At 48.8% G+C, this 53719-nt stretch carries 49 protein-coding genes; 36 read left to right on the top strand and 13 right to left on the bottom strand.

Translation table 11 applies throughout. From position 1 onward, the window contains the following. Positions 1–259 precede the first annotated feature (259 nt). From SHD_RS04670 to SHD_RS04695, 6 genes are all read left to right on the top strand, one after another. Entirely contained in the window at positions 260–826 is a 567-nt protein-coding gene (locus SHD_RS04670; protein WP_023266068.1) for a TetR/AcrR family transcriptional regulator, read from the top strand. Between the two features lie 25 nt (positions 827–851). Further along, positions 852–1970 carry an efflux RND transporter periplasmic adaptor subunit gene (locus SHD_RS04675; protein ID WP_039977564.1) on the top strand — a complete coding sequence of 373 codons (1119 nt, stop codon included), beginning with the start codon at positions 852–854 and terminating at the stop codon, positions 1968–1970. 13 nt (positions 1971–1983) lie between these two features. Next, positions 1984–5073 (top strand): multidrug efflux RND transporter permease subunit, encoded by a 3090-nt coding sequence (locus SHD_RS04680; protein ID WP_023266070.1) that lies wholly within the window; start codon positions 1984–1986, stop codon positions 5071–5073. A 116-nt stretch (positions 5074–5189) separates the two neighbouring features. Further along, the gene (gene ubiK, locus SHD_RS04685) at positions 5190–5444 is read left to right on the top strand and encodes a ubiquinone biosynthesis accessory factor UbiK (RefSeq protein WP_023266071.1); all 255 of its coding nucleotides are present in this window, start codon (positions 5190–5192) and stop codon (positions 5442–5444) included. Between the two features lie 94 nt (positions 5445–5538). Then, positions 5539–5871 carry a hypothetical protein gene (locus SHD_RS04690; RefSeq protein WP_023266072.1) on the top strand — a complete coding sequence of 111 codons (333 nt, stop codon included), beginning with the start codon at positions 5539–5541 and terminating at the stop codon, positions 5869–5871. A gap of 58 nt (positions 5872–5929) precedes the next feature. Continuing rightward, complete coding sequence (locus tag SHD_RS04695) at positions 5930–6295, top strand: hypothetical protein (RefSeq protein ID WP_023266073.1); 366 nt, start codon at positions 5930–5932, stop codon at positions 6293–6295. Here the strand turns inward: SHD_RS04695 and SHD_RS04700 are convergent. Beyond that, entirely contained in the window at positions 6292–7458 is a 1167-nt protein-coding gene (locus tag SHD_RS04700; protein ID WP_037427713.1) for a winged helix-turn-helix domain-containing protein, read from the bottom strand. The two genes, SHD_RS04695 and SHD_RS04700, sit on opposite strands and share 4 nt — an antisense overlap. A gap of 235 nt (positions 7459–7693) precedes the next feature. On the opposite strand from SHD_RS04700, the gene SHD_RS04705 reads away from it, so the two are divergent. The 3 genes from SHD_RS04705 (at position 7694) to SHD_RS04715 (ending at position 10753) form a co-directional block, all read left to right on the top strand. After that, on the top strand, positions 7694–8221 hold the full coding sequence (locus SHD_RS04705) for a hypothetical protein (protein ID WP_023266075.1): 528 nt from the start codon (positions 7694–7696) through the stop codon (positions 8219–8221). A 162-nt stretch (positions 8222–8383) separates the two neighbouring features. Beyond that, positions 8384–9862 (top strand): cell envelope integrity protein CreD, encoded by a 1479-nt coding sequence (gene creD, locus SHD_RS04710; RefSeq protein WP_037427711.1) that lies wholly within the window; start codon positions 8384–8386, stop codon positions 9860–9862. Positions 9863–9979: 117 nt separating this feature from the next. Continuing rightward, positions 9980–10753 carry a phosphatase PAP2 family protein gene (locus SHD_RS04715; RefSeq protein ID WP_039977568.1) on the top strand — a complete coding sequence of 258 codons (774 nt, stop codon included), beginning with the start codon at positions 9980–9982 and terminating at the stop codon, positions 10751–10753. Between the two features lie 102 nt (positions 10754–10855). Here the strand turns inward: SHD_RS04715 and SHD_RS04720 are convergent, their stop codons facing one another. After that, entirely contained in the window at positions 10856–11377 is a 522-nt protein-coding gene (locus SHD_RS04720) for a DUF3592 domain-containing protein (protein WP_023266078.1), read from the bottom strand. Positions 11378–11764: 387 nt separating this feature from the next. On the opposite strand from SHD_RS04720, the gene SHD_RS04725 reads away from it, so the two are divergent. After that, positions 11765–12550 (top strand): hypothetical protein, encoded by a 786-nt coding sequence (locus tag SHD_RS04725; protein ID WP_023266079.1) that lies wholly within the window; start codon positions 11765–11767, stop codon positions 12548–12550. Between the two features lie 482 nt (positions 12551–13032). On the opposite strand, the gene SHD_RS04730 is transcribed toward SHD_RS04725, so the two are convergent. From SHD_RS04730 to ilvC, 7 genes are all read right to left on the bottom strand, one after another. Further along, on the bottom strand, positions 13033–13293 hold the full coding sequence (locus SHD_RS04730) for a hypothetical protein (protein WP_084294836.1): 261 nt from the start codon (positions 13291–13293) through the stop codon (positions 13033–13035). Positions 13294–13327: 34 nt separating this feature from the next. Continuing rightward, complete coding sequence (locus SHD_RS04735; RefSeq protein WP_023266081.1) at positions 13328–14461, bottom strand: pyridoxal-phosphate-dependent aminotransferase family protein; 1134 nt, start codon at positions 14459–14461, stop codon at positions 13328–13330. 134 nt (positions 14462–14595) lie between these two features. Then, positions 14596–16242 carry a threonine ammonia-lyase, biosynthetic gene (gene ilvA, locus SHD_RS04740; RefSeq protein ID WP_023266082.1) on the bottom strand — a complete coding sequence of 549 codons (1647 nt, stop codon included), beginning with the start codon at positions 16240–16242 and terminating at the stop codon, positions 14596–14598. 1 nt (position 16243) lies between these two features. Next, positions 16244–18103 carry a dihydroxy-acid dehydratase gene (ilvD, locus tag SHD_RS04745; protein WP_023266083.1) on the bottom strand — a complete coding sequence of 620 codons (1860 nt, stop codon included), beginning with the start codon at positions 18101–18103 and terminating at the stop codon, positions 16244–16246. An 80-nt stretch (positions 18104–18183) separates the two neighbouring features. Next, a complete protein-coding gene (gene ilvM / locus SHD_RS04750; protein ID WP_011621169.1) occupies positions 18184–18444 on the bottom strand; it encodes an acetolactate synthase 2 small subunit in 261 nt (86 codons plus the stop codon). Further along, complete coding sequence (gene ilvG / locus SHD_RS04755) at positions 18441–20114, bottom strand: acetolactate synthase 2 catalytic subunit (RefSeq protein ID WP_023266084.1); 1674 nt, start codon at positions 20112–20114, stop codon at positions 18441–18443. The genes ilvM and ilvG overlap by 4 nt, the downstream gene beginning before the upstream one ends. A 589-nt stretch (positions 20115–20703) precedes the next feature. Continuing rightward, complete coding sequence (gene ilvC, locus SHD_RS04765) at positions 20704–22182, bottom strand: ketol-acid reductoisomerase (RefSeq protein WP_023266085.1); 1479 nt, start codon at positions 22180–22182, stop codon at positions 20704–20706. A gap of 191 nt (positions 22183–22373) precedes the next feature. Between ilvC and ilvY the strand changes: the two genes are divergently transcribed. Continuing rightward, positions 22374–23246 (top strand): HTH-type transcriptional activator IlvY, encoded by an 873-nt coding sequence (ilvY, locus tag SHD_RS04770; RefSeq protein WP_039977572.1) that lies wholly within the window; start codon positions 22374–22376, stop codon positions 23244–23246. A gap of 58 nt (positions 23247–23304) precedes the next feature. On the opposite strand, the gene paeA is transcribed toward ilvY, so the two are convergent. Continuing rightward, positions 23305–24621, bottom strand: coding sequence for a polyamine export protein PaeA (paeA, locus tag SHD_RS04775; RefSeq protein WP_023266087.1), 1317 nt, complete (start codon positions 24619–24621; stop codon positions 23305–23307). A 169-nt stretch (positions 24622–24790) separates the two neighbouring features. On the opposite strand from paeA, the gene SHD_RS04780 reads away from it, so the two are divergent. After that, complete coding sequence (locus SHD_RS04780; RefSeq protein WP_023266088.1) at positions 24791–25630, top strand: substrate-binding periplasmic protein; 840 nt, start codon at positions 24791–24793, stop codon at positions 25628–25630. On the opposite strand, the gene SHD_RS04785 is transcribed toward SHD_RS04780, so the two are convergent. The 3 genes from SHD_RS04785 to SHD_RS04795 form a co-directional block, all read right to left on the bottom strand. Beyond that, positions 25593–26006, bottom strand: coding sequence for a YkgJ family cysteine cluster protein (locus tag SHD_RS04785; RefSeq protein WP_023266089.1), 414 nt, complete (start codon positions 26004–26006; stop codon positions 25593–25595). The two genes, SHD_RS04780 and SHD_RS04785, sit on opposite strands and share 38 nt — an antisense overlap. A 340-nt stretch (positions 26007–26346) precedes the next feature. Beyond that, positions 26347–28179, bottom strand: coding sequence for a sensor domain-containing diguanylate cyclase (locus SHD_RS04790; RefSeq protein WP_235056942.1), 1833 nt, complete (start codon positions 28177–28179; stop codon positions 26347–26349). Positions 28180–28195: 16 nt separating this feature from the next. After that, positions 28196–29221, bottom strand: a complete 1026-nt coding sequence (locus tag SHD_RS04795) for an ABC transporter substrate-binding protein (RefSeq protein ID WP_052030966.1) — start codon at positions 29219–29221, stop codon at positions 28196–28198. Between the two features lie 393 nt (positions 29222–29614). Between SHD_RS04795 and recG the strand changes: the two genes are divergently transcribed. The 24 genes from recG to SHD_RS04915 all read left to right on the top strand — a co-directional run bounded on the left by recG (position 29615) and on the right by SHD_RS04915 (position 53623). Beyond that, a complete protein-coding gene (gene recG, locus SHD_RS04800; RefSeq protein ID WP_023266092.1) occupies positions 29615–31690 on the top strand; it encodes an ATP-dependent DNA helicase RecG in 2076 nt (691 codons plus the stop codon). Positions 31691–31868: 178 nt separating this feature from the next. Continuing rightward, positions 31869–32765 carry a DUF3014 domain-containing protein gene (locus SHD_RS04805; RefSeq protein WP_023266093.1) on the top strand — a complete coding sequence of 299 codons (897 nt, stop codon included), beginning with the start codon at positions 31869–31871 and terminating at the stop codon, positions 32763–32765. Between the two features lie 370 nt (positions 32766–33135). Then, entirely contained in the window at positions 33136–33870 is a 735-nt protein-coding gene (locus SHD_RS04810; RefSeq protein ID WP_023266094.1) for a beta-ketoacyl synthase chain length factor, read from the top strand. Then, positions 33863–34720 carry a lysophospholipid acyltransferase family protein gene (locus SHD_RS04815; protein WP_023266095.1) on the top strand — a complete coding sequence of 286 codons (858 nt, stop codon included), beginning with the start codon at positions 33863–33865 and terminating at the stop codon, positions 34718–34720. The genes SHD_RS04810 and SHD_RS04815 overlap by 8 nt, the downstream gene beginning before the upstream one ends. Beyond that, on the top strand, positions 34698–34952 hold the full coding sequence (locus SHD_RS04820) for a phosphopantetheine-binding protein (protein WP_023266096.1): 255 nt from the start codon (positions 34698–34700) through the stop codon (positions 34950–34952). Before SHD_RS04815 ends, SHD_RS04820 begins: the two co-directional genes overlap by 23 nt. A gap of 9 nt (positions 34953–34961) precedes the next feature. Further along, positions 34962–35210, top strand: a complete 249-nt coding sequence (locus tag SHD_RS04825) for an acyl carrier protein (protein ID WP_011074023.1) — start codon at positions 34962–34964, stop codon at positions 35208–35210. Beyond that, positions 35210–35758 carry a COG4648 family protein gene (locus tag SHD_RS04830; RefSeq protein WP_023266097.1) on the top strand — a complete coding sequence of 183 codons (549 nt, stop codon included), beginning with the start codon at positions 35210–35212 and terminating at the stop codon, positions 35756–35758. Before SHD_RS04825 ends, SHD_RS04830 begins: the two co-directional genes overlap by 1 nt. Continuing rightward, entirely contained in the window at positions 35755–37119 is a 1365-nt protein-coding gene (locus tag SHD_RS04835) for an AMP-binding protein (RefSeq protein ID WP_023266098.1), read from the top strand. Before SHD_RS04830 ends, SHD_RS04835 begins: the two co-directional genes overlap by 4 nt. Continuing rightward, positions 37112–37486: an ApeI family dehydratase gene (locus SHD_RS04840; RefSeq protein ID WP_023266099.1), complete on the top strand. Its 375-nt coding sequence runs from the start codon at positions 37112–37114 to the stop codon at positions 37484–37486. Before SHD_RS04835 ends, SHD_RS04840 begins: the two co-directional genes overlap by 8 nt. Positions 37487–37506: 20 nt before the next feature. Next, on the top strand, positions 37507–39315 hold the full coding sequence (locus SHD_RS04845) for a glycosyltransferase family 2 protein (protein WP_039977575.1): 1809 nt from the start codon (positions 37507–37509) through the stop codon (positions 39313–39315). Further along, the gene (locus tag SHD_RS04850; RefSeq protein WP_023266101.1) at positions 39312–40877 is read left to right on the top strand and encodes an HAL/PAL/TAL family ammonia-lyase; all 1566 of its coding nucleotides are present in this window, start codon (positions 39312–39314) and stop codon (positions 40875–40877) included. The genes SHD_RS04845 and SHD_RS04850 overlap by 4 nt, the downstream gene beginning before the upstream one ends. Next, entirely contained in the window at positions 40874–41308 is a 435-nt protein-coding gene (locus SHD_RS04855; protein WP_039977573.1) for an acyl-CoA thioesterase, read from the top strand. Before SHD_RS04850 ends, SHD_RS04855 begins: the two co-directional genes overlap by 4 nt. After that, complete coding sequence (locus SHD_RS04860; protein ID WP_023266103.1) at positions 41305–42102, top strand: outer membrane lipoprotein carrier protein LolA; 798 nt, start codon at positions 41305–41307, stop codon at positions 42100–42102. The genes SHD_RS04855 and SHD_RS04860 overlap by 4 nt, the downstream gene beginning before the upstream one ends. Positions 42103–42111: 9 nt before the next feature. Next, the gene (locus SHD_RS04865) at positions 42112–44631 is read left to right on the top strand and encodes an MMPL family transporter (protein WP_023266104.1); all 2520 of its coding nucleotides are present in this window, start codon (positions 42112–42114) and stop codon (positions 44629–44631) included. Then, positions 44632–45939 (top strand): NAD(P)/FAD-dependent oxidoreductase, encoded by a 1308-nt coding sequence (locus tag SHD_RS04870; RefSeq protein ID WP_023266105.1) that lies wholly within the window; start codon positions 44632–44634, stop codon positions 45937–45939. A gap of 4 nt (positions 45940–45943) precedes the next feature. Further along, a complete protein-coding gene (locus SHD_RS04875; RefSeq protein WP_023266106.1) occupies positions 45944–46678 on the top strand; it encodes a DUF3261 domain-containing protein in 735 nt (244 codons plus the stop codon). 96 nt (positions 46679–46774) lie between these two features. Next, positions 46775–47998 (top strand): beta-ketoacyl-[acyl-carrier-protein] synthase family protein, encoded by a 1224-nt coding sequence (locus SHD_RS04880; RefSeq protein WP_023266107.1) that lies wholly within the window; start codon positions 46775–46777, stop codon positions 47996–47998. 5 nt (positions 47999–48003) lie between these two features. Continuing rightward, positions 48004–48543, top strand: a complete 540-nt coding sequence (locus tag SHD_RS04885; protein WP_084294839.1) for a hotdog family protein — start codon at positions 48004–48006, stop codon at positions 48541–48543. A 125-nt stretch (positions 48544–48668) separates the two neighbouring features. After that, positions 48669–49394 carry a 3-ketoacyl-ACP reductase FabG2 gene (locus SHD_RS04890; RefSeq protein WP_023266109.1) on the top strand — a complete coding sequence of 242 codons (726 nt, stop codon included), beginning with the start codon at positions 48669–48671 and terminating at the stop codon, positions 49392–49394. After that, positions 49395–50648: a beta-ketoacyl-ACP synthase gene (locus SHD_RS04895; RefSeq protein WP_023266110.1), complete on the top strand. Its 1254-nt coding sequence runs from the start codon at positions 49395–49397 to the stop codon at positions 50646–50648. Positions 50649–50658: 10 nt separating this feature from the next. Further along, a complete protein-coding gene (locus SHD_RS04900) occupies positions 50659–51402 on the top strand; it encodes a hypothetical protein (protein WP_023266111.1) in 744 nt (247 codons plus the stop codon). 185 nt (positions 51403–51587) lie between these two features. Next, a complete protein-coding gene (locus SHD_RS04905) occupies positions 51588–51830 on the top strand; it encodes a type II toxin-antitoxin system Phd/YefM family antitoxin (RefSeq protein ID WP_023266112.1) in 243 nt (80 codons plus the stop codon). Positions 51831–51838: 8 nt separating this feature from the next. After that, a complete protein-coding gene (locus SHD_RS04910) occupies positions 51839–52138 on the top strand; it encodes a type II toxin-antitoxin system RelE/ParE family toxin (protein ID WP_023266113.1) in 300 nt (99 codons plus the stop codon). Between the two features lie 837 nt (positions 52139–52975). Further along, entirely contained in the window at positions 52976–53623 is a 648-nt protein-coding gene (locus SHD_RS04915) for a hypothetical protein (RefSeq protein WP_023266114.1), read from the top strand. The last annotated feature ends 96 nt before the right edge of the window (positions 53624–53719 follow it).

A 53719-nucleotide genomic window follows, 5' to 3' on the forward strand; every position in this document is an offset into this window, starting at 1 on the left:
ATACTGCGTTTAAGGCTTTCGACAGAGCGCCACTATGCCTTCAAGCCTTCGCCTTGTCTAAAGCCCGTTTAACTCCCGCTGAATGAACAGATGTTTAATACGATTGGTATTAGTCTCAAGTAGATAAATTAATTACAAGCGGACTTTCCAAAATCACACTTTTGCCATTTTTTGAGCTAACTTGTTGCTAAGGTCAATTTCAACGATTAAAATCAACATGAATGAACGTTCATTCACGAGTTTAGATATTGGAAATTGAATGGATAATAAACGCGACTTAATACTCCGCTCCGCCGAAAAAATTATTGCGACAGAGGGATTACATAATCTTTCAATGCAAAAGCTTGCCGCAGATGCCGGAGTCGCCGCAGGTACGATTTATCGCTACTTTAAAGACAAAGAAGATTTGATCATTGAGCTGCGTAAAGACGTATTACAACAAATTGCCAGCAAGTTGCTTGAAAACATTAATGAAGGCAGCTTTGACCAAAAATTTCGCCGTCTATGGTTCAACATAGTGGCACTGGGGCGTGAGCAATCTCATGCCAATTTAAGTTTTGCACAGTATTCCCACCTTCCAGGTGTCGATGCGCCTGAGCATCAAGCCTTTGAAAGGGAGATTTTCCAGCAGTTACATCAACTCTTTGAGCAGGCGAAAGATCAAGGCGTCATCCAACCATTGAATAATGCCTTGTTATTTTCTATCGCCTTTGAGCCGGCTGTTGCTATAGGTAAACGCCTACGCCGCGGCCATTTGCAATGTACAGATACAGAGATCCAGCAGGCATGTGAGCTTTGCCTTCAGGCAATTTCTGTGACGAATTAACTTAACTTTAGGAATCTTTAGCACCATGAAAAAATGGACTCTAAGTATGCTAGCGATCGCTGTACTTGCCTTTGGCTCAGTGATCGGCTTTAACCTGATGGTAAAAAATAAAATCGCAGAGGCGATTGCCAATATGCCTGAGGCTGAGTTCCCAGTAACAGCCATGACGTTAGATGTGCAAAAATGGCAACCTACAATTGATGCGATTGGTTTTGTTGAGCCGCATCAAGGGGTGACCATCTCCAACGAATTAGCAGGACGCGTCACCAGTATTAATTTTGAAAACGGTAGCCGAGTGGAAAAAGGCCAACTGCTGGCCGAACTCGATGCCAAAGTGGAAAGAGCCAACCTTAAAAGCAAAATGGTACAACTGCCCGCCGCTGAGGCCGACTTCAAACGCCTTTCAAAACTCTATGCGCAAAAGTCAGTCTCTAAACAGGATTTAGATAATAGTGAATCTAAATATCTGGCCTTACAGGCGGATATTGAAAGCTTAAAAGCCACTATCGAGCGCCGTGAAATCAGTGCGCCTTTCAGTGGTTTAGTGGGTATTCGTAACATTAACTTAGGTGAATATCTTCAGCCTGGTACCGATATTGTGCGTCTCGAAGATATCAGCACAATGAAAATCCGCTTCACTATTCCGCAAACCCAATTACCTCGTATTGCCGTAGGCCAAAAAATCCATGTGTTTGTGGACTCTTATCCTGAGCAACCCTTCGAAGGTGAAATTGCCGCGATTGAACCCGCCGTGTTTTACCAAAGCGGTTTGATCCAAGTGCAAGCACGCATTTCTAACGATAACGCCAAACTGCGTAGCGGGATGTTTGCCCGAGTATCCATCCTATTGCCAGAACTGAACGATCAGTTTGTACTGCCACAAACCGCCATCAACTTTACCCTTTATGGTAACTCTATTTACCTCATCAAAGAGGTCGAAGAAAACGGTAAAAAGCTGGCTAGAGTCGAGCAAATCAACCTGACGGTATTAGAGCGTAACGGCAATAACGCGCTGGTGAGTGGAGCGTTAAAAGCGGGAGATCGTATTGTCACCTCAGGGCAAATTCGCCTCAGTAACAACAGTAAAGTGACAGTGGTTGAAGACCAAGCCCTGACCCACTCCGACACTATGCCAAAGCTGTAATAGGAGCAAGATAATGCGCTTTACAGATATCTTTATTAGGCGACCCGTACTCGCCGCCTCAATCAGCTTTCTCTTGCTGCTGTTAGGCTTTAATGCCCTCAATAGCATGCAAGTGCGTGAATATCCGAAGATGACGAATACCGTAGTCACGGTATCGACCAGTTATTACGGCGCGGATGCAAATCTAATCCAAGGTTTTATTACACAACCGTTAGAGCAAGCGCTAGCGCAGGCCGATAACGTTGACTTTATGACCTCAGAGAGCTTTCTCGGCACCTCGAAAATTTCGGTGTATATGAAGCTCAATACCGATCCGAATGGCGCCTTGGCCGATATTCTCGCCAAAGTAAACTCGGTGAGATCGCAATTGCCCAAAGAGGCTGAAGATCCCAGTGTTGAAATGTCCACTGGCTCGCAAACCTCTGTACTGTATATTTCATTTTTTAGTGACCAGATTAACTCAAGCCAGCTAACGGATTACCTTGAGCGTGTCGTCAAACCCCAGCTCTTTACCATTGACGGCGTTGCTAAGGTGAATTTATACGGTGGTATTAAATACGCCATGCGTATTTGGCTCGATCCGGCCAGAATGGGGGCGTTTAACCTCTCCTCCAGCGATGTAATGCAAGTATTGCAGGCGAACAACTATCAGTCAGCGGTGGGTCAAACCAACAGTGTTTACACCCTTTTCAACGGTACAGCTGACACCCAGGTTGCTACCATCGAAGAGTTAAAACGCTTAGTGATCGGCAGTAAAGATGGTTTAGTCGTCCGTCTCGGTGACATTGCCGATGTCAGCCTCGAAAAGAGCCATGATATCTACCGCGCCTTAGCCAATGGCAAAGAAGCCGTGGTCATCGGCCTTGATGTCACGCCAACGGCTAACCCGCTTACCGTTGCGGCTGATACCCGCGCCCTGTTACCTGAAATTGAGCGTAACTTACCGCCATCCATTGAATCGAGCATTCTGTACGACTCCTCACTCGCAATTGATGAATCGATTAAAGAAGTGGTTAAAACCATTGGAGAAGCCGCGATTATTGTTATCGTGGTGATCACTCTCTTCTTAGGTTCGCTTCGCGCCGTGGTGATCCCGATTGTGACCATTCCGCTCTCGCTGATTGGGGTTGCCATCATCATGCAGATGTTTGGTTTTACGCTCAATCTCATGACCCTACTGGCCATGGTGCTCGCCATTGGTTTGGTGGTTGACGATGCGATTGTGGTGGTCGAAAACGTTGACAGGCATATCAAGCTGGGTGAGTCGCCCTTTAGAGCCGCGATTATCGGTACCCGCGAAATCGCGGTGCCAGTGATCTCCATGACCATTACCCTCGCCGCGGTTTATGCGCCGATTGCCTTAATGGGCGGGATCACCGGCTCATTATTTAAGGAGTTTGCCCTTACACTCGCAGGTTCTGTGTTTATCTCGGGCATAGTGGCACTGACACTGTCACCCATGATGTGTGCCAAAATACTCAAACCCCATACCGCACCTAATCGGTTCGAAATGGGAGTAGAAAACTTCCTCACGGGCCTGACTCGCCGTTACAGCAACATGCTAGATGCGGTGATGTTACATCGCCCAGTGATCGTCGCCTTTGCGATTATCGTGTTCGCTTCACTGCCAGTGTTGTTTAAGTTTATCCCGTCAGAACTGGCGCCCAACGAAGATAAAGGTGTGGTAATGATGATGGGCACCGCACCTTCAACTGCCAACTTGGACTACATCCAAGCCAATATGGGCTTAGTCACGGATATGATTAAGGCACAGCCTGAATCAGCCGCGTCACTCGCCTTTGTGGGCGTACCAAGTTCCAGCCAAGCCTTCGGGATCGCGCCATTAGTGCCTTGGAGTGAGCGGGATAAGAGCCAAAAACAAATGCAGGAGTTTTTTGCTAAAGAAGTGAAGCACATTCCTGGAATGGCGATTACCACCTTCCAAATGCCTGAGCTGCCTGGGGCGTCGAGTGGTTTACCGATTCAGTTTGTGATTACTACATCAAACTCCTTTGCCAGCCTCTTCCAAATCGGTACCAGCGTACTGGAAAAGGTGCAAAAGAGTCCCTTGTTTGTGTACTCAGAAATCAACCTGAAATTTGATTCCGGCACCATGAAACTGCATATCAAGCGTGACTTAGCCGGGACCTACGGCGTGACCATGCAAGATATCGGGATCACACTCGCCACCATGATGAGTGATGGCTATGTGAATCGCATTAACTTGGATGGTCGCTCCTACGAAGTGATCCCACAGGTGGAGCGTAAACTGCGGGCGAACCCAGAATCGCTGGCTAATTACTATGTCAAAGCCGCCGATGGTAAATCCATTCCGCTATCCAGCTTGGTTGATATTGAAATGGTGGCCGAGCCTCGCTCACTGCCGCACTTTAACCAAATGAATGCCTTAACTGTGGGTGGTGTAGCCGCGCCAGGCGTAGCTATTGGTGATGCCATCAGCTTTTTGCAAAATATTGGCGATAATGAGTTACCTAAGGGTTATAGCTACGACTTCCTCGGTGAAGCACGCCAGTTTGTCACTGAAGGTTCGGCACTTTATGCCACTTTCTTGCTGGCGATTGCGATTATTTTCTTAGTACTCGCCAGCCAGTTTGAAAGCCTTAAAGACCCATTAGTCATCTTGGTATCTGTACCGCTGGCGATTAGCGGCGCCTTGATTGTACTCGGGTGGACCCATGTGTTTGGCTTAGCCAAAATCAATATCTACACCCAGGTAGGATTAATTACCTTGGTGGGTCTTATCACTAAACACGGGATCTTGATGTGCGAAGTGGCCAAAGAGGAACAACTCCACCGTGGGCTATCTAAACTTGAGGCGATTAAACTGGCGGCAACCATCCGCTTACGCCCGATTTTAATGACCACAGCAGCGATGATTGCGGGTCTGTTACCGCTATTGTTTGCTTCCGGCGCAGGTGCGGTAGCACGCTTTAATATCGGTATTGTGATTGTCGCAGGTTTATCGATTGGGACGATTTTCACCCTGTTTGTATTACCGGTGATTTATACTTATCTTGCTGAAAAACATGAGCCTTTGCCCGTGTTTGACGAAGATACCGACGGGCTAGCCCACAACAGCTAACCGCATCCAAGTAAAACCTACGTCCCTTAAGACGTAGGTTTTACAAGGCGGTTTTCTTTTGAAAGCCAACGTACTAGGTTACAATCCCCACATTCAGTAAAGAGGCGGACAAGAAGATGATCAATCCAAAGAAAATCGAAGAAATGGCGAAGCAACTGAGCGATAGCCTGCCCAGCGGTCTTAAGCAATTTGCCGGTGAATTTGAAGAGCGCAGCAAGCAAGTGCTGCAAAATCAATTGCTCAAGTTGGATATGGTGTCCCGTGAGGAGTTTGAAGTACAACAGCATGTATTACTGAAAACCCGCGAGAAATTAGAAGCCCTGCAAGCACAAGTGAATGAGCTTGAGAAAAAGCTAAACGCCGCAGACTAACTTATAATGCCTGTTTGAAAGAGCACAGTTAGCGATAGCGCAGCTGTGCTTTTTTGTTTTTAACACTTCAAACATTGAGTCACTTAGGGAAATAATGCAACAACTCGCCAGCTACATCCTTGCTATTCAAGGCTATCCTAGCCCAGTTTCAGTGGTGAGCCACACCCAAGAGCAGCAAAGTTATCGAGACGATAATGCTGAAATGTGTGAATCTTTGACCTTATATCACTTCAACAACGGGGTTGTGGTCAGTCTGTTAAGCGAGCAAGATAAACAAGCTGATGAGCCAAACGCGGTTTGTGAGGATTATTGGTTGAGTTATCGAGTCGTCACCGCCAATATCGCGATTTCGCCGCAGCAAAAGTCCTTTAGCAATCTCTGCCAACAAGGCTTTTGGCTTAAGATGCAGCAAGGGCTTAACGAGTAAGAATAGCCGTCGGCGCTAAGACCTAGCGCCAGAGTTCGAATCGTCAGGGAAGAAGACAATGGATATCGCAATCAGCACACACTATCAAGACTATCTGCTTTGGGGATTATTGCTCCTTGGCGGCCTGCCACTGCTCAGCTATCCCTTTGTAGTCCTCGCCAGCCTGATGGGACTTGCCAGCCGAACCACGATTAACGTGCACTGGTTTTACCGGCTGATGAATAAGAGTTTTCTGTGGGGAACCCTTGCCTATCCCTTAGTGTATATTCCCTGCTACTGGCTCGCGCGCGGTGAGAACGGTTCATTATCCTTAGCCTATGCCACCCTGCCGCTGCTCTTTTTAGCACTGCTGTACCTGTGCTTTCGCTGGATGGATGTACCATCTAAAAACAAATGCCCAGATAACGACAAAGATCCCGATTAGATCGTCTGCTGCCGTGCGTATAGTTGTTTGAATGCCTTATGGTTAGCCTTCACCAGTTTCCAACGGCTACAGCCATTAAAGCGCGCATACTCAGTGACTGCCGCCTCAAATGCTGCGCAAAAGTCATCATCCATGCCGCTAAATCCCTCTTCTAAAGTCAGCTGTTGTAATAACAGTAAACCGCTTTGCCGCTCGGCTTTCACATCCACTCGACCAACAAAGCAGTCACGCCACAAAATCGCGAGGGAGTAATAGCCATATTGGCGTTTTTCGGCGGGCACATAGACTTCAATTTGGTAATCAAAATCAAACCATTGCTTTAATCGCTGCCGCTGAATTAATAGATTATCGAAGGGATTGAGTAACCAGACTCGATTGGGTATTGCAGCGGTTATTTGCAGCTCGGGGCGATAAAAATACCATTGCCCTTCCGCCTTAAAGCTTGCCAACTCACCTTGAGACTGCATAGCGGCTAATTGCTCATTCACATTAGCTTTTATGCCTTTGCGCAGATAAGCGATTTGCGCTGCCGAGCCAAAGGCATGGGCAGCGAGATAACGCTCAATCAAGTGGCGAGCAAATTCGCTCTCGCTTGGCGCTTGGGTATTGATATGCTCTGGCAGCACGCGCTCGGTAAGATCATAACATTTTTGAAATTTCTCCCTGCGCACCACCATTAACTCGCCGCGCATAAACAACTGCTCTAGCGCCTTTTTGGCGGGCTTCCAATCCCACCAGGCACCGTTTTTGCCTTCTGCATGTTCAAAGTCACTGGCCTTCAGTGGTCCTTCGGCGCGAATGCGGGCGCGCACTTCCTGCATCACCTTATCGTCTGGCTCAAACCAATGTTTGCCGCCATTTTGCAGCTGTTGTTTACGTTGCAAACTAAAACGGTAGTCGGCAATGGGTAAATATGCCGCCGCATGGGACCAATATTCAAAAATCTCGCCCTGTGCCAGCGCAGTATCTAACATCTGCGGTTGATACTGTGGTATCCGGCTATGCAACACATGGTGGTGCGCCCGCTCGACCACATTAATCGAATCGATTTGCACATACCCGAGACGGCTAATCAGCTCACAGACCGAAGTCTGCGGTTGTAATAAGCCCTGCTGTTGCATATTCAATTGCAACCACTCACGGGGTGAAAAAGGACTCGACATAAATTCTCCCAAAATGCTCAAAAACAATTGCGCCCAAAGATTGATGCCATGACTGACAGATGATCAAAAGGATAATCCTCTTACTTTTGTCGGATATTTCGTAAACTTAGCGTGAATTTGTCAGCTCGCGTACAACTTGAGTTAACATAGGGCATTTCCTCGCTTAGGGCTATCGCTTACCTCGAGTCAAACAACTCCCTCTTACAAAGGTTAGCCCCTCATTAAGGATTGATGAATGAATATCTATTACCGCGAAGCCAAACTCTGCGGCCGTAAAACCGGCAATGGTACTAAACTGCCATTTTTAATGAATATGCTGTACTCACTCGGTGAAAAGAATGGCGAGTTACAACCTTTCAGCATCGACGATATTAAGGCAGTCCTGTTTAACCAACATCAATCGATTGGCTGCTCCATCAAAGCGCCTTTACCCATAGTCTCTTGGCGCAGTGAAGCCATTTGGTACGAGCTATTCAAAGGTGAAGCGCCCGTGTATCTGCCCCAATGCATCACCTTTAGCAATGGCGCAATCGACTATGCGATTGTCGTGATTGGCGATGAGTATGAGCTACGTATTTGGCCGGACTGCAATAATCGTGAGCGTGAAAAACACCAATGGTTTTCACACCATGCCGCCGTCTACTCCGAAGAAATCGATGTCTTTAAAGAATGTCTTGAGACGCTACTCAAACATATCCGCAAGGAAGATGACTTTGAGGCTAAACACCCGAAATTTGACAAACAACGCACCAGTTCAAAATAGGTTTTAGCGCACTTAAAGGCGATTGCCATAATTTTGCCACTATTGATCAGCAACTTGCCCGCAACTTCCGTGGGCAAATCTGCTTTAATACCCGCCGTAATATCGAGTTAGCCCAATAGTATGCAATGGCGACTCGCGCGTATTTCATAGGGAATGAAATCCATGTTTAACATTATTTTCTGGGTGCTCACGTTACTGAGTTTGGCGCTGTTTGGCGGCGCTATCTATTTAGTGGCGCGCGCACTCCTTAAAAAACTCAATCGTGATCAAGGAACCGATATGTCAACACAAGAGCCGTGGGCAGCAACTACGACAAAGGGAACGGCATTAAAAAACACCACCTTATTAAAAGCCATCACCATTGGCATACTGTCGATTGTGGCCTTGCTACCGCTCGGGATCATTATGGATATGACGTCCGATCGCGAAATGCTTTACAACAGTGTGGTCGATGAAATCGGCCGCTCATGGGGCGAGCAGCAAACCCTCTCGGGCCCAGCGTTGGTAATCCCCTACAGTTATTTTGTGATGCAGGAAGAAGTCAGTAACGACGGCAAAACCCGCCACGAAGTGAAGCGCACCTATCAAGATGAGCTGGTGATCCTGCCGAAAAAGCTCACTCTCGATTTAGACCTAAAACATGATTTCCGTACCCGTGGCATTTATCAATCGCTGGTGTATAACGCGGCGCTTACGGGGCAGGCTGACTTTCGCTTAAATCGTTATGACATTCCTAACCTTATCGCCTTTGATAACAAAAATGCCCGTTTAGTCTTTGGTGTGTCATCAAACCAAGCAATTGATAAAGTAGAAAAGATTGAGGTGACAGGCGATTCAGTCTTACTCTCTGGCTCGCTGATGTCGGGCACAGGCTTGACGACTGGCGGTCTAGAGAAAGGCTTTAACCAAGGGATCCAAGTCGGCGAAGCAAGTGATTTTAGCGTGAACTTTGCCATGACACTGCGCGGCTCTCAGTCGATTAGTGCCCTGCCATTAGGCGAACAAACCCTGCTGAAGATCCATGCCGACTGGCCGCACCCGAGTTTTAAAGGCTTACTCCCAGCAGAGCGCGAAATCACTACTAACGGATTTACCGCCAACTGGAATATCAGTCACTTAACTCGCAACTATCCGCAGGAGTTTATTAAGAGTAATCAGTCGACGCTTACCGAAGTCGTAGCCAATGCCATGTTATTTGAACCTGTAACCCATTACGGCAAGATTGAGCGCTCAGTTAAATACGGCCTACTGTTTATCGTACTGACTTTTATCATGTTATTTATCTTCGAGCTGGGTCAAAAGACCAGCCTAAGCACAGTGCAATATATGCTGGTTGGCAGTGCGATGGCACTGTTCTACCTACTATTACTGTCACTCTCGGAGCATCTTGCCTTCCTGCAAGCCTATCTGATCGCCGCCTGTATTCCTGTGCTGTCGGTATCCGCTTATGTGGGCAGTGCCACCGCTAGCGTTAAACGTGGCGCGATAGTAGGCACTATGCTGGTGAGCTTGTATGCGGTGTTGTACTCAATACTGCAATTAGAAGATTACGCCCTACTGATGGGTACTGGCTTGTTATTAGTGGTTTTACTGATTTTGATGTTCGTAACCCGTCATCAACCCAAGGACACAGTGCAATAGCACCTACCGCTCCACCCTTGAAGACCCCCGACAGCGCACTTTTTGCTGTCGGGATTTTTTTATTGGCAAGACCACATGTGACATGTAGCCTATTGCGTTTACTCGGAGGCAAATATTTTGACTCATCCAGCCTATCTTCTACGTCGTTTGGCGCTTGTATGGTTACTGCTAGCAGCGATTCCAAGCCTACTGTTACTTACGCAAAATCAATTATTTCCGTTGCTCGATCTACAATCGCCCTTAGCCAGAGCCTTGTACTGGCTCACCACAACCGGCACAGCGCCCTATGGTGTTGCGACTGTTTTAGTCGTGTTGGCGCTTGCCTATTGTTATATGCCTAAAGCATTATTTATTAACTTGTTTTTAGCCATCAGCCTAAGCCAAGTATTAAGCCTAAGCACTAGCCATGCCCTTAAAAGTTTTTTTAAAGAGCCAAGGCCCAATCTGGTATACCTATCTGAGCAAGCACTCCCAGATGATGCACAGTTAACTCCGCAAACCTTCTATCAACTCGCAAAACCAGAACGCTCACAGGCCATTGCTGAGGCGCTGACCGAGCTGCAAACGAGAACCTCAGCGGTAAAACTGTCCCCAAAAATCCACCAACATTGGGAAGATGAAATCGGCTATTCCTTCCCGTCTGGACACACCATTTTTGCCGTAACCTTAGTGCTAACCGCCAGCTACTATCTGCTTTTAGCGGGTTTACCTCTATTCACCAGTGCGTTATTGGTTTGGGGATTATTGATGGGCCTAAGCCGTATGCTACTCGGCATGCACTGGCCGCAGGATGTGCTCTTCTCCACCCTACTCGCAGCAATTATTAGCAGCTTAAGTGTATTTGTAGTGGAAAAGTTAAGGCCAAGAAGTAAAGAGCAACCCAACGGATAACAAGCATAACGCCAGCCAAAGGGCTAACTCAGAGCGACAGGCGGCATCTGCAACTTATGTAGATGCCGTTTTTGTTAGGATGAACCTAAGCGACCAATCACATCAGCCATGCGTAAATGCCACGACCTCCGTTAACAGCAATATAACCAAGACGACAGATATTGAAAGCGCTATCACACCAATAATCAAATGACTGTATCTTGCGAGGAACTTGTGCTCGATAGCGGCTTCTGGGTGTTGGATTGGCACAGATAAGCTCACCTTATCACCTATTTTCGGCCCAAAGCGATTGTAGGCATGCTCGTTGTAATTCATCAACGCGCCACAGGTATAGCGCTGACCTCGCCAAAAATATTGAATCACCGGATTAATAAACACTTGCTGATCCCTAAAGTGCTCAGGCTCGTCGCTATATCGAGTGTTCTCTTGCAGCGAAACGACCGTCCCTTCAACCAACTCATAAGCTAACAACTGCTCTTGCCTAAATCTTACGATCCCGCCAATCCCAATCAGCCCAAGCACCAAAGAAAACCAAGAGATTAACAGCAGCCCGCCAATATCCTCGAAGACAAATGCGCCAATAATCACAGCAGGAATGGATAAGATAAAAGCGAGAAATAACATTAATTTGTGCATTTAATACCAGAAAAAATAGAGCGGGAAACCATTAAGATTGAATTCTATTTTCCTGTTAATAATTTATAAAGGACTTATCGAAAAACACATACATTCCGCTATTACTCCACCAATAAACGATTAAGCACAGTCATTCCAGTGACACGCAGCAAGCACATCCCTGTGTGCTCGACCGTGACATCCCTGTCACGAACGGTCACTTACATGCCAGTGCTTAATCTTGCCAATCCCCACAGTAATCTGAGACCTCTTAGAAACATATATTCTTTAAATTTAATAACAGGTGGCTTATTAACACAGTATTACTAAATCGTCTAAGGTGAGATTATGCGTATGCGCACGATACAAATGATAGGCAAATAGAGTAATTTGATCATGAATGACGTTTCTTTAGCTATTGCTAGAAATATGTTCCATTTACAAATCCATGAGGCAGATGGTCAAAGGTTTGAGGATCTTTTCTCAAAAATTATGGGATACAAAAACCGAGATTTTCAGCCTGTAAAGCCATACGGAAACATTGGTGACCGTAAAAATGATGGTTGGATACAAAGTGAAAATACCTACTTTCAGGTTTATGCACCTTCAAATATAGAAAAAAGCATCAACGATGCAGTAAATAAACTTGAAGCTGACCTAAATGGGTTACTGAAGCAATGGGATGAGTTATGCCCTGTTAAAAATTTTTACTTTGTATTAAACGACAAATACAAAGGTGCTCCTCCTCAGTTACAACAAAAAATGCTTTATCTAAAGTCAAAGTTTGGGTTGGAAAAAGCTAGTGTTTTAGTAGCTAAAGACCTTGAGTATGATCTTTTTGATTTACGCAATGACATGATTCTCTCTGTTGTTGGTCATTTGCCACATGTCAGTAACGAGGAGTATATGTTTGTTTCAGGTTTTACTTGCTTTATTACAGCATGGATAGACTTCGAAAAAGTTGGTCGTAAAAAACTACAACAACTAGCTACAAATTCGCGCTCTATGGGTGGGAAATTTCTAATAAGAGAACTTCATACATTAGGCTTTATAAGCACCAATAATGCTAGTTTTCTAGTTCAAATGGCTGATAAGCGAAATCGTTTAGTACATGGTGACACCTTAGAGATTCCTAAAAAATCAGACATTGATGACTTGGTAGCTATAACAGAACACTTATAGCCCAATAGATGGTACTAGCATTACTCTTTTGGGATTAACAGCGAACACCGAACCCACAGAAGTTCACCATCCCCTCGGAGTTGCCGCAGGGCGAATAGACAAATTGCGTGAGTCTCGCCATGGATGGCAAGCTAGCTTTCGCAGGTGCAAGGACGCATCCTTCGAAAGCGGTAGCAAATTTGGCGATGAGCACAAGGGGCTTTCAACTCCGTGAGGGGCGTCTTGGAGCATCCAAGGAGGATAGGACGAGCAGTCCTCCTTGGTCGGGTGTGGGGTGAAGCCCCACGACTTTGATTCACCTCGGCCGTTAGGCCGCAATATGTTTAATAAATTACATCTTTAAAACAAAGAATCCCCTAGAGCACCTTGAACATTATTCTGGATGAATTCAGAAAACATCAACTAAGTGCAACTAGTAGAAAAGTATAAATCCCCGAATTACGGGGATTTATAAACTATCAAAGGCGACTAAAACTCACCGATTAAACACACTTCTCATCCGATTTATCATCGGAAGAAAGTGCTCGGCTAATACTGCCGAAAATCGCGGTTAAAATCCCAATGCCCACATCCATCTGCCGGGCATTGCTATCATCACCGCTGGCCTCGCGTTGACTCTGATTGCCTGCTGTACCTCGTACAAAATCACAACTGGTATTGCTCATATTGCTGGAGGCACAACCACTTAAGATCAGAATCAAACCGCCAATCAATAAACGTGAACTCACTAAGCGCAAACTCACTCTGCGTAACATCCTTATACGCGAAACTGACATATTAGTTCAGCACCTCTTCTAGGGCGCGCAAACAGAGCGCGACATTCTCACGACGGGCACCAAAGCCCATTAAACCGATGCGCCAAGCTTTACCCGCAAGTGCACCAAGGCCTGCACCGATTTCAAGGTTGTAATCCTTGAGTAGACGCGCGCGTACGGCGGCATCGTCGACGCCTTCGGGGATATAAATGGCATTAAGCTGCGGCAAGCGTGAAGCTTCGGCGACCACAAATTTCAGGCCGAGTTTTTCAAGGCCAGCGCGCAGCACTAAATGCATATCTTGATGACGCTTCCACGCATTTTCTAAACCTTCTTCGGCCAATAAACGCAGCGACTCGTGCAGGGCATAAAGCGCATTAACGGGCGCGGTGTGGTGATAACTGCGCTTACCGCCGGCACTGGTCCAATAGGCCATCACCAGACTTTGATCGAGGAACCAGCTCTGCACCGGCGTTTTACGGTTTTTAAGCTTTTCTACCGCAGCAGGCGAGAAAGACACGGGCGATAATCCCGGCACGCAGGAGAGACATTTCTGGCTGCCTGAATAAATGGCATCGATTCCCCATTCATCGACTCTTAATTCCACACCGCCGAGGGATGTCACCGCATCGACAATCGATAAACAGCCGTATTGTTTTACCAGCGCGCACAGGGTTTTAGCATCGGACAATGCACCAGTCGAGGTTTCGGCGTGCACAAAGGCAAGGAATTTAGCATCGGGGTTGGCCTTAAGCGCCGCTTCAACGGCAGCAGGGTCGACCGGCGTGCCCCATTCGTTATCCACAACCACAGCAATCGCACCGACGCGCTCGACGTTTTGGCGCATACGCTCACCAAACACGCCATTGCGGCACACAATCACCTTTTCGCCTGGTTCGACTAAGTTAACAAAGCAGGTTTCCATGCCTGCACTGCCGGGTGCCGACACCGCCATCGTCATTTCATTTTTGGTTTGAAACGCATATTGGATCAGGCTCTTAAGCTCATCCATCATGCCAACAAACAATGGGTCTAGGTGACCAACGGTCGGTCTTGCCTGCGCGGCTAACACTTCAGGATAAACATCCGATGGACCTGGGCCCATCAAAATGCGGCGAGGGGGATTAAAGGCAGAAAAATGCGGTGCAGGTAACATCATGTCTCCTTAATGCGTAGGGTCGAGGTCTGATTACTAGAGCATTCACTCTTAACTTGTTAAACCAAACTACCACAAAAAGGGGCGCCTGTGCGCCCCTCCTTTAGCCTAAGTTGTAACCTAAAGCTAAGTGATTACAAAGGCAGGTTGTTTTTTCCTTTTCCAGCATTCAAAAACAGCTGATAAGCAGGGCTTTGGGTCTCTTCTTGATAGACAAATCCCAGCTCAGTTAAAAACTGCTGAAACGGCAAGGCATCGCCCTCGGGGACTTCAAAACCTGCCAGCACTCGGCCAAAGGCCGCGCCGTGATTACGGTAATGAAATAAACTGATATTCCACTTGCTCTGCAAGGTAGTTAAAAACTTCAGCAGCGCCCCCGGATGCTCAGGAAACTCGAAGCTAAATAGGCGCTCCTCTAGCGGCTCTGGTGGATGACCACCGACCATATAACGCACATGCAATTTCGCGGTTTCATCAGCGGATAAGTCCTGCACCTCAAAGCCGTTATCTTCTAAGGTATTGATGATCTGCTCTAATTCGCCATGGCCTTTGGTCAGGCGAATACCCGCAAACACCACTGCCATATCGCGACTGCTAAAGCGGTAGTTAAATTCGGTCATCACCCGCTTTTCGAGCAACTCACAAAAACGCAGGAAGCTGCCGGGACGCTCGGGCACTTTAACCGCCAGCACAGCCTCTTTTTGCTCACCTAACTCGCAACGCTCCGACACATACCGCAGGCTGTGGAAGTTCACATTCGCGCCACTTAAAATCGCCGCGACTTTTTCACCCTTACCACTCTCGCCTGCGGCATTGGTACTGACATATTTTTTAAGCCCAGCAAGGGATAAAGCGCCCGCAGGTTCGGCAATGGCGCGGGTATCTTCAAAAATATCTTTTACTGCTGCACAGATTTCGTCGGACGTGACCGTCACCACTTCATCCACAAACTGCTTGGCTACGCGGAATGGCTCAGTGCCGATACGTTTAACCGCAACACCATCGGCAAACAAGCCAACTTGCGCCAGCGTGACAGGCTCGCCCGCCTCCATCGCCGCTTTTAAGCAGGCCGCATCTTCAGGTTCAACCCCAACGATTTTGACCTGTGGCATCACCGCCTTGTAATAAGCAGCAATCCCGGCAATTAAGCCACCACCGCCCACGGGCACAAATACCACTTCGAGGTCGCGCTGCTGTTGCAACATTTCTTGGGCGATTGTGCCTTGGCCTGCGATAACGGCTTCGTCATCGAAGGGGGCGATATACACCCGACCTTCCTGCTGCGCCATTGCCATCGCAAAACCATTGGCTTGGTCGAAGGCTTGGCCGTGCAACACCACATTGCCGCCCAAGCGGCGCACCGCATCGACTTTAATATCCGGCGTAGTTTCGGGCATCACAATCACCGCATCCACACCACGACTGGCCGCCGACATGGCCACGCCTTGGGCATGGTTACCCGCCGAGGCACACACCACGCCGCGTTGACATTCGGCTTGGCTCAACTGGGCGATGCGGTTATAGGCGCCGCGCAGCTTGAAGGAATGCACTGGTTGCATATCCTCACGCTTTAAAAACACTTGGCAACCCAAACGCGCCGAGAGTTTATTAAGGCTGGAGAGTGGCGTCACTTTCGCAACGTCATAAACCGACGACAGCAGGATTTTTTGCAAGTAACTTTGCGCAAGCTGACTCTTTTCTAAGGCAGAAGTGGCCGACTGCGCCTTATCGGACTGAACTTGAGAAGCCTGCTCCGTTTGCGACGATGCTAGAGATAACATATCAGTCCTCCAACTTACTGCGATCGCGCACCGCGCCCTTATCGGCACTGGTGGCAAGCATGGCGTAGGCTTTAAGCGCCATCGACACATAACGCTGACGCGAAAGCGGTTTCCACGCCATTGGCCCACGGGCGAGCATGGTTTCACGGCGCGCCGCTAACTCGGCATCACTCACCGCAAGCTTGATACTGCGCTTGGGAATATCGATTTCAATGCGATCGCCGTTTTCAATCAAGGCAATCGTGCCGCCCGCCGCCGCCTCAGGCGACACATGGCCGATGGATAAACCAGAGGTTCCACCTGAGAAGCGGCCGTCGGTGATCAGCGCGCAGGCCTTGCCTAAACCGCGGGATTTTAAGTAACTGGTGGGGTACAACATTTCTTGCATGCCTGGGCCGCCTTTTGGCCCTTCGTAACGAATCACCACCACATCACCCGCCACCACTTCGCCACCTAAGATACCAGCGACTGCGTCGTCTTGGCTTTCGTACACCCGAGCACTGCCAGTAAAGGTCAGGTTAGATTCATCCACACCCGCCGTTTTAACAATACAGCCGTTTTCAGCTAAATTGCCCGACAATACGGCCAGCCCACCTTCTTGGCTAAAGGCAAATTCGCGTCTGCGGATACACCCTTCTTGCCTGTCATCATCTAGCGATGGCCAGCGGCAATCTTGGCTAAAGGCTTTAGTGGTAGGAATGCCCGCAGGCCCCGCCATAAAGAATTGTTTTACGTTGTCATCTTGGGTTTGCATCACATCGTACTTGGCGAGCACCGACTTGAGATTTCCACCCGCATCGGCGGCAACGTGTGGCACATCGGTATGCAGCAGTCCGGCGCGGTCTAACTCGCCTAAGATACCCATCACGCCACCGGCGCGGTGCACATCTTCCATATGGTATTTAGCGGTCGACGGCGCCACCTTGCACAGATGTGGCACTTGGCGCGACATGCGGTCGATGTCGTCCATAGTGAATGCCACGTCAGCTTCCTGCGCCGCAGCCAATAAGTGCAACACAGTATTAGACGAACCACCCATGGCGATATCCAGCGCCATGGCGTTTTCAAAGGCTTTAAAGCTGGCGATATTGCGCGGCAGTGCCGAGGCATCATCTTGTTCGTAGTAACGTTTGGTCAGCGCCATCACGCGGCGGCCCGCTTCTAAAAACAGTTCGCGGCGGTCGCTATGGGTCGCGAGCATGGAGCCGTTGCCCGGCAGCGACAGGCCTAACGCTTCGGTTAAACAGTTCATCGAGTTAGCGGTAAACATGCCCGAACAGGAGCCACATGTAGGGCAAGCGCTACGTTCAATTTTAGCGCTATCTTCATCGCTTACACTCGAGTCGGCCGCGGCCACCATGGCATCGACTAAGTCGAGCTTAATAAGCTTGTCCGACAGCTTAGTTTTACCCGCTTCCATCGGCCCGCCCGACACAAATACCACAGGGATATTGAGGCGCAGCGCCGCCATCAACATGCCGGGGGTGATTTTGTCGCAGTTAGAGATACAAACCAGCGCATCGGCGCAGTGGGCATTGACCATATACTCGACGCTATCGGCGATAAGCTCCCGCGAAGGCAGACTGTAGAGCATGCCACCGTGGCCCATGGCGATACCATCATCGACGGCGATGGTGTTGAATTCCTTAGCGATACCGCCCGCTTCTTCGATGGCGCTCTCCACCAGAGAGCCCATATCTTTTAAGTGCACATGGCCGGGAACAAACTGAGTAAAGGAGTTGGCAATTGCAATAATCGGCTTACCAAAATCATTGTCTTTCACCCCTGTGGCGCGCCATAGCGCACGGGCACCCGCCATATTGCGGCCTTCGGTACTGGTTGCTGAACGTAACTTTGGCATTGACTCTATCCTTTATCTCAAATCGAAAATCGTGCCCTTAGGGCCTTGCTGCAGCGTTAATGCCCGCAGCCACTGGATGCTTATGCGTGTACTTTTTGTTGTTGTAAGTTTAGCGGTAACAAGACCTTGCATTGAGTGACATCAATCAATTTATTCAGTTGATTGCTGAGCAGCTCGATGGCTCGCTCGCTGTCCACTTCCATATCCAGCGACAGACTCGCATCGTCGTTCATCCGCATTTGCATTTGGGTGACCGTAAAACCACGGTGACGAGTCACACGTAGTACACGCTCTATCACTTCTGGGCGTTGTTGAACCGTTAATTCTAGGGAGTGGATCATGTTTGTTTCTCCATTTCGTCCATCATATCGCTGTTTGATGCGCCGGGGGGCACCAGTGGCCAAACGTTAAAAGCATCGTCGATTGCTACGTGTAACAAATAGGGTCCCTTAGCCGCTAACATTTCGGTTAAGGCCTCTTCAACTTCGTCGGAAGAGAAGATCGTACGGCCGGGGATATCGAAGGCCGAGGCGAGTTGTACAAAATCGGGGTTGTCTGACAGATCGGTTTCGCTGTAGCGCTCTTCAAAGAATAGCTGCTGCCACTGCTTCACCATCCCCAATTTTTGGTTGTCGATCAGCAGGATCTTAACCGGTAATTTGCGGCGCTTGATGGTGGTCAGCTCCTGCACGTTCATCATAAAAGAGCCATCGCCAGACACTGTGACCACAGTTGCATCGGGACGAGCCACTTGGGCGCCGATGGCGGCGGGCAAACCAAAGCCCATAGTGCCTAAGCCCGCGCTGGATAAATGATCTTCCGGGCGGCGGAACCACATATGCTGGGCAACCCACATTTGATGCTGGCCCACATCGCAGCACACTACGCTGTCTTCGGGCAGTTTATTGGCTAAACGGCGCAGCATAGCGGGGGCATAGATTAAGCTGCCGGGATGTTGATAATCCCATTGATGTTTACGGGCAAGATGTTCAACCTCTGCCTGCCAAGGCGTGATGTTCAGCGCCATAGCAAGGGCGGGGAAAATTTGGCGTAAATCACCGGCGATGGCCACATCTGGCTGGCGCAATTTGCCTAGCTCGGCGGCGTCTATATCTAAATGGATGACTTTAGCCTTGTTGGCAAAAGTCGCTAAGCGGCCTGTGACCCTGTCATCGAAGCGCGCGCCAGCAACCACTAATAAATCGCAATCCTGCACCGCGAGGTTGGCCGCCTTTCCGCCGTGCATACCCAACATGCCTAAATAACCCGGGGTGCCGTGGGCGATGCTGCCTAAGCCCTTTAACGTGGCGACCGATGGCATACCCGTGGCTTTGATAAATTCCCGCAGTTGATCGACCGCGCCCGCCATTCCCACACCGCCGCCCACGTACAACATAGGCTGCTTAGCCTCTGCTAAGAGGGCGCGGGCCGCTTCAATCTCACTGGCGCTCGCCTGTGGCTCATTGGTCACCGCTAGCAAGGGAGTGCGATATTCTAGTTGCGCGATTTGGATATCCTTAGGGATATCCACCAGCACTGGGCCAGGGCGACCCGATGCCGCGATTTCAAAAGCTTGATACAGGGTCGGGATAAGATCGTTGACATCCGTCACCATAAAACTGTGCTTAGTGCAGCTTAAGGACATGCCCAATACATCGATTTCTTGAAACGCATCTGTGCCAATCACGGCGGTAGAGACCTGACCCGTGATAGCGACAACAGGTACAGAATCTAAAAGCGCATCGGCAAGCGAAGTGATTAGGTTAGTGGCACCTGGGCCAGAGGTCGCAAAGCACACACCGGTTTTACCACTGGCTCTGGCGTAACCTACGGCAGCAAAGGCGGCGCCTTGTTCGTGGCGGCTTAAGAGATGTTCGACAGGGCTTCCATAGAGGGCATCGTAGATTGGCATAATGGCACCACCTGGGTAACCAAATACTGTGGTAACACCATGTGCTGCCAACACTTTTATGACTGCGTCTGCGCCTCTAATCATCTGCCCTGGTTCCATACTTTCTCTCGCTACCTTAATCCTGAAATGCCGAAAATCGACTCGTAATTTGTGCTATTTCGAAACCTCATTTCCAAAACCTAGGGCCTGAAAACGAAGAACCCCCCGGTCCTTTCGGAGCGGGGGGTTCTTTCGAAACTTTTAACCTTTTAGGTCTACCAGTTTGCCATGCGCCGCCCCCGCTGTGATTTAATAATCACTACGGTAATAATCACGAGAATGAGCTTGGCAGCTTGGTTAAACATCAATATGGGTTCCTAATCGGTGTTCTGTATGTGTATCGCTGAAATTCTTATCGCTACTCACTTTTAAGCCTGAGCGATGCTTGCCTTGGGACCTTGCCCCGCCGCGAGTTATTAGCTTTACCATAAAGCGACAGCCAAACACAATAAAAAATTTTCTTACGTCAAAAAAATTCAGCTTCCCTGCCGAGACAATGCAAAACAACAAAGTAAAACGTTAACAAAATCGCGTTAGAGAGCATGAACGCCTACTAACCCATGTCAGTTTTGCCCGCTCGACAACCTACGAAGCAGGAATAAATTTGCGTCGCCGAGCCCCACATCCTTAGGGGCTCGGCCTTTATCAATTAAGCTCCAACAATACTTTTCATATCAGTCATATAACCGCGAAGTTCGGCGCCAACATATTCCACTGCAGTGTGGCGAATTGCATCATTGATGGCGATTAACTGTAGGTTATCGACATTGTTAGAACTGTCCTTCAGACCCGCACCTAAATACTCTGGCGACATGGCATTTACATAGTCACGCAGCAGTGGCACGGCAGCATGGTTGAACAGATAACAACCGTATTCTGCGGTATCCGAGATCACCACGTTCATCTCGTACAGACGCTTACGGGCGATGGTGTTAGCGATCAGCGGCGTTTCGTGCAGTGATTCGTAATAGGCTGACTCTTCAACAATCCCTGCCGACACCATAGTATCGAAGGCTAATTCGACACCGGCTTTGATCATTGCAACCAGAAAAATACCTTTGTCGAAATAGGTTTGCTCGTCGATATGCTCGCTCGAAACAGGCGCATTTTCGAAGCCCGTTTCGGCGGTTTCTGCGCGCCAACGCAGCAGGTTCGCATCATCGTTAGCCCAGTCTTGCATCATAGTGCGAGAGAACTCACCGCTGATGATGTCATCCATATGTTTTTCGAATAAAGGTTGCAGGATTTCTTTTAAATCTTCTGCAATTTCAAATGCTTTAATCTTGGCTGGATTAGACAGTCTGTCCATCATATTAGTGATACCGCCGTGCTTAAGCGCCTCGGTCACGGTTTCCCAACCTTGTTGGATTAACTTAGCGGCATAGCCAGGTTCAACACCATCGGCCACCATCTTGTCGTAACCTAAGATAGCGCCCGTCTGCAACATACCGCAGAGGATCGTTTGCTCGCCCATCAAATCCGATTTAACTTCGGCGATAAAGGAAGATTGCAACACGCCAGCGCGGTCACCACCTGTGGCACTCGCATAGGCTTTCGCAATGTCTAAACCATCACCGTTTGGATCGTTTTCTGGGTGCACTGCAATCAGTGTAGGAACACCAAAGCCACGCTTGTATTCTTCACGCACTTCGGTACCAGGGCACTTAGGCGCCACCATGATGACCGTGATATCAGGACGAATTTGCATGCCTTCTTCAACGATATTAAAACCGTGGGAATAAGACAGAGTTGCGCCTTGTTTCATCAACGGCATCACGGCACTAACCACGTTAGAGTGCTGCTTATCGGGGGTTAAGTTCAGCACCAAATCCGCCGTTGGGATCAGCTCTTCAAAGGTGCCCACTTTAAAACCGTTGTCTGTGGCTTTTTGCCATGAGGCACGCTTTTGGGCAATGGCTTCTGGGCGCAGGGCGTAAGCAATATTCAGCCCCGAGTCACGCATGTTCAGACCTTGGTTAAGACCCTGAGCACCACAACCTAAAATAACAATATTCCAATCTTTGATGTAATTGCAGCCGTCACTGAATTCAGAACGATCCATAAAACGACATTGGCCAAGCTGCGCTAATTGTTGACGTAAATTCAGAGAGTTAAAATAGTTAGCCATCTGAGATACCACCTTTCAGTCGGGAATTTGGGACTCAACCAATATCAACTTTTTGTTAAAGACTGGTTGTGATTGAAATCACTATAACCTATGGCTATCGTTGCTTAAAATGATATATTCGAAACCTCACATTGCGTTTTATGCAATGTCATTTTCAATATCCTTGCTAAGCAGCCAATTAGGACGAGGTTATGGACATACGCACCCTCAGATTGTACCTGCACTTATGTGACAGTTTGCACTTCGCCAAGACGGCGGAGCAGATGCATGTAAGCCCATCGACCTTAAGCCGCGCCTTACAACGGCTCGAAGAAGAAGTGAACGCAAAGCTGTTTGAACGAGATAACCGTAGCGTGACCTTAACCCATGCGGGGCGCGAGTTTAAATTGTTCGCCGAGCAGACGCTGCACCATTGGCGCAACCTGCGGCACAGTATCGATCTCAAGCAGGATGTATTGCGCGGCACCTTAAATCTCTATTGCTCAGTAACTGCTGCCTACAGCCATTTGCCGCAATTATTGGAGCGTTTTCGTCAGGAACATCCCTTTGTCGAAATTGCCCTCACCACGGGGGATGCCGCCAATGCGCTGGCTGAAATACAACAAAATCGCGCCGATATTGCCATTGCCGCGCTGCCGGATCCCTTTCCTACCACACTGCATTTCGCCAAGATTGATGATGTGCCCTTGTCATTAATTGCGCCGACCATGCGCTGTGCGGTGCAGCAACAGATAAACCAAGCTCAGATAGACTGGTCGCAGGTGCCCTTTATCATTCCCGACCACGGACCTGGGCGGCGCAGAGCCGACAATTGGTTTAAACAGATGGGGATTAGTCCGAATATTTATGCTCAGGTGTCAGGACAGGAAGCCATTGCGTCCATGGTGGCACTCGGCTGCGGTGTGAGCATTAGCCCTGAGGTAGTAATTAATAACAGTCCAGTACGGGATCGTATTCAGTTGTTACCTTCGCCTGTCAAAATTGCCCCCTTTGAGCTGGGCTGCTGCTGTAAGGTCAAACGCTTGGGCGACCCGATAGTGAATGCGTTTTTAGAAGCGATCTAAATTTAGTGGCGATATAAAAAAACGGGACTGAGTCCCGTTTTTTATGGTGTTGATAAGATTAGGTATCTGGCGACTGTAATTTATCGTTGGCTTCAATACGCGTCACCAACAGCTGGTCGACCTTGTAGGCGTCGATATCAACCACTTCAAACTTATAACCAGCATAGTTAACAAAGTCGGTACGCTTGGGGATCTTACGCAGCATGTACATCATAAAACCGGCAATGGTTTCGTAGTTTTGGCTATGGGGGAACTCTTCAATATCGAAGGCACGCATCACGTCGGTAATCGGCGTCACCCCATCTACTAACCAAGAGTTGCCATCACGGGCAATAATTTGCTCTTCACTCTCATGCAACGACCAAGCGCCCATCACTGCGCGTTGCAGATCGTTAGTGGTGACAATCCCGACAACGAGGGCGTATTCATTCATCACCACCGCGAAATCGGCGCGGCTATTTTTGAAGTATTCCATCGCCTCGGACAAACTTAAGGTGTCAGGGATAATCAGCGAGGTGTGCACAAGACTGTTGTCTTTTAAGGTAATTTTTTCACCGTTAATCACACGGATCAGCAGCTCTTTGGCATCCACAAACCCTTTGACCATATCCAATTGGCCGTCGCAGACTAAAAACTTAGTATGGGGATCTTCAGCAATCTTACGCTTGATATCCTCCTCGCTGTCTTGCAGCAAGAAATACACTAAGCTCTCGCGGGCCGTCATGGCGGACGTTACTGAAACGGTTTGCATTTCAAACACATTTTCAATCATTTGCTGCTCGCCCTTGTCGAGCACCCCAGCTTCTGCCCCCGCGTTCATGACCGCATAAATATCGTCTGGGGTAATTTCATCGTTACGCACGGTCGGGATTTGCAGCAACTTGAAGATACCGCTTGCCATACCATTGAAAAACCAAACTAACGGGCGAAGTACTGCGATACAGAAACTCATAGGGCCAACGACAACCAAGGCGACAGACTCAGGCATCGCCATCGCAATTCGCTTTGGCATTAAATCGGCCACCAAGATAAAAGCACTGGTCACCACAAAGAAGGACAGGAAAAAGCTCACTTGACCTAACCAAGGATCGCTCATCCACGCACTTAAAAACTGATAGAAGTAAGGACGAAATGCCGATTCACCTACAATACCGCCCATGATGGCAACGGCATTCAGGCCTATCTGCACCACAGTAAAAAAACTACCGGGTTGTGCTTGAAGTTGCAGCACTTTTTCAGCACGACTATCACCTTCCTCAGCCAACTGACGTAAACGGATTTTGCGTGATGCAGCCAAGGAGATTTCTGACATAGAAAAGAAACAACTTGCGGCAATTAAGCCCAATATTATCATCACGTTATCAAAGAGACTCATGTAACACCTTTTGTTTCACACTTAACTTACTTGCACCAACCCGCGCAGTGATTTTCACGTGTTAGTCGAATGTTGCCCTGATACAGGACAGAAATGCATAGCTAAAGAGCCAGTGCTGCCAATAACCCTTTGCTACACTTTTAAAAATTGCCATTTAGTTTAAAAAAGTATGATGCGTTTATTATATCCGCTAATTGTCTTTGTATGCGTGATTCTGCTCTCGCCTATCGCCCACGGCGCTGAAGAGCTTTCCTCATTTAAGTTACGCTTTTGTGTCGAAGAGACTGAATATCCACCATTTAATTACTTTATTCGGCAGAATGGCATTAAGACTTCCACGCTTAGCGGCTATGATATTGACCTGCTAGAACGCACCTTTAAACCTATTGGAATTGCTTACGAAGTGCTGGCGTTGCCCTGGATTCGTTGCTTAAAAGACGTCCAGAATGGCAGCATAGATGCCGCGATGAGCGCATCGCTCAATCGACAAAGGGCGACAGATTATATCCCATCTATTGCCTATTATTACCTCACTCCCAGTTATTTTTATTTAAAAGCTGAATTCGAGACTCCATTTCGCATCGATGATATTAATCAGTTAGCAGATTTAGGGACTGTTTGCGGTATTAATGGATTCAACTATCAAAACTTTGGTTGGCGTAAAGAAACCCCTATTAGCGAAATTCGTACCCTACAGCATTTGCCAGAAATGTTGCTTAAACGCAGATGCAAATTCTTTTTAGCACGCAAGGAAATTTTAGCGGGAACACTCGCATTAGCCCAGGCGGGAGAACTCCCTAAGACGCTCGCATCTCAGGTATCACCCAATTCGGGCAAAGAGCCGTTCCATATGTTGATATCGAAACGCTCAAACTATAAAGACATGATTGCTAAAGAGTTTAATAGAAAAGTACAAGAGATGCAGGCTAACCACCAACTTGAAGATCTCTACCAACACCACCTTCAACAACTTACTCACGGGGGCGATAAGGGCAGTGATTCGCCTTAGGACCAATTTGTGGATGATTGCGGCAAGTCTCGGGGCGTTGATGGTAAATAGTGCAACGACGGGTTTTGCTGTCTAAATATAAACAGTCATCATTGGCCATCCTGGCGAGGGTAAATATCGCCGTTTTATGATTGAAGTTATCGATAATGCGCGCTTTTTGCAGACGTTTGGCGATGGCTTTGAGATCACCCTCGGCTTCAAACTCATCCACTAAGCTCATACGAACTAGGTCACTAACAGTAACCTCGACGGGGAGCGTACAGCAGGTAGCATGGCAGGTATCACACAGGCCTTTGCGGTATTTTTGCCAAGTGGACAAATCATCAATATTAAAAATCGATACCGCACTCGCCGTATTTTTGCCCCGTTTTGACACGCTATAACCCGCAGATAAACACTTGAGGGCGGCATTATAACAGGCCAAAAATAGAAATAAATCGTTGTAGATGATCGACCAAAACTCACCCTGTATAGGCTAACTCAGTACTTAACCTGAACTCGGGATAACGAGTGTCGGAGAAATCTAAATTTAATAAACCAAATCAATGCTATAAAGATTTTTTGAAAAGAAGAATCTTTTTTCTGACTGAATGCGCAGATTTTTGTGCATATCAAGGCGCTCTGTCGTATGCCATAGCGAGCTATGGTGAGACAGAGCAACGCAGAGAGGCCCGAAAAGATGCCTATTCAGCGGCTCTACTTATCCCGAGCTCAGGTTACTTAGCCGCTTGTTTAGAGCTTTCAATCACCACGGTATTTCGCCCACGCTCCTTCGCACGGTAAAGACAAATATCAGCACGGCGTAGCAGGCCAGATATCGTCATACCATTGAATGCATCCTTTGCCACATAAACCCCTCCTATGCTTAAGGTAATTTTACCCTTAGGCGAGCCCATATGCGGAATATTCAATTCGGCAACCTGATAACAAAGCTGGTTCGCCATCGCTTCTAATTGGATAGAAGTGACTTGTTCCACGATAATGGCAAACTCCTCACCACCAATACGCGCAATAAGTGCATTGGCTGGCAGTACCTCACATTGTTTTAAGTTTTGAGCCACTCGTCGAAGTACAACATCCCCTTCGATATGACCATAGGTATCGTTGTAGCTCTTGAAGTAGTCGATATCCAACATCAGTAAGCCGATAGCGTTGTCGTGCTGTAGTAACGTTTCAAGGGTTTGGGTAAATGGGCGTCTATTACTCAGTCCAGTTAATTCATCTGTTTCGGCCATCACTAACAATTGCGAATTTACTGATACTAGGGCTTGCTGCAAATTCAGCATCTGTCGCTCTTTTTCTTCACGCAACATTAATTCATTTAATGCGGTCGCAAACTGAGTCAACATAACCTTCTTTTGCGGCGTCCAATTGAGTGGCCGTGAAGTCATTGAGAGTGACAATAAACCAACGATTTCATCAGCATTTTTAATCGCAAATGCTGCAATTGAACAAATGCCAATACCTCGAATCAACTCATATTCAACAGGTGACAAAAGCCTCAAAGCATCAACATCTTCAATGATTAGTGTCGACTCTTGCTCAAACTTTTGCGTGAGTAAGGCAACATTGTCCTCTGAAACGCTATGGATTTCATCTCTAATAGGCTCGCAAGACCATATGCTGCGGTATTTAACTTGTCGCTGTTGGAATTCGACGATACTGACTCTTTCAACATCAAACTGCTGACCAATTTTCTGGCAGGCATGAGCAAGCGTTTCGTCTATTTTCAGTATGTCGACCTTTAAAAAAGCTAATGATATTTCCGCTAAAAGTTGACTAGCTTGTGATTGCCAGTTGAGCTCTCGAGTTCGCTCATCGACTAAACGCGACAATTGGCTCTGCTGTTGTTGCAATGCCCGTTGTTGGCGTTTGTTGAAGGCTAAATCATTGCGTATACGCTGATACATGGCCTGTAGAGAGTGCGCTACATGGCCAATCTCGTCAGGGCTTTTCACCACACTGTCGGGAACGGTTAGCTTAGGTAAGGCATTTAAATTGATCTGATTAGCAAATCGCTCCAGCGCTGATAAACGATTAGTGACCAAGAGGCGCACCAAGGTCAGGATCAGGTAAATCATCAGCAGAGTTTTTAAGCCATTACCTAACACGATAAAAATGAGTTGCTGCCATAGCTCGTAGTAAAGCTTGTCAGTGTCAAGCCCGACAGTCAGCACGCCTATTTGCTGCTCTTGGTACATAATTGGATACGTAAATAGCGTTTGTCGACGCTCATTACTGTGAATCGACGGCCCCAGCTGCATTGCCACCCCGTCGGTGCTTTCGAGATTCACACTCGCCACCATAGGCATCATACCTAGGCCAGAAAGCAAATCAGATAAGAGTCCGTGGTCCACGTCCCAGAGCGACTTAGCAATACTAGGCAAGATAGATTCTGAATACTCACGGATATCCGCAGTCGTCTTATCTATGCTCTCCTGATAGTTCCATATTAACTGCACAAGCATAGTCAACACGGCAAAAAACGAACTTACGCCGATAATCGTCAGCGTCATTCTGTGGCTAATTGAATGATTTCGGTGCTTCATGAATACCTGTTCTTTATTATTGTTTTAGTAACTTCTCTAAAATCTGACTCTTAAAAATCCCAGACCAATCCCTCGCGACTAACATCTGATAAAAAGCGGAATCAGGGTTCAGTACACTAAACAGTTTGATATTTTGATAGGGAAAATCACCGTGACTATTTTGATAATATTGCAGTTGCACCAATGCTAATACCCCAGCCAAAAAATGACCGCCCCCCAATGCAGTGATGCTACCTTCTTGGCAAAGCTTAAGTATCTCTGGGGAGGTATTAACGGAACTCACAAGTACATCTCGTCCCGCTTCGAGCCCTTTTTCCCGTAAGGCCTTTACGACACCTACAGCCATGTTATCACTCGCAGTCCAAATCAAATTTAAATCAGGGTAGCGAGTCAGTAGCGTTAATGTTTGTCCATATGCAATATCCTCACTCCACTGCCCATATACAGTTTGAGTGACAGTAACATTAGGCTGCATAAAAAAGTAATCATTAGCGCCTTGCGTACGCTGCACCGATGCGGGAGTTGACTTATCGCCCGAAATTAATAAAACCTTAGCTTTTTTAGTTTCTAAACGACCGAGTAAGGTCTTAGCAGTCTCAGCACCAATCGCATAATTATCAGGAATAATTGCAGGTAATAAATAGGTTTTCCAATGCGGATCTTTTAATAAGGATTCACGTTCTGATAATGAAATATCATTTAAAATAAATTGCACATATACAGGATGCTTATACAGCATCTGCAACATTTTAATCGCGGATTGCTTCTCATTCACCAAAATAATATGTGTTGGGAAAGAAGTATTTGATTTTAATAAAGAGTCTAACTGAGTAATCATTTTAAAATGATTACGATCTGAGTGGATAATATCTAAAGAGATATCGAGCTTAGACGCAGCAAATTCCATTAATTTGTCCACATCGCCCCAAAAACTATCAACTTCAGACCCTGGGTTGAAAAAAACCACATTCATTTTAGCCCACGCAGGAGCTACGGAACATAACAGGCCTATCAATAAAAAACTTAAGCACCAAAGACGCAAAGGCGAATACTCCTCGGCTATGTTTCCCCCCATTGTGTTCCGTCACAGAGGTCACTTTATTATTGTCAATTTACAACTTTGCTACCTCACAATTACCATAATTCCCCAATGGTAACCAACAGTTCGATTAAACCACAAAATAACAAAAAGTGTACTTTATAATAAAGAATATTTATTTTTGCCTCATTTTAAAGCCATAAATTACAGAATATTCATTTTAATATGAATAAGATAACTCAAATTTTGGAAGTCCATTTTTTTATTTGCTCCTTACTCATTCCTAAATTCAATACGCTAAAACATAACCACAAAGTGATAGTCTTGCCTAAGATTGCCTTACGCTTATTCTCTGTTAGTATATGTATAAATTCACAGTGATTGAGTGCTAACAACTTGCAGCAATTGGATCTTGTTCCGATCACCGACCTCAAAGGCGTCGCCAAAAGAGTCGCGGAAAAACTCGCCAAGCTCGGCATTACAACAGTACAAGATCTGCTGTTTCACTTACCCCTGCGCTATGAAGACCGCACGCAAATCTATCCCATTGCCGCGCTGATGCCCGGCAATTACGGCACCATTGAAGCCGAAATCCAGTCGACGCAAATCATTCAAGGCCGCAAACGCATGCTGGTTTGCAATGTGCGGGATAATACTGGCAGCATGAGCCTGCGCTTTTTTAACTTTTCAATGGCGCAACGTAACGCGATGCAAAATGGTATGATTATCCGCGCCTATGGCGAAATTCGTCGTGGTAATCATCAAGCAGAAATCGTCCATCCCGAGTACAAAATTGTCTATCCCGGTGAAGATATTCATTTAAGCGATACCCTTACGCCGATTTATCCGACGACAGAAGGGCTCAAACAGGCGAGTTGGATTAAGCTCACCGAGCAAGCACTCGAATTATTAGAAGACGGCGGTTTGACCGAGTTATTACCCGCACATTTGCAGCCCAACAGCATGAGCTTGAAACAAGCACTGCAAACCCTGCATCGCCCCCACGCGGGGATATCGCAATTTGACTTAGAGCTCGGCCAGCATCCAGCGCAGCAACGACTGGTGCAGGAAGAACTGCTCGCCCATAACCTCAGCATGCTACGCCTCAGGCAGCGCAGCAATCTCGACGCTGCCGTGACCATGCACGCCAGCGGCCAGCTATTGAATCCCTTTCTCGCCTCATTACCCTTTAAGCCTACGGGTGCGCAGCAACGTGTTGTCGCCGAGATAGGTAAAGATTTAGCGCAGCCACACCCCATGATGCGCTTAGTTCAAGGTGATGTCGGCTCGGGTAAAACCTTGGTCGCCGCCCTCGCCGCATTGCAAGCCATCGAAAACGGTTACCAAGTCGCTATGATGGCGCCCACCGAATTACTCGCCGAGCAGCATGCGGCTAACTTTGCCGCGTGGTTTGAACCCCTCGGGTTAAAAGTCGGTTGGCTGGCGGGTAAGCTTAAAGGCAAGGCACGGGCGCAATCCTTAGCCGATATTGAATCGGGTGCCGCGCAAATGGTGATAGGTACCCACGCCATCTTCCAACAGCAGGTGACCTTCAATAAGTTGGCTTTAATCATTATTGATGAACAGCACAGGTTTGGGGTTCATCAACGGATGGGACTCAGGGAAAAAGGCATCAACCAAGGTTTTCATCCTCACCAGTTGATTATGACAGCAACCCCAATCCCGCGAACCTTAGCCATGACGGCCTACGCCGATTTGGATACCTCGATTATTGATGAGTTGCCACCCGGTCGCACGCCCGTGACCACAGTTGCCATCCCCGATTCGCGCCGCAATGAAGTGCTGGAACGCGTCCGCAACAGTGTGGTCACGGATAAGCGCCAAGCCTATTGGGTCTGCACTCTGATTGAAGAATCCGAAGTTCTCGAGTGCCAAGCCGCGGAAGATACCGCCGAAGAATTGCGCCAAGCGCTGCCGGAACTGACGATAGGTTTGGTCCACGGCCGGATGAAAAGCGCCGAAAAACAAAAAATTATGGCCGACTTCAAGGCAGGAACTATCCATTTATTGGTTGCAACCACAGTGATTGAAGTCGGCGTTGATGTCCCCAACTCCAGCTTAATGATTATCGAAAACCCCGAACGACTGGGCCTTGCACAGTTGCACCAGCTGCGGGGCCGTGTAGGGCGCGGTGCCGTGGCGAGCCATTGTGTGTTACTCTACAAGGCGCCATTGAGCCAAACCGCAAGCCAACGGTTAAATGTGCTCAGGCAAAGTAATGATGGTTTTGTGATCGCACAGAAAGACTTAGAGATCCGTGGGCCGGGCGAAGTACTGGGTACAAAACAAACGGGACTGGCCGAGCTGAAAATCGCCGACCTTGTCCGCGATCAGGCGCTTATCCCACATATCCAAAAACTGGCGAGCCATGTGATGTCACAGGCGCCAGAGTCGGTCGATGCCATTATTCATCGTTGGCTTGGACACAGGCAGCAATATGTTCAGGCCTAAACCTTAAGCTAACCCCTTCAAGGTAAAATAAATTAAGCCTGTTCAGCTCACTGCTATGGACAAGCGCGTGGAAACTTGCACAATGAAGCTGCCACCGACAACTCGTTGGCACTTGCACTTTAAATGTTAGCTGCATGTATTCACCCCGTTACCTTGACACTTAAGCGAAGGATGTAAAATGCAAGTTAATCAAGATGATAGAATTACACCTCAAGAAACCTCCTCAAGCAGTAATCGCTTTGCTTTGATTGCGATTGTGCTCGTCGTCCTGCTCTCTGCCGGAGGTTATCATTACTACACCAAAGATGACTCACCCAAGCTCATCCCCAATGCGCCGATAGTGCTACCTGAGCCGCCTTCATCTGAACCTATGACGCTCGAAACCGGTACTGAGCCCGAAACCGCGCCAGTGGAAAATGAAATCCCAGCGGCTACTACGACTGAAACCGAAACCGCCGTTACGCCAACGGAACCTGAAACGCCAGTTGAAACCGTCCCGAGTCTGCCTGAGAGCGATGCCTTTGTGCATCAAAAAGCGCTGGCAATGATTAATAACAATGTGATTGGTTCATCCTTAGTGAACCAAGATTTGGTACGTCAGTTTGTGGTGTTTGTGGACAACCTAGCCCAAGGTGAATTAACCCGTAAGGTCAGCCCAGTAAAAGGCCCCGAAAAGCTATTCACTGTGTCTGAAATCACTAATAAAGTGTATTTAAATCCAGAGAGTTACCACAGATACGATGCCTACGCGACCGTGATTGCTAACATGGATGAGCAAGCCTTAATGCACACCTACAAACAGCTTACACCTCTGTTTGACGAGGCCTTTGCCGAACTTGGTTATAGTAACGCCAAGTTCAATGACAGAATGCTGCAAGCCATTAAGATCATGCTTGCTGCTCCTATCATCGAAGAACCCATTGAGCTGAGTTCAATCAGCGTAAACTACCGCTTTGTGGATCCTAATTTAGAAGCCTTACCAAGCGCGCAAAAATTACTTGTCCGCATGGGTCCTGAAAACACCCGTAAAGTGAAAGCAGCGCTGCGTAAATTGGAAAACCAACTCGCGCAGTAATAAACCAAACGGGTATTTAAAAGGCGCCTTGAGCGCCTTTTTTACATCCCTGACCCATCCCAAATAATACTTGAAGGCTTGTTCAACTCAGATTCAGTCAAACACTTTATTATCAGCCAGCCCAGACACAACAGCTGAGACAAATGTTGTCGATAGGTGATAAATTCAAATTTGGTTGCATTTTATTAACCACCAGAATGCAAATGGCTTCATAAAAACTAAGGACTTAGTGTAGAATGTGCCATTCAATAACTGGGGGAATTGTGTTCGTAAATCCAACGAGCGAACAGCGATAAGCTAATCAATTCATTAGTATTTTCGCTTAGTTAGGGATAACTAAGACAGCTTTAAATCGTGTCGAGGCAAAGTAGTGCAACTCACATTCAGCATCCTCTCTTGGGGCGCATGGGCACCCAAATTTCCACAGCGTGATGACTGGCAAATCTGGTGCAAGCACTCGGCTGACACAAGCAAAGATGACTTCGAGGGAATTTCCCCTGCACTTCCCCAAGTACCCGCTATGCAGCGCAGACGTTTTAGTCGTTTAACCAAGATGATGCTGGATGTTAGCTTCCAGTGTCAGGCCGCACCTAACTGTCGCTCGATATTTGCTTCTCGCCACGGCGAGCTGCACCGCACCATTGGCCTGCTCGAAGATATTATTGAAAAACAACCGCTTTCCCCCTTAGGTTTTAGTCAGTCAGTGCATAACACTGGCAGTGGTATTTTTGGTATTTTAACCAATAACACTGCCCCTTCGACCTCAATTGCCGCGGGCACAGAAACCCTTTCCCAAGCCATGGTGGAAGCTTTTGCCCAACTGCACCAATCGCCTGAGCCACTGCTGTTGGTGTTTGGCGATGATCCCGTTCCACCTGTCTACGATGAGTTTACCCAAGAGTTTGAGCTGCCCTTAGCCCTGGGGTTTACCCTTGCCCCTGCCGATGATGCTGCAACTGTTACTCTCACACTGAGCCAACTGACACCCGAAGAGCAACAGCAGGCCACGCCGCTATCCTATGGCATGTTGCTCCATGCGCTGGCAACCTCACAGGATATTGCCGGCTGCTTGTCACACTGGCACTGGAACCTAGTGCATGCCTAACCCAGTCCCACATAATGGCGAATGTAATGCCGCCTATACGCTGCCTGAAAAACGCCGCGCGGGAATTCACTATATCCCCCGTTGGCTTGGTGGCGTCAGTTGCTACATTGCCTTTGGTTTAGGTGGACTATTAAGCTCGTTAACCATCTTACCTCTGCTACGTTTTTGGCCGGGTACACCCGAGGCGCGGATTATCCGCGTGCAAAAAGCCGTGCACACTATGTTTAAAGGCTTTGTAGTCATGTTAACTTGGGCGGGAGTGATCCGAGTCAGTACCCATAACGCCGAGCAGTTGCGAGATGCTAAGGGCGTGATAGTCATTGCCAATCACCCGAGTCTGGTCGATGTGGTGGTGTTAATCAGTTTGATGCCCAATGCAGGTTGTATCGTCAAACAAGGCCTTTGGCGTAATCCGTTTTTGCGCGGTGTGGTGTCCTGTGCGGGCTATATACCCAATCGCGGAGCAGAATTGATGCTTGAAGATTGCCGAGAAGTGCTCGCCAGAGGCACTAATTTAATTATCTTCCCTGAAGGTACGCGCACAGTATTTGGCTCAATAATCAATGAGTTTGCCCGGGGCGCCGCCAATATTGCCATTCGTACCCAAGCCGATATTTTACCCGTAGTTTTGCGCACCAATGTGCGTGGTTTGACAAAGGAACAACCTTGGTATGAGATCCCAAGGCAAACCATGGGAATGGCCGTCGAAATCGGCGATACAATTTCTCACCAAGCCTATCAAGCCTCTTTAGGTGAGCATGCGAAAATGGCCCGACAATTAACTCGGGACCTTGAACAATATTATCAACAACAACTCGAAAACAATTATGACTTTACACAACGAAATTAAACAGTTAATTATCGACTGCCTCGACCTTGAAGATGTCAGTATTGATGATATTGAAACCGATGCACCGCTCTTTGGTGAAGGACTTGGACTCGACTCGATCGACGCGCTCGAGCTAGGTTTAGCCATCAAGAAAAAATTTGATGTCAAAATCGAAGCCAACTCGGATAGCACTAAAGCACATTTTTACAGTGTGGCCAGCCTAGCTAAATTTATTGAATCACAGCGCCCATAGGAGAGGAAGATGCAAAACCGTGAACAAATCCTCGCTATGCTGACCACAATTTTGGTGGATGAGTTTGAAATCGATGCCGATGCTATTACTCCCGACGCCAATCTGTACGAAGAGTTAGATCTGGACAGCATTGATGCCGTCGATCTGGTGATTAAGCTGCAACAACTGACAGGCAAAAAAATTCAACCCGATGAATTTAAATCCGTTCGCACAGTCAACGACGTCGTTAACGCCATTGAAGGCCTAGTGAAAGACTAATGCGTGTCCTGCTACAAGTCCTAACCGCACTCGCGCTGATCGCTTATCCAGTCGCCGTGTATTTAGGACTGAATTATCTGCCAGCGGGCACCATAGCCTTAGTGTTATGCCTCTTGTTAGTTGTGCGTTTAATGCTGCAAAAGCAAAAGGTTAAAACCTTAGTTTTGCCTTTGCTTGTGGGGATTGGGCTCACCGCAGGCAGCTTTGTCGCCAAACGCAGCGACTGGCTCTTGTATTACCCCGTGGTGATAAACCTCACCATGTTAGCCCTGTTTAGCTACTCGCTATACCAAGGCCCGAGCATGATTGAACGGTTCGCACGGCTCAAAGAGCCCGATTTGCCGGATGAAGCCATAGGTTATCTTAAAAAAGTCACCCTGCTTTGGTGTGGCTTATTTATCCTAAACGGCACTGTGGCGGCCTATACAGCCGCGTTTACCAGCCTAGCAACTTGGACCTTGTATAACGGTTTGATTGCATACGTACTCATGGGACTGCTCCTCGGTGGGGAATGGTTATATCGCAGCTTTTGGTTGAAGAAGACATGACACAACTACTCAAAAACTGGTTAACCCAAGGGCCATTCGCCCAACAACTGATCAGCTTTAATCACCATGACATAGTCACTGGTGCCCTGTTTACCAATCAGGTTGCGCATTTTTACGAGCAGCTGCGCCAAGCGCCTGAGCAAAAATGGCTGCTAGCGAGTGATACCAGCGATCTGTTTGCCGTGGGCCTGTGTGCCGCACTGTTGGCGGGCAAGGAAATTATTCTGCCGCCCAACACCCAAACTGGCACCCTGAGTGAACTGACCCATCAGTTTGAAGGCATATTGTCAGACAAGCCACTGTGCGAGAGCCACGCCTTTATCCTGCTGAATAAAGAGCTGAGTCTGCCTACCAAACCTTGGCCAGAGAGCGACACCTTTGGTGAACTGGTACTCTTTACCTCGGGCAGCAGTGGCGAGCCCAAAGCGATTCGCAAGAGCTTAAGGCAGCTCGATGCCGAAGTGACCGTACTCGAGCACACCTTCGCCGAACATTTGCCCCACTGCAGTGTGGTATCGACCGTTTCCCATCAGCATATCTATGGCTTGTTGTTTAAGATCCTCTGGCCCTTAGCCGCCAGTCGCCCTTTTTTAAGCGAGCAGATCGAATACCCTGAGACCTTAAGCTACTACACCGCCTTGTTACCAAACCTGTGCCTCATCAGTAGCCCAGCGCAATTATCCCGCTTGCCTAAGGCGCTAGAACACGAACGCCAACTACGCTCACCCAGCTTAGTCTTCAGCTCCGGCGGGCCGTTAAGTTTCACCGCCGCCCAAGGGGTTGCCCAGTGCTATGGCCATTTACCCATAGAGATATTCGGCAGCACCGAAACCGGCGGTATCGCCTACCGTCGCCAACAGGAGGCCGACGAACCATGGCAAGTGTTTGAACAAATTACCATAGACCAAGACGCTGACGATGGCGCCCTGCTGCTGAAGTCACCCTATTTGGCCGACGATCAATGGTTACGCTGCGAAGATAAAATTGAGCCGACGACCAATGGCCAATTCAGGCTCAAGGGCAGGCTCGATCGCATCGTTAAGATTGAAGAAAAACGTCTTTCACTGGCGCAAATGGAGACCTTGCTCTGTAGCCACGCCTATGTCGAGCAGGCCGCCTTGGTCGTATTGCCCCAGTTTAAATCCCAGTTAGGGGCGGTAATCACCCTGTCGCCATTGGGCCGTAGCGTGCACCAAGAGCAGGGAAAACTCTGTATCAACAACGCGTTAAAAGCGCATCTACTGACCCAGTTCGAGCGCGTGACCTTACCGCGTCGCTGGCGTTACCCCGAAACCTTGCCGTTAAACACTCAGGGCAAGCGCGTCGTCGCCCAGCTAGTTGAGTTATTTGACCATGATTAAGTCGAGTTTACCGCCGATACTCGCATCAGAGATCGGCCCTGATAGCATCGAATTGCGCCTGCTGGTCGCCGCCGATCTTGAGTATTTTAACGGCCATTTTCCCGAGCAAGCCGTCCTCCCAGGCGTGACCCAACTCGATTGGGCAGTGCGCTTAGGTTGCGAGCATTTTGGGTATAACGCTGCGGTCGCTAATTTAGAAGTGCTAAAGTTTCAACAGCTTATTCTACCTGGGCAGGAAGTCACCTTAACCATTAGCCATAATGCCGCCAAAGAGAAGTTAACCTTTGCCTACAGCGATGGCGACCATCGTTACGCCTCAGGGCGTATCAGCTTTGCTAGCCTGCAAGATGATGGAGCGTCCCTGTGAGCGACGGTATGAGCGACACCATGCTAGTCCCGCCGAGTGATTTAATGGGCACGGCGCCAATCAAGCTGGCATTGGTGATCCCCAATTATAATCATAGCGCCGCGATCGCCCAGACCTTGGCCGAACTCGCCGCCCTCAATCTGCCCTGCTATTTGATTGACGATGGCAGCAATGATGAGACCCGCTATCTACTGCAATCCTTGGCGGAGCAACACGACTGGGTGACGCTACTGCAACACCCCTACAACCGTGGAAAGGGGGCGGCTGTGATGACGGGGCTTCGCCGCGCCTATCGCGATGGCTTTACCCATGCGCTACAGGTGGATGCCGACGGCCAGCATAATTTGAGTGATATCCCCGCCATGCTCGCCAAAGCGCAGGCTAAGCCGGATGCGCTGATCTCGGGCAAGCCCGAGTACGACGAGTCAGTCCCCAAGGGGCGACTCTACGGTCGTTACCTCACCCACTTTTGGGTATGGGTCGAAACCTTAAGCTTTGATATTCAAGATTCTATGTGCGGATTTAGGGTGTATCCATTAGCTGCCACCGAGCGTCTACTGAGCAAGCAAGCGCTGACAGAACGGATGGATTTTGATATCGAAATCCTAGTAAAACTCTACTGGCAAGGGGTGGAAATTCTGTTTCACCCCACCAAGGTCATTTATCCCGAAAATGGCGTCAGCCACTTTCAAGGTGTGGCCGACAATGTGCGTATCTCTAAGCTGCACACGCGGTTATTTTTCGGCATGTTAAAGCGTCTGCCACAACTACTGCGCCGTAAACAAGCGGCTAAATCGATGTCGTCCGCTCATACTGCGACCCATTGGTCGGGGATGAAGGAGCGCGGCAGTTATTGGGGCATCAAACTATTAGTTGAAAGCTACCGCTTTGGTGGCCATTGGCTATGCCGCGCCATTATGTATCCGGTGATTTGCTATTTCTTCTTGACCGGCAAAGTCAGCCGCGAAGCCTCATTGGATTTTCTGCGCCGCGTGCAGCGCCTTGAGCCACAACACCCGCAATTAAGCCACCCCGTTGGTTGGCGCGACAGCTTAAGCCACTTTATCGCCTTTGGTAATGCAGCGCTCGATAGAATCGATGCTTGGTGCGATCGCATTCAATTAAGCCAAGTGGATTTTCCCGACCGCCACGTGCTGGCCGAACAGCTAGAAAGCGGCAAAGGCGCTGTGCTGCTAGTCTCTCACTTGGGCAACCTCGAACTGTGCCGCGCGATTTCAATCCACCAGCGTAAGGTTAAAGTGAATGTCATGGTGTTAACCAGCCATGCCGAAAACTTTAATAATGTACTCAAGCAATTAAACCCCGATAGCACGCTGAATTTGATCCAAGTGACCGAGCTTAATCCCGCCACCTCTATGCTGCTACAGCAAAAGATTGAAGACGGTGAGCTAGTGGTAATTGCAGGCGATAGGACCTCATCCCACGCCCAAGGGCGCGTCGTGTACGCGCCATTTATGGGCCAAGAGGCCGCCTTCCCGCAGGGGCCATTTATTCTGGCCGGACTCTTGGATTGCCCGGTTTATATGATGTTTTGCCTGCGTGAGCAAGGGCGTTATCGAGTGCATTTAGAACACTTCGCCGAGACACTTAAAGGCCCACGAGCGGGCAGAATGGAAAGACTACAACAGGCCGTTTCTCGCTACAGCGAACGCCTCGAACACTACGCAAGGCGTGAGCCTTTGCAGTGGTTTAACTTTTTTGATTTTTGGCGGGACGATAGCAAGGTCAACCGCGCGACACCCGCCCCACAAACGACAGCAGCACTCCCGGAGCAGGAGCGCACTACAGACAGGACAGAGCATTTATGAGCCACGCAGTTACTCACACGACAACCGCTGAGTCGCCAATCGAATTTGGCCGTCAGTTACTCACATTAGAGCAAGTCGTTGCCGTGGCAAAGGGCGCCAAGGTCAAACTCTGTGATGATGCTGATTATCAGGAATATATCCAAAAAGGCGCCCGCTTTATCGATAGTTTGCTGCACGAAGAAGGCGTGGTCTATGGCGTCACCACAGGCTATGGCGACTCTTGCACAGTGAATGTGAGTCTCGATTTAGTCCACGAGCTGCCACTGCACTTATCCCGCTTCCATGGCTGTGGCCTCGGCGAAGTCTTGAGCATGATGCAGGCGCGCGCCGTAATGGCTTGCCGTTTAAACTCCCTCGCCATCGGTAAATCCGGCGTAACCTATGAGCTATTAAAGCGCATCGAAACCCTACTTAATCTAAATATAGTGCCAGTGATCCCCGAGGAAGGTTCGGTCGGTGCCAGCGGTGACTTAACGCCATTGTCTTACTTGGCCGCCGTGCTAGTTGGCGAGCGCGAAGTGATTTATAACGGCGAGCGCAGAGCCACCCAAGAGGTTTACCGCGAGCTGAACATCACGCCCCATGTGCTGCGCCCCAAGGAAGGTTTAGCCCTGATGAATGGCACGGCAGTGATGACGGCATTAGCCTGTTTAGCCTTTGATCGCGCACAATATTTAGCGCGTTTAGCCAGCCGTATTACCGCCATGGCGTCGTTAACCCTTAAAGGTAACTCGAACCATTTCGACGATATTTTGTTTGCCGCCAAACCCCATCCAGGGCAAAACCAAATCGCGACTTGGATCAGGGAAGATTTGAACCACCATGTTCACCCCCGCAATTCCGACAGATTGCAGGACAGGTATTCCATCCGCTGCGCACCGCACATTATTGGCGTGCTGCAGGATGCGCTGCCCTTTATGCGCCAATTTATCGAAACCGAAGTCAACAGCGCCAACGATAATCCCATAGTCGATGGTGAAGGCGAGCATATTCTCCACGGCGGCCATTTCTACGGTGGACACATTGCCTTTGCGATGGACTCCTTAAAAAACACTGTGGCCAATATCGCCGATCTTATCGACCGCCAAATGGCATTAGTGATGGACCCTAAGTTTAACAACGGTTTACCCGCTAATCTCTCGGGTTCAACTGGGCCACGCCGCGCCATAAACCATGGCTTTAAGGCGGTGCAGATTGGCGTATCGGCCTGGACGGCGGAAGCACTGAAACACACTATGCCTGCGAGCGTTTTCTCCCGCTCAACCGAATGTCATAACCAAGATAAAGTCAGCATGGGTACTATCGCCGCCCGTGACTGTATGCGCGTGTTGCAGCTGACTGAACAAGTTGCCGCCGCAGCACTGCTCGCCATGACCCAAGGTATTAGCCTGCGTGTTAAACAAAACGAGTTAGACGAAGCCTCGCTGACGCCATCGCTGGCGACCACGCTCGCCCAAGTGCGCGCCGATTTTGAGCCATTGGTCGAAGACAGACCGCTCGAAGCCGTACTGCGCCAAACCGTTGCGAAAATCCAAGCGGGTGAATGGGAAGTATGCCGATGAAAGCCTTGCTTAGCATAGAAATGGACATGCAGATCCCCTTCCACGATGTGGATTCGATGGGGATCACTTGGCATGGTAATTACCTGCGTTATTTCGAGATTGCCCGCTGCAAATTACTCGACGAGTTAGGCTACAACTATCGTCAAATGCAGGCCTCGAACTACGCTTGGCCGATTATTGATTTGCAGATCAAATACGTTAAGGCCAGCACCTTCGAGCAACACATTACCGTGCGCGCCGAGTTAGTCGAGTGGGAAAATCGCCTAAAAATCAATTATCAAATCCGTGATACGGCAACCGGTGAGCGCATTACTAAGGGCTATACCATTCAGGCGGCAGTGGATATGACGAGCCAAGAAATGTGCTTTGTGACGCCAGAGATATTTCGCAGCAAAATCGCCCCGCTGCTTGCAAAGGCGGATAGCGAATGATTGCCCTCTTTACAAATTGGCCACGAGCTAAGTTGTGGCTAGGGTTCTACCAAAGCCTACTATTAAGCTGCACACTGCTGTTTGGCTCGGTACAGGCGCAGAGCCTTGCCGATACCAACCTCACAGGTGCGAGCCAATATCAAACGCTATTTGCCCAAGGCGCAGATAACGCCGCATTACTCGCCCTCAGCCAAAAGCTCAATCTTGGCGAGACGGTTCGCGGCCACTTTGTGCAATCGCGCCAGCTTAAAGTGCTGAAAAAGCCCCTAGTGAGCCAAGGCCAGTTTGTGTTCGACAAGGCACAAGGACTGATCTGGCAACAACTTAGCCCCTTCGAGTCCTTGCTGATTTTAAAAGATAAGCAACTTATTCAGCGAGATAGCCAAGGGCGAGTACAAATCAGCCAAGCCGATGCTTCGGCAAGCGCGGCGGCCATGGGGGATTTATTACCGAGTCTAGTGAATGCCATGCTGGGCGGCGATATTTCGGGTTTAAGTGCAAACTTCGAACTGCACTTTTTCGTCCAAGAACCCTTAGCGCAAGGCAAGCCAAACTGGCAGTTGGGATTAACCCCAAAAGATCCGCTGATGAAGAAGGCCATCGCCCATATGGTGCTCGAAGGCAGCGATACGCTACACGCCTTAGTGCTACTTAGCGCCAATCCGAGTGTGAGTCCGCAGGATATCACCCGTATCGATTTTAGTGAGTTGCGCCAAGGTCCACTGAGTGAGGCTGAGTTAGCCAGATATGCCATCAGCCAGACAACGCCTAAAGACACTGGTCAAAGAGAGTAAGGCAGAAACATGGCGCCCAAGATTGCCACGCGTATTGGCCACAGCCTGATGCAAACCTCGACTAAATGGCGCTTCGCTATTTGGTTGTGTTTGATGCTGGCGGCGAGCCTGTGGACGCTGCAACTGTGGCAAAATGGCGCAAAGGTTCAAAGCGATATTCTCGCCATGTTGCCCCATCTGCAGCAGGATGCACTCACGGCGCGCGCCCTCGAACAAGTGGAATCGACACTCGCCGATCAAGTGTATCTCGCCCTGATTGCCGAGGATGAATCTCAGGCGATTGCGGCGGCAACACTCCTGATGGAGCAGCTTAAGACTCAAAATACCGCCTTTACCGATATTCGTAGTGCCGACATACAAATGGGTGAAGCCCTAGGTCAATTTTATTTCCCCCATAGATTTAAACTGCTCACGCCTGAACAAACCGAAGCCTTAAGCCATAATGGCCTCGAGCACTTAATTGCCTCAGCCACTCAGCAGCTCTACAACGCCTTTAGTTATGCCAATAGCCAACTCTTGACCCAAGATCCTTTGCTGTTGTACCCCGACAATTTGCTCGCCCTTGCGCCCAGTACAAAGCTGAGCGCCAGCCAAGGGATTTTACTTGCTCATCCACAAAGTGTTGATACCAAACAAGGTGTTGATAATAGTGAAGGCGTGGCCGCCATTGTGATGGCAAAGGGCACAGAAAGCGCCTTTAACCCGAATGCGCAATTACGCCAGCAAGCGGCACTCGCTCAGGCACTGAATGCCGTCAGCGCGCAATACCCCAGCATACAAGTGTTACAGGCGGGCGCGCTATTTCATGCCATAGAAGCCACCAACACTGCCAAGAGTGAAATCTCTGTCCTTGGCCTCGCCTCTTTGCTTGGCGTAGTGTTATTGGTTTGGCTCGCCTTTCGCTCCGTCATGCCGCTATTGCTTGCAATAGTGACAATATCCAGTGGTTTACTGCTGGCGGTGACCTTTACCCTAAGCGTGTTCGGGGAGCTGCATTTGCTCACTCTCGTCTTTGGCACTAGCCTGATTGGGATTGCCATTGACTACAGCTTCCATTTTTACTGCGAGCGGTTAAGCGATCATGAGCGTGGCGCGCAGGCGACCGTGGCCTATATCTTCCCCACAGTGTCACTCGCGTTTATCACCAGCGCCTTAGCCTATGTCGGTATCGGTTTAGCGCCGTTTCCCGGTATGCAGCAGGTGGCGATTTTCTGCGCCTCAGGCTTACTCGGCGCCTACCTGACGTTAGTGCTCGCCTATCCATTATTGGCGGGCAGCAAGTTACCTTCGGGAGAACGTCCGTTAACCCTTGCGCAAGCTTATCTTGCGAAACTCACCGGATTCTCAAATAAACTGGTCTCGCCATGGGGATTGAGTCTGTTTGCCTTAGTGCTCTCGGGAGTCTGCCTATTGGGGATCAGCAAGCTTAACGTCGACGATGATATTCGCCATTTACAGCAAAGCCCAGCAAGCGTGACTGAGCCTGAAGACAAGCTCAGAAAATTACTCAGTGGCGGCACGGATAACCAGTTTTTATTGGTGCGCGCGCCCAGCGAAGAAGCCTTACTGCAACGGCTCGAAGCCCTCAGTCCGCAGCTCGATGCCGCCATTAAACAGCAAGAGCTGGGCAACTATGTCAGCCTCAGCCGTTATCTGCCTAGCAAGCAAAAGCAGGATGCGGCGTATCAATTGCAGGGCAAGATTTACCAGTCGCAATTAACCACAGTGCTAAACAGCATTGGCCTAGATGACGGCCTAGCACCTGAGCTTTCTGCCGCCTATCTTGCCGCCAAGGATAGCTATATCACCCCGACGGATTTTTTCGAACTGGGCCTAGGCAAACAGTTAGCCCCACTCTGGCTTGCACCACAGGGATTTGCACCGCTTGGGCACTCAACAGAGTCAGCGACCAATCCTGATAATACCAACCAAGGGAACGACAACCATGGCGCCATAGTGTTGCTCGGTGGTATTGAAGATATTTCGGCCCTCAAGGCACGCTTTGCTAACGATGCGCAAGTACAACTTATCGATAAAGTCGCGGATATCTCCACCGTGATGGGGCATTATCGACTGCTTACCCTCAAGTTATTGGGGCTGGCGCTCGTTATCGCGCTCTTGCTATTTAGCCTAAGTTTTGGACTCAAAAAGGCCACTGTGGTTGTCGCCGTGCCGGCATTGGCCGCGGTACTCACCTTGGCCATTTTAGGCTTAGTCGGCTCCCCCTTAAGCTTGTTTCATGCGCTGGCGCTGATTTTAGTCTTCGGGATTGGGATAGATTACAGTTTGTTCTTTGCCTCTGCAGCGCAACATGGCAAGGCAGTGATGATGGCGGTGTTTATGTCCGCCTGCTCGACCCTATTGGCCTTTGGCTTACTCGCCTTTAGCCAAACCCAAGCTATTCATTATTTTGGATTAACCCTGTCCCTCGGCATAGGGTTTACCTTTGTACTTTCGCCATTGATTTTGACCACCAGTCAGGTTTTAACCACCAACAAGGTCTCGATACCTACAAGGAATGTTATTTAAATGTCCACATCTACCGCTGCAAGCTCCACACAGTCTCACTCCCTTTCCGTCGATGTGGCCATTATTGGCGCAGGCCCCTCGGGCTCGATTGTCGCTAGCCTATTACATAAGCAAGGCAAACGCGTATTAGTGCTAGAAAAACAACACTTTCCACGCTTTTCTATCGGCGAGAGCCTGCTGCCCTGCTGTATGCAATTTATTGAAGAAGCAGGCATGCTAGAGGCGCTGAATGCGGCGGGATTCCAATATAAAAATGGTGCAGCCTTCCGCCGCGATGGCGTATATACCACCTTCGACTTTACCGACAAATTTACCCCTGGACCGGGCACAACCTTCCAAGTGCAACGGGCAAACTTCGACAAATTGCTGGCCGATACCGCAGCAAGCTTTGGGGTGGAGATCCGTTACGGTGAAACCGTTGAAGCAATCGATTTAAGCGCCAACCCGCGCTTAAGCGTGCGTAACGAACAGGGCGAACTCTATCAGGTCGAGGCGCAATATGTGCTCGATGCCAGCGGTTTTGGCCGAGTATTGCCACGGCTACTCGACCTCGAAACGCCGTCTTCACTGCCGACCCGCAGCGCTATCTTCACCCATGTTGAAGATAACATCAGCGATCCCAACTTCGACCGGAACAAGATTTTAATTAGCGTACACCCACAGCATCAGGATATTTGGTACTGGTTAATTCCCTTCAGCAACGGCCGCTGCTCACTCGGCGTCGTGGCAGAGCCTCAGTTACTCGCGCGTCTCGAAGGCGATTTAGAGCAGCAGCTACTGACCATAGTCAAAGAAGAGCCCGGCCTGAAAGCATTGCTGGCCAATGCTAAGGTCGCCCAGCCCTGCGCGACACTCAAGGGCTACTCCGCCAACGTATCGCGCCTCGCCACCGACAAGTTTGCCTTGCTGGGCAACGCGGGCGAGTTCCTCGATCCGGTGTTTTCATCGGGCGTGACCATTGCCATGCAGTCGGCATCCATGGCGGCGAAATGCGTGCTTAAACAGCTTAATGGCGATAACGTCGATTGGCCCGCCGAGTACTCGGCGCCGTTAATGCAAGGGGTGAACACCTTCCGCACTTATGTGCAGGCTTGGTACGATGGTCGCTTCCAAGATGTGATTTTTTACGAAAATCCGAATCCTAAAATCAAACAGATGATCTGCTCGATTTTGGCTGGCTATGCTTGGGATGTGCAAAATCCCTTTGTTAAAGAATCCGAGCGACGTCTAAACATGGTGGTCGAGCTATGTCGGCAACAAGCCGAACTCAGCGCCGAACCTGCCGTTAGCGAATTAGCCGAGGTGTAATTCAATGCACTTAAGCCTTAACGCCAAAGGTCGCCCCAAAGCGATAGCAACCTTTTCCCTGCTCCTTATCAGCCTAGGTTTGATGGGATGCAGCGAACTGCTCTATCGGCAAACCTGTGTTGGCTTGGCGAAAGATATGCGTTATTGCTTAGCGCCACTGCCCCATGATTTTGGCCCTGCAACAGATAAACCGCTCATCAAGCCGCAGGCGAATAACTCTAAAATTCAAGGTAATAGTCAGCAAGGTGACAGCAAGGCTGGGGTATCCTCACCCCAGTCCTTTAGTCAAAAGGTGAGCATTAAGGTGGGCGATAACACCCACGAACTACTCACCCAGCTCGAACTCGAAGGAGAACGGATGACGCTGGTCGGGCTCGCGCCCCTAGGTCAGGCATTGTTTACCTTGGTTTACGATGGGAATACACTCAGCAGTGAACAGAGTCTCTTGCTAGGGGACGAGTTTAAGGCCGAATATCTGATGGCGATGATGCAACTCATCTATTGGCCGGAGCAGAGTATTAAAAGCCATTTAGAGGGCGGCGAGTTAGTGACGGGGCTGTGTGACACTCTACCCTGTCGCCAGTTTTATAGCCAAGATACGCTGATCAGTCGCAGCGATAGCCAAACTCAAGTGATACAAATTCGTTATCAACAACAGACCGACGATGCCCCTTGGCAGGCACACATTAATTTGACCATGCCACAGGCAAAGTTTGAGTTAGAGATACAACCCATTTAATCGTCTTTTGACAATGCCATAGGCACCCGTTAACAGCCAATCGATATGAGCCTTTAGCCTTGCTCACATCAAAGGCCATAGGTATAGCAAGCAGCAATGAACAACAGAGTCGCCATTACACAAATTGGATTGTGTACCCCGTTAGGGCAAACGCCCGAGCAGGTGTTAGCCCGCTTGATTGCAGGCGATACCAGTGCCATGCAAACCAGTGATACTCTGCTATTTGGGGAGTCGACACTGGTCGCGCCCGTCACTGAGTCGTTACCGACCATTCCTGCCGCGCTGGCGCAATTCGATTGTCGCAATAATCAGTTACTCCTAGCTGCCGCACTGCAAATTCGCGATGCCGTAGAGCAAGCCAAAGGTGAGTTTGGCGCCAACCGCATCGGCGTGGTCTTAGGCACCAGCACCTCGGGGATTTCGAAGGGCGAAGCTGCCTTGGCCTATCGCAATCAACACGGCCACTTCCCCGCCGATTACCATTACTTCCAACAGGAACTCGGCAGCACCAGCGATTTTTTACGCCATTTATTTGAGCTCCAAGGTCCCTGCTACACCATTTCGACCGCCTGCTCCTCCAGCGCCAAGGTATTTGCCAGCGCCAAACGCCTACTCGAGGCCAAACTGTGCGATATGGTTATCGTCGGCGGTATCGACAGCCTGTGCCAACTGACAGTCAACGGATTTCATGCCTTAGAATCGGTTTCCAAGGGACATTGCAATCCCTTCAGCGCCAATCGCGATGGCATCAATATCGGTGAAGGTGCCGCGCTATTTACTCTCACCTTAGCGGAAAACCAAGTGCTCGGAGAAGCGCAAGCGAATGTATTACTAGCAGGCATTGGCGAGTCGAGCGATGCACACCATATGTCGGCGCCGCACCCCGAAGGTGCGGGAGCAATTGCCGCCATGCAGGCCGCGCTTGATGATGCACAGATTTCGGCGCAACAGATTGATTATATAAACCTACATGGCACAGCAACGCCTAAAAATGATGCGATGGAAAGCCGCGCCGTAGCCTCGGTATTTGGCGATACACCGCCACCCGCAAGCTCAACCAAACCGCTAGTCGGCCATACCTTAGGTGCCGCGGGCGCGATTGAAGCCGCATTTTGTTATTTACTGCTCTCACCCCATAATCACCATCTTGCCCTGCCTCCCCACAGGTTTGATGGGCAGAAAGATCCACAGGATCCCAGCATAGTCTTAGTCGCGCCCAAGCAATGTGCCGGGCATGGAAGGCTTAACTATGTGATGAGCAACTCCTTCGCCTTTGGCGGCAGCAATGCCAGCCTGATTTTTTGCCGTAAAGGGGCTTAAGTTTTATGTCCAGTTCTACTGACACTGCAATGGCAGCCGCCGAGCCGATGTGGCTGCAACAATTAGCCGAGCAGAATATTGCCGATTTTATTCCGCACCGCGCGCCGATGATCTTGATTGATAAGATTATTCGCCATCAGCAGGATGCCCTCGAAACCGAAGTGCTGATCACTCCGCAGAGTGCTTATTTTGACGAGCAACGTCAGGCCGTCCCCAATTATGTGGGCATCGAATATATGGCGCAGAGCATCGCCGCTTTAGCGGGCGTTGAGGCTAAACTGCGTCACGATAAAATCCGCGTGGGATTTTTATTGGGATCGCGTAAATTAGCCTTGCACACAGCGCAGTACGAACTCAATCGCCGCTACCGCACTCAGGTTAAACGCCTCTATCAAGAAGAGTCGGGACTGGCAGTATTCGATTGCCAGATTTATCTATTGCCCGAGGCGGGAGCGGAGCAAACACCACAACTCGTAGCCGAGGCCAATGTGAACGTGTTCCAACCCCAGGACACCCAAGCGTATATCGCCTCCAGTCAGGCTTAATGCCAGAATTAGCGCTCACAAGCGCCAAGCTTTAAACCGACGCAACATCAGTCGCACTACAAAAGGATTTAGCCCTTTGATGCATAAACAACTCATCATCAAGCATCACGGGTGGAGAAATAAAGATGAATAACAGAGTATTAGTCACAGGTTCGAGCCGCGGTATTGGCAAAGCCATCGCCCTTAAACTGGCTGCGGCGGGCTACGATATCGCGCTGCATTATCACAGCAATCAGGTCGCAGCCGATGCCAGCGCCGCAGAACTTAGCGCCCTTGGGGTGAACGTCAGCCTATTGAAGTTTGATGTTGCCGACCGCGCCGCCGTAAAAGCCGCTATTGAGGCCGATATAGAGGCCAATGGCGCCTACTATGGCGTGATACTCAATGCGGGCATCAACCGTGACAATGCTTTTCCGGCGATGAGTGAAGCCGAATGGGATAGCGTAATCCACACTAACCTCGATGGTTTTTACAATGTCATTCACCCCTGCGTTATGCCTATGGTACAAGCGCGCAAGGGCGGACGAATTATCACCTTGGCTTCCGTTTCAGGTATCGCGGGTAACCGTGGTCAGGTCAATTACAGCGCCTCTAAGGCCGGATTGATTGGCGCCACTAAAGCGCTGTCCTTAGAGCTGGCCAAACGTAAGATTACCGTAAACTGTATCGCCCCAGGCTTAATCGAAACCGATATGGTGGCGGATATTCCTAAGGATATGGTCGAGCAGTTAGTGCCTATGCGACGCATGGGTAAACCCAATGAAATCGCCGCCTTAGCCGCTTTTTTAATGTCGGACGATGCTGCCTATATCACGCGCCAAGTGATTTCGGTGAATGGAGGCATGATCTAAATGACGCAGCGCAATCCCCTAGGCAGACGAGTCGTCGTTACTGGTATCGGTGGCATCAGTGCCCTAGGCCATGACTGGCCGAGTATCGCAAGCAGCCTTAAGGCACAAAAAAACTGTGTCGTGACGATGGCGGAATGGGATAAATACGACGGACTAAACACTCGCCTCGCCGCTCCCGTGACCGACTTTGAAGTGCCGAGCCACTATTCCCGCAAAAAGATCCGCTCCATGGGGCGCGTTTCGATTATGGCGACTCGCGCCAGCGAGCTTGCACTGATGGATGCTGAACTCTTAGACGACCCTGTCGTCACCTCGGGGGAAATGGGCATTGCCTATGGTTCTTCCACTGGCAGTACCGATCCGCTAATTGCCTTTGGCGATATGCTCAAACATGGCGATATGTCGGGCGTCACCGCTACCAGTTATATCCGCATGATGGCACACACCACTGCGGTAAACGTGGGGGTTTTCTTTGGTCTTAAGGGACGCATTCACACCACCAGCAGCGCCTGTACTTCGGGCAGCCAAGGCATTGGTTACGCCTATGAGGCCATCAAATACGGTCAACAGACCTTAATGCTCGCGGGTGGCGGAGAAGAACTCTGTCCGACCGAGGCGGTGGTATTCGACACCCTGTTTGCCACCAGCACCAAAAATGCCACGCCAGAGCTAACACCTCGCCCCTTCGATGCCAATCGCGACGGTTTAGTGATTGGCGAAGGCGCTTGTACGCTAGTGCTCGAAGAGTTAGAGCATGCCTTAGCGCGCGGCGCGAAAATTTACGCCGAGATCGTCGGTTTTGGCACTAATTCAGATGGTCAGCATGTCACTCAGCCCAATAGCGATACCATGGAAATCGCCATTCGTTTAGCCCTTAAGGATGCTGCGCTTACGCCCGATGCCATTGGTTATGTGAATGCCCACGGCACTGCGACCGATCGTGGTGATGTTGCCGAAACCCATGCAACCCATGCAGTATTTGGTGCGGATATGCCGATTTCATCCCTGAAAAGCTACACAGGCCATACCTTAGGCGCCTGCGGCGCGTTAGAGGCATGGGTCAGTATCGAAATGATGAATGCGGGCTGGTTTGCCCCTACGCTTAATCTCGACAATATCGACCCAGAATGTGCCACGCTCGATTACATTCGCGGCGAGCTACGTGCACTCGACACCGACTATGTGATGAGCAATAACTTTGCCTTTGGTGGTATCAACACCTCACTGATTTTTAAACGCTGGAAAACGACATAAGGACATATCAATGAAACCATTAGTAGCAAGCATTTTACTCGGTATCAGTTTACTGGCCTCGCCGGTGTGGGCGCAGGATTATACGGTTGAAACCTATCAAGAAATTTTTAAAGGCGACAATCAATTTAAGCAAAAACAAGCCATCGAAGCCCTGATGATTGCCGGATTATCCGATCCCGCCATTTACGATGTGTTAGAGGCTAAGCTGATCGAATCGCTGCCCTTCGCTACCGAGAAAAATGCTATCGACTATAGCGCTTGGTTAGTCAAAGGCTTAGGTTACTCGGGCAATGACAAATACAGCGCGACCATCAGCAACATAGTCAATGGCAGCTACCACAAGAAACTAAAAAAATACGCATCACAAGCCCTTGAAAATCTTGCGCAATACAAGAAGTGGAACGCTATCTTAGCGGATAAGAGCCAATATGTGGCCGAGCAAAGCCCTAAGAACAATGCCTTTGCCAACGCCTTGAAAAGCGATGATTTAGAGCTAATGCGCCTCGCCGCGAAACGCATGATGGATGATCAAAACTACGATGACTTTTTGCTAGAGCGCCTTAGCGTTGAGCTGAAAAATCCACGCCTTATGCGCAACGACAAGTTAGCCATCGACACCTACGCCAATATGGCCAAGGCCCTCGCCGCATCGGGTAATACCCAATATCGTGAAGTGATTGAAAACATTGCCAACAACAACCCAAACAAAAAGCTGAAAAGCTACGCTCAAAGCTATTTGAAGAAGTACTACTAATCTCTTTTGAGTTAGTAAAAGCCTTAATAACAAGCCGAGAATCATCTCGGCTTGTTGATTTCATTGTGTAAGCAAACCATCATCAAGCCAATCCATCTTTAGCACAAATCGCACGATTTAATCATTTTGACCATTTCGCTCAATAAACTATACTGCCACTGTCTTTCCAAAACGGGACTTAACTCATGCAAACATTAACCGCCAATGACGCCAAACGAAATTTCGGTGAGTTGCTGCTAAACGCTCAACGTGAACCCATCAAGATCAGCAAAAACAGTAAAGATGCGGTTGTGGTCATGTCTATCCACGATTACGAACAGCTTGAGGCGATGAAAGCCGACTATCTGAAGCACTGTTTCAACGCTGCTAAAGAAGACTTAGCGCAAGGTAATGTTGTTGATGGCGAAGATTTTCTTAACGCCCTGTAGCTACTCACATGAATAATAAACGCTATAAACTGAGTAGGTTAGCTCAGGCTCACCTACTAAAGATTAAAGACTACACCCTTCAACACTTTTCTGAGTCGCAGTGGCACAAATATAAAGAAAACCTTATATCCGGTTTGCAAATCTTAGCCAATAACCCCGGATTAGGCAGAAGCTGCAACGATATTTACCCCAACGGTTTCTACTTTCCTATCGGTAAACACACAGCCTACTTCACCAAAGAAGACGACTTTATCCTTATCGTTGCCCTGTTAGGTCAACCACAGCTACCCCAAAATCATCTGAAATAGCCCCACCTCTTTCATAGATCTGAAGTATTTGCACTAGGCGTGAGGCCAACTACTGTACTGGCTCGACGATATGCCGCGGAGTGAGGCTAATCATGATGCTAGCCCAATAACACACCACGGAGTGAGGCAAACCATGATGCTGGCCAGATAACACACCAAGGAGTGAGACAAACCATGATGCTGGCCAGATAACACACCAAGGAGTGAGGCAAACCATGGTATTGACTCAACGACACACAGCAAGTCCATCCCTGGATGCTCGACCGCCCCGTCCATGGGGCGGACGGTCGTCTCGTCAATCACCATGGTTTGCCTTTCGAGCCTCTGCGTAATCTGTTGGTTTATACGGCCTAAACCAAAATAACACCATGAAATTTAAGTAGTTATATCTGAGTACCAAAAGAATTAACTGTCGGCGGCCAATTAAATTACATTAGAATTTCTTATCATTTTTACCGCTTTAGATTTTCTCAGTTGTTTAAAAATGCAATTTACGTCCCGCTTATGACTGTATAAGTACAGGTATAATAGAAAAGTGACAACCCTCGGGGAAAACGAGCCAAAGGAGTATCGTTTTTTAATTTCAAAAAAACATTAAGCAACTAAAAATATTAGTCTTTTCATGTTTTCTGATTTACATACCGCGCCAAAATACTTCTTGGTATATAAAGTCTCGCTTTTTCTGCATGAAAAAAGATTGGAAACTCACCGTAATGGATGCTAAGTTACTGGCACATTTGAATTATTTACTCTTATTTCTCAAACTTCGAGTCCATTATGGTTTGGGTTTCATTAGAAGTGCGGGTAATACACTGTTAGGTATCACACGGAAATATCATGCGCCGAATTTTTGCAGCTGTAATTTTGCTATGCATCATTTACTTCATCGGCGGCTGGATTGCCGTTGCGTTTGATTTACTGAAGAAAGAAGACTACTTCGCCTACGCAGGAATTGTTGGCGGCCTTGCTTCGGTAGCTGGTTTATTCGCCCTAACAAGACCAGCAATATCAAAATCAGATGTTCAAGCAATCGAACTAGACGCACTGAGGTCAATGACTGAAACAGCCTCACAACTACAAGCACTTGAAGCCGCCCGCTCAAAAACAAAAGAAGAGATAGGCGATCTTGAGATCAAGAAGCAAGAAATGGAGCTTCTAGTTAAAAAAGCCAGCTTGGCTCTTTTCCTAAAAGAGCAATATTCTTACCATGAAAGACAAATTCTTGAGGAGGTTGAGTGCAACCCTCGACTAAGTGAGCACCTTGGAAAGGCGCAGGAAGTCTCACAGAAGCTCGCAGCACTCAACGAAGAAATTGAAAAGAACCCGAACGTTACCCAGCTCAAAGAAATTATTACATCGGCAAGTCGTAAGCCAATAACTGTCGACGACCTTATTGACGAAATACCATTCCCCTTCAACACAATGTCACGCAGCCTCCTACTATTAAGTCGCGCAGTTAACAATCTTTTCCTTACACTGAAGTGAAACCTAACAAATAAGGATAGGCCGCGCGTAGCCGCGACCTTATCCCAAGTGTTGAACAAGCCCGATGCTGGTTGTTGACACTTTATTATGCAAATA

Origin of the sequence: Shewanella decolorationis S12, assembly GCF_000485795.1 — a bacterium.
Taxonomy (GTDB): domain Bacteria; phylum Pseudomonadota; class Gammaproteobacteria; order Enterobacterales; family Shewanellaceae; genus Shewanella; species Shewanella decolorationis.

Coding starts and splice junctions, on each gene's coding strand:
- SHD_RS04670 (WP_023266068.1), top strand. CDS start 260: ATGGATAATAAACGCGACTTAATACTCCGCTCCGCCGAAAAAATTATT.
- SHD_RS04675 (WP_039977564.1), top strand. CDS start 852: ATGAAAAAATGGACTCTAAGTATGCTAGCGATCGCTGTACTTGCCTTT.
- SHD_RS04680 (WP_023266070.1), top strand. CDS start 1,984: ATGCGCTTTACAGATATCTTTATTAGGCGACCCGTACTCGCCGCCTCA.
- ubiK (WP_023266071.1), top strand. CDS start 5,190: ATGATCAATCCAAAGAAAATCGAAGAAATGGCGAAGCAACTGAGCGAT.
- SHD_RS04690 (WP_023266072.1), top strand. CDS start 5,539: ATGCAACAACTCGCCAGCTACATCCTTGCTATTCAAGGCTATCCTAGC.
- SHD_RS04695 (WP_023266073.1), top strand. CDS start 5,930: ATGGATATCGCAATCAGCACACACTATCAAGACTATCTGCTTTGGGGA.
- SHD_RS04700 (WP_037427713.1), bottom strand. CDS start 7,458: ATGTCGAGTCCTTTTTCACCCCGTGAGTGGTTGCAATTGAATATGCAA.
- SHD_RS04705 (WP_023266075.1), top strand. CDS start 7,694: ATGAATATCTATTACCGCGAAGCCAAACTCTGCGGCCGTAAAACCGGC.
- creD (WP_037427711.1), top strand. CDS start 8,384: ATGTTTAACATTATTTTCTGGGTGCTCACGTTACTGAGTTTGGCGCTG.
- SHD_RS04720 (WP_023266078.1), bottom strand. CDS start 11,377: ATGTTATTTCTCGCTTTTATCTTATCCATTCCTGCTGTGATTATTGGC.
- SHD_RS04725 (WP_023266079.1), top strand. CDS start 11,765: ATGAATGACGTTTCTTTAGCTATTGCTAGAAATATGTTCCATTTACAA.
- SHD_RS04735 (WP_023266081.1), bottom strand. CDS start 14,461: ATGTTACCTGCACCGCATTTTTCTGCCTTTAATCCCCCTCGCCGCATT.
- ilvA (WP_023266082.1), bottom strand. CDS start 16,242: ATGTTATCTCTAGCATCGTCGCAAACGGAGCAGGCTTCTCAAGTTCAG.
- ilvD (WP_023266083.1), bottom strand. CDS start 18,103: ATGCCAAAGTTACGTTCAGCAACCAGTACCGAAGGCCGCAATATGGCG.
- ilvM (WP_011621169.1), bottom strand. CDS start 18,444: ATGATCCACTCCCTAGAATTAACGGTTCAACAACGCCCAGAAGTGATA.
- ilvG (WP_023266084.1), bottom strand. CDS start 20,114: ATGGAACCAGGGCAGATGATTAGAGGCGCAGACGCAGTCATAAAAGTG.
- ilvC (WP_023266085.1), bottom strand. CDS start 22,182: ATGGCTAACTATTTTAACTCTCTGAATTTACGTCAACAATTAGCGCAG.
- ilvY (WP_039977572.1), top strand. CDS start 22,374: ATGGACATACGCACCCTCAGATTGTACCTGCACTTATGTGACAGTTTG.
- paeA (WP_023266087.1), bottom strand. CDS start 24,621: ATGAGTCTCTTTGATAACGTGATGATAATATTGGGCTTAATTGCCGCA.
- SHD_RS04780 (WP_023266088.1), top strand. CDS start 24,791: ATGATGCGTTTATTATATCCGCTAATTGTCTTTGTATGCGTGATTCTG.
- SHD_RS04790 (WP_235056942.1), bottom strand. CDS start 28,179: ATGAAGCACCGAAATCATTCAATTAGCCACAGAATGACGCTGACGATT.
- SHD_RS04805 (WP_023266093.1), top strand. CDS start 31,869: ATGCAAGTTAATCAAGATGATAGAATTACACCTCAAGAAACCTCCTCA.
- SHD_RS04815 (WP_023266095.1), top strand. CDS start 33,863: ATGCCTAACCCAGTCCCACATAATGGCGAATGTAATGCCGCCTATACG.
- SHD_RS04820 (WP_023266096.1), top strand. CDS start 34,698: ATGACTTTACACAACGAAATTAAACAGTTAATTATCGACTGCCTCGAC.
- SHD_RS04825 (WP_011074023.1), top strand. CDS start 34,962: ATGCAAAACCGTGAACAAATCCTCGCTATGCTGACCACAATTTTGGTG.
- SHD_RS04830 (WP_023266097.1), top strand. CDS start 35,210: ATGCGTGTCCTGCTACAAGTCCTAACCGCACTCGCGCTGATCGCTTAT.
- SHD_RS04835 (WP_023266098.1), top strand. CDS start 35,755: ATGACACAACTACTCAAAAACTGGTTAACCCAAGGGCCATTCGCCCAA.
- SHD_RS04840 (WP_023266099.1), top strand. CDS start 37,112: ATGATTAAGTCGAGTTTACCGCCGATACTCGCATCAGAGATCGGCCCT.
- SHD_RS04845 (WP_039977575.1), top strand. CDS start 37,507: ATGCTAGTCCCGCCGAGTGATTTAATGGGCACGGCGCCAATCAAGCTG.
- SHD_RS04850 (WP_023266101.1), top strand. CDS start 39,312: ATGAGCCACGCAGTTACTCACACGACAACCGCTGAGTCGCCAATCGAA.
- SHD_RS04855 (WP_039977573.1), top strand. CDS start 40,874: ATGAAAGCCTTGCTTAGCATAGAAATGGACATGCAGATCCCCTTCCAC.
- SHD_RS04860 (WP_023266103.1), top strand. CDS start 41,305: ATGATTGCCCTCTTTACAAATTGGCCACGAGCTAAGTTGTGGCTAGGG.
- SHD_RS04865 (WP_023266104.1), top strand. CDS start 42,112: ATGGCGCCCAAGATTGCCACGCGTATTGGCCACAGCCTGATGCAAACC.
- SHD_RS04870 (WP_023266105.1), top strand. CDS start 44,632: ATGTCCACATCTACCGCTGCAAGCTCCACACAGTCTCACTCCCTTTCC.
- SHD_RS04875 (WP_023266106.1), top strand. CDS start 45,944: ATGCACTTAAGCCTTAACGCCAAAGGTCGCCCCAAAGCGATAGCAACC.
- SHD_RS04880 (WP_023266107.1), top strand. CDS start 46,775: ATGAACAACAGAGTCGCCATTACACAAATTGGATTGTGTACCCCGTTA.
- SHD_RS04885 (WP_084294839.1), top strand. CDS start 48,004: ATGTCCAGTTCTACTGACACTGCAATGGCAGCCGCCGAGCCGATGTGG.
- SHD_RS04890 (WP_023266109.1), top strand. CDS start 48,669: ATGAATAACAGAGTATTAGTCACAGGTTCGAGCCGCGGTATTGGCAAA.
- SHD_RS04895 (WP_023266110.1), top strand. CDS start 49,395: ATGACGCAGCGCAATCCCCTAGGCAGACGAGTCGTCGTTACTGGTATC.
- SHD_RS04900 (WP_023266111.1), top strand. CDS start 50,659: ATGAAACCATTAGTAGCAAGCATTTTACTCGGTATCAGTTTACTGGCC.
- SHD_RS04905 (WP_023266112.1), top strand. CDS start 51,588: ATGCAAACATTAACCGCCAATGACGCCAAACGAAATTTCGGTGAGTTG.
- SHD_RS04910 (WP_023266113.1), top strand. CDS start 51,839: ATGAATAATAAACGCTATAAACTGAGTAGGTTAGCTCAGGCTCACCTA.
- SHD_RS04915 (WP_023266114.1), top strand. CDS start 52,976: ATGCGCCGAATTTTTGCAGCTGTAATTTTGCTATGCATCATTTACTTC.